Below are 57,671 nucleotides of genomic sequence, written 5' to 3'. Positions count from 1 at the left end.
CCTTGCTCGCGGCGTAGCTCGCCGCACCCGGCAGGGGCTGGAACGCGCTGATCGAGGAGACGTTGAGGATCGCCCCGGGGCGGTCCTCGCGCACACGACGGGTGAGCGCACCGACCGCGGCCACCGTGAGGTCGTGCAGCGCGAGCACGTTGAGCCGGACCAGCCCGTCGAGCGCGGCGCGGCGCTCCGCGTCCCCGGCGAGGTCGGCGACCCGGCCGGTGACGCCGAAGCCGGCGGCGTTGACCAGACCGACCACGCGGTCGTCGTCGAGCAGGTCCCGGGTGAGGGTGAGGCCCGCGTCGGTGCCGAGGTCCGCGGCGTGCACCTCGGAGGCTTGCCCGGAGACCGCGCGCAGCTCCCCGGCGAGCTCGGTCAGCGCGTCGCCGCGACGGGCGACGAGCACGGTCGGGTGGCCGCGCCCGGCGAGCACCCGGGCGACGGCGGCACCGATGCCCGACGAGGCTCCGGTGACGAGGACGGCGGCGTCGGGTCCCGGCGGCGGCAGCGACATGGCGGTCGAGTACCCGCTCGGGTTGCGTTCGACCGCGCTCGAAGGCCTAGCGTCGAGGAGTGCCAGGATCGATCATGGGAACGGCCGTGCGCCGTGTCGAGGACCCCGAGCTCCTCCGCGGCCACGCCACGTACGTCGACAACATCGTGCCGGACGGAGCGCTGCACTGCGTCTTCGTCCGCTCCCCGCTCGCGCACGCCCGGCTGGGCGCCGTGGACACCGCGAAGGCGCGCGAGGCACCGGGCGTGGTGACGGTCCTGACCGGCGAGGACCTCACGGATCTGCCCGACCACCGCCCGTTCATGGTGCTCAACGACGACTGCGCGCGCCCCCTGCTGGCCCGCGGCAAGGTGCGTTTCGTGGGCGACACGGTCGCGGCGGTCGTCGCCACCACGCGCGCCGCCGCCGTGGACGCCGCCGAGCTCGTCGAGGTCGACTACGACCCGCTCGAGCCCGTCGTCGACCCCGAGGCCGCGCTGGCCGACGGGGCGCCGCTGCAGTTCGAGGAGCTCGGCAGCAACCTCGCCGCCGGCGTCCGCGACCCCGACGACGTCGCCCCGCTCGAGGGGGCCGACGTCGTGGTGCGCGCGCGGATCGTCAACCAGCGCCTCGCCGTGGCGCCGATGGAGGGGAACGCGGTCACGGCGGCGCCCGGCGACGGGTACGAGATGACGATCCACGTCTCCACCCAGATGCCGCACGGGCTGCGCGGGCAGGTCGCGCGCCAGTGGGGATGGGACCCCGAGCGCGTGCGCGTGGTCGCCCCGCACGTCGGCGGCGGCTTCGGCGGCAAGGCCGGACTGGCGCCCGAGCACGCGGTGGTGATCGAGGCGGCGCGACAGCTCAGGCGCGCGGTGACGTGGACCGAGACGCGCTCGGAGAACCTCACGGCGATGCCGCACGGCCGCGGGCAGGTGCAGTACGGCGAGCTCGGGCTGCGCCGCGACGGCACGATCGTCGGCCTGCGCGCGCGGGTGGTCGGCGACGCGGGCGCGTACGCCGGGTTCGGCGGCGCGCTCACCCTCGGGCCCACACGCAACATGGCGCAGGGCGTCTACCGCATCCCCACCATCGCCTACGACGGCGCCGCCGTGCTGACCACGACGACGCCGATGGGCGCGTTCCGCGGGGCCGGGCGGCCCGAGGCGGCGGCGATGCTCGAGCGGCTGGTGGACATGGCCGCGCACGAGCTCGACATGGACCCGGCCGCGCTGCGCCGCGCCAATTTCCTGCAGCCCGACGAGTTCCCGGTGACCACGCGCACGGGCTCCCTCTACGACTCCGGCGAGTACGAGAAGGCGCTCGACGAGGCGCTGCGCATCGCCGGCTACGACGAGCTGCGCCGCGACCAGGCGGCCCGCCGCGCGCGCGGTGACCGCGTCGCGCTCGGCATCGGGCTGGCCGTGTACGTCGAGGTCACCGCCGGTGGCGGTGGCGCGGAGTACGGCGCCGTGAGCGTCGACGACGACGGCGGCGCAACGGTGTCCGTCGGCACCTCCGGGCACGGCCAGGGCCATGCGACGTCGTTCGCGATGATCGTCGCCGACCGCCTCGGCGTCCCGATGGACCAGGTGCGCTTCGTCCAGTCCGACACCGCCTCGGTGCCGCGCGGTGGCGGCACCGGTGGCTCCCGCTCACTGCAGCTCGCGGGCTCGAGCGTGCTCGTCGCGGCCGACACCGTGCTGTCCCGGGCGCGTGAGGTCGTCGCCGCCGCACTGGAGGCCGACCCCGGCGACATCACCGCGGTGGACGACACCGGCGTCGTCGGTCTGGGCGTCGCCGGGGTGCCCGACCGCGTGCTCACGTGGCGCGAGGTCGCCGCCGCCGCGGCCGAGCAGGGCGTGTCGCTGACCGAGGTCCGCGACGAGAGCCAGCCCGGTGCCACGTACCCGTTCGGCGCGCACGTGTCGGTCGTCGAGGTCGACCTCGACACCGGCCGCGTGACGCCCGTGCGCCACGTCGCCGTCGACGACTGCGGCACCGTGCTCAACCCGACGCTCGTCGCCGGTCAGCAGCACGGCGGGCTCGCGCAGGGCATCTCGCAGGCGCTGTGGGAGGGCTTCTCCTACGACGACGACGGCAACCCGACGTCGGGAACCTTCGCCGCCTACGTGCTGCCCACCGCGGCCGAGCTCCCGACCTACGAGGTCGCGAGTACCGAGACACCGACGCCCTACAACCCGCTCGGCGCGAAGGGGATCGGCGAGGCCGCGACGATCGGTTCGACGCCCGCGGTGCAGAACGCGGTCGTCGACGCCCTCGCTCCCCTGGGCGTGCGCCACGTCGACATGCCGCTCACTCCCGAGCGGGTCTGGCGGGCGATCCACGAGGCCGAGAACGGGACCCCGGCCGACCCCTGGACGGAGCCGCCGGCGTTCTTCGCCGACCTGCCCGTGCGCGGCGCGTCGGCCGACCCGGAGGCGGCTGCAGTGGACGTCTAGGGGGAACGTCTAGGGGGTGGACGTCTAGCGCTGGGTCTCGTGTTCACCGGGGACCCCGCCGCACGCGGCCCACACCATCGCCGCGGTGCGCGCCGCCCAGTCGTCGGCCAGGGGCTCTCCGCGCGCGGCGTGGGCCAGCCAGGAACCGGTCAGCAGGTCCTCGGCGGTCGCCTGGTCGGCCTGCGCACGCAACGCCCCCGAGTCCACCCCGGCGCGCAGGCACTCGCGGAGCCGGTGGCGGCGCGGTTCGACCAGCCGGCGCCGGATCTCCTCGCACACCCGGACGTCGGTGCCCTCGACCAGGGCGACCGCGACGAGGGCGGTCGCGTCGGTGTCGACGACGAAGCGCCGGAACCGCGCCAGCTCTCCGACGAGATCGGCGAACGGGTCGCCCGAGGACGCGGGGGGAGGGCCGTGGGTGATCGTCCCGAGCGCCGCGACGGCCAGTTCGGTGCGGTCCGCCCACCGCCGGTAGACCGCAGCGCGCGTCGTCCCGGCCTCCTCGGCCACGGCAGCGACCGAGAGCCCGCGCAGTCCGACGGTGCGCAGGTGACGCAGGGCCACCTCGAGGACGTGCCGGTCGATCTCGGCGTTGCGCGGCCGCCCGCCCACGTGTCCCCCGACGTGTGCGGGACCGTCGCCCGACGCTGCGGCCCTGATCCGGGGCGCCGCGGGCGGGCGTGCGCGATCGCGCTCGGCGGAAGACACGACGTGTAGGTGACCCTCGGGTACCGATACACAAACGTGTCGTATCGATGCCCCGCGCCATGACGCACCGTTGCTCACGCTCGCCTCACGCCGACACGCCGTCTGCTGGGCCGTCCGAGTGACGAACGTGGCCCGGGTGCGTGCTCCATCCGGTGTCAGTGACACGTAGCGTGTTGCTCCTCGCGATGTGGCACAGCTAACGTTTCGGCTCGATTCGATACAAAGCTGCGGTGTATCGCCCCGCGGGGAGCTGGACGGGCGACGAGCACCGCGGGAGGGACCGGACATGATCACGAACCGCGACCTGGACGTCATCGGGCTCCGCGACCTCGCCGCGGCAGCGCCCCCCACCGCCGACCCGCGCGTCGTCGTCCCGCCGGTGGCCGCCACCGAGTACGAGCTGGTCAGCGAGCCGCTCGCCTACGCCGAGGGATGGTCGCTGGTGTGCCGTCGCGGTGGCCGCGTGGCCTGGTCGATCCCCCTGGCGCCGCGCGGCGCGGCGCCCCGGGTGCGTCCCGCGGTCGCGCAGGCCGTCGCGGTGCGCGTGCTCTCCGAGCAGGGTGTGTTCGTCAGCGGCTGGAACCACATGGACGACGGCGACGACACCGACGGCTACCGCCGCTTCGCGGCACGCCTGCCGCACGGGGCGTCGGTGCTCGCCTGAGCAGGTCCGCGACACACCGTTCCCGTCAAGGGCTCGCCTCACGGGCCCGAACAGGTAATCATGGTCCTGTCGTGGGAGGCGGGAGGGTCGAGCATGAATGCTGAACTGCTGGCTCACCGCGTCGTCGAGCTGATCGAGGGTGCGTCCTTCCCCCACCTCGACCCGACGTCCGTCATCGGCGTCATCGCCCTGCTCCTGGCGGGCGCCGGCCTGGTCACCGTCCGGGACTACGCCCTCGGCGGCGACCTCCGCCTGCCGCTGCTGGCCGCGGAGCCGTTCCCGCGCGTCGAGGCGTCGATCGGCGTGGTGCCGGCGCTGGGTGGGCTGACGGAACCCGTGGAGCGGCAGTTGCACCACGCAGCACAGCACCCTGCGGTCGACCTCGTCGTCCTGGTCACCACCGCCGCCGAGTCCGGGCTCCTGCCCCGGCGGATCGACGGCGTGCCGGTCCTGACCGCCGTGGCCGGCGCGCGGGCCGACCAGACCACCTGAGGCGTCCCCCGGTCCGCTTCGACCGGAGGACCGTGATCCTGCGTCGCCAGGAATCGGCCGATCACGAGGCCGAGGCCGCAGCTCACCACCGTCCAGGACGCCGCACCGAGATAGATCCACGCAGCGACACCCACAGAAATCCCCCCGGTACTCGCGTCCGACGTCGATGGGGAACGAACCCGCGACGACCGAGGCCGAGGTCCGGGGCCACATCGTCAGGCGCAGATAACAATCGCGACTTGAGACTAAGAGCCGCACTTCCGCGTGACAAGCCACCAACGGGGTCGGCGATGTGACGTTGAGTCGTCACTCTCGTGCACTTCTCACCGAGCGTCACCGTCTCGCCGAGATCTCTTGCGGAAGATCCACGTTCGGGCGCCGCAGAGAGACCGGTCGGTGACAGAAGGTGGACAGCATCGGGAGGCGAGACCGTAGGGTGCGGCCTCGTGGAGCGGAGCCTGGGCGAGATCGTCCGAGAGGCGATGCAGCGGCGCGGCGTGAACATCAAGCAGCTCGCGCGACTCACCGCCGAGCTCGGCGACCCGGTGTCGGAGGGCACCGTCCACAACGTCCTGAAGAGTCGGGTCTCGCACTCGCGCTACGACACGATCAGGCCGCTCTGTTCGGCCCTGGATCTGGACTACAACGCGGTGCTCGCCGAGCTCCGACGCCCGGTCCACCAGGTCCGCACCCTGCCCGAGGACTTCCACCACCTGACCGACGACCAGTGGCGTTCGCTGGTGGAGCTGGCCAAGCAGTTCCGCATCGCCAACGAAGGTCGTCAGCGCTCCGTCGGCAACGCCGACGGACCCAGCCCCGAGAGCACCCTGGAGAACTGATCCGGCGGGCGGCTCAGCCGAGCAGGGTCCGCCGGAGTGCCAGGAGATGCTCCGCCAGCGACGCGAGATCCTCGGCGCTCATCCCCATCTCGCCCGGCTGTTCGGGGTTGTCGACCTGGAGGACGACGACGGGGGTCTCCTCGCTGCTGTCCTGGTAGGAGACGTGCCGCAACCATCCGGTCACCGCGACATCGGGCATGTAGGTAGGGCGCCACTCGAAGAGCCTCGACACGTGCTCGACACCGCCGACGGCGCCGGGCCGGTCGAACTGGCACCACGCGGGATGGCTCGTGTCGTCCAGTTCGTCGCCGAGGACCTGGGCGAACGTCGGTCCGGCATCGTCCGGCCCGGGACGGTCACCCATCAGCGCTCCTCTCGACGACGATCCCGCGCCCACACCGGCCTCTGTCCGTGACCGGGATGTGACTATGCGTGCCCCCGCACAGGAGGTTCGCAGCGAAGGCCCTCCGCGTTACGCCTCGGACCGAATTGGAACTTGGTGCCGGCAGAATCCGTGCGTCCTTGCACGGCCCGTCAAGTACAGTGATGCCGAAGAGAGAGCCACAGTAGACGGAGCAGTGGCGCTTCGCGAGTCCTCGCCGGGTTCGGCGCCCGCGACCGCTCGTCGTGGTGCGAGGTGAGCGAGAGCAGTGTCCGAGGATGACGCGAGCGGGTACGGCGGCCCCGCGATGCCTCTGCACGAGCTCATCCGCGCTCGCATGCGGGATCGCGGATGGTCCTACAGCGACCTCGAGCGCATCTCCGACAAGGCGCTCACACGCGGCCGCTGGCAACAGCTCGGCTCCGGGGTCCCGCAACGGAGGTTCCCGGACCCGGAGTCGCTGACGGTCATGGCGCGGGTCCTGGACGTCGACATCACGACGGTCGTCCTCGCGGCGGCGCAGACGGTCGGCCTCGACGTCGTCCGTCGGGACAACGCGTTCTCCGAGCTGCTGCCGGAACGGACGGAGCGACTCTCGGAGGGCATGCGCGACGCCATCCTGACCCTGATCCGTGCTGCCGTCGCCGAGGCGTCGGCGGACGAGGGCCTCGCCGGCGCCCGGTCGGACTCCCTCGGCGGGCTGCGGTTGGGGTGGCCGAAGAGCACTGCCCCGTCCGAGACCTCGGGGGCATCGCCGGAGGCGTCCGAGTCGTCGTAGTCGTCGGGGTGAGGCCGGGCCTCAGCTCCGCACCAGTCGCAGCGACGGCGAGGGCGTCGCGAAGTCGGCGGCCTGCACACCGAAGCTCAGGACCTTGAGCAGGTCGAGCATCGCCCAGCAGTGGTCCTCCGCGGAGCTTCCCGTGTCGAGCTCGAGGGTCCAGGCTGCGGCTGTGGTGTCCAGCAGGGCGACGTTGCCGACCAGGGGTGCGTAGGACACCGTGAGCACGGCACGCAACCCCCTGACCAGCACTCTCTCGGCATCGAGACTGTGAGTGCTCTGGTCGCGCACGAGGCCCCCTCGGTCGGGCGACGATCGCGCCTGGAGACCCGGGGACCAGGGCTCTCGCTGCACTGAAGCGCAGAACACGATTGTGTTAATGAGCCTACCGCATCGTGGCATCCGCCACGCGCCGTGAGGTCGGTCGAGCGCCTAACGGGGCGAGTCCCCGCGCTGGGCGATCAGGGCGGCACGCAGGCTCAGGAGACGGCCGGCGAAGGTCGCGAGGTCCTCCGCCGTCAGGGCGACCTCGCCGGGCTGCGACGAGTTGTCGATACGGACGGTCGCCGTGGGGATCTCGGTGCCCCCGTCGAGATAGACGACCTGGCGGAGCAGGTCGACGATCGCGACCTCGTGCTCGTACGCCGGGCGCCACTGATGAGCCCGAGAGGCGTGCTCCACACCGTCGAACTCGGCGGCGGCGTCCTCGTCGCACCACCGTGGGTGGACCACCCCGGGCGAGGCTTCTCGTCCGGCCACGTCCGAGGAGGGAGTCGTACCCCTGCAAACACCCATGCCGATCCCCTCGCCGCGTGCGCATGACGACAGGCACCGGGGACTCGGGTACGACGTCTGGCTCAACCCTCACCTCCGCAGGACGCTGCGGCAATACGCCAACGAGGGAGTCTCACGGCTCAACTGCGCACTACGTCACTACTCTCCGCACGATCTGACTTCGTCGAGTGAGCCGGCGGGCGTCCGGTCGACGACCCCGGCGGGCGCCGGGTGACCTTTCGCCGGGTGGCCTTTCGCCGGCGCCGCGCCGCCGGCGCGGACAGGATGAGTCGGCGGGCGGTCTCCGCGGGAATGAACGCCAGATAGAGCGTGAGCATGAGCATCGTGAAGAACCCCACCATGATCGAGAACGCGATCGACAGGTGGAGGGAGACCCCGAGCGCGAGCACCCAGGGACGCAGGGTGCGGTTCCACACGAGAATCGCGAGCGCGAGCTCGAGCAGCAGGGTGCCGAAAGTCAGTATTTCGGACAGGACGACCGAGTCGGTGAGGAAACCCGGTGTCGCGAAACGATGGATGTCGTCGATACGCAACGCGTACGACACCGCTGTCCCGTCACGCCACCGATCCCCCTGCAGTTTCCCCCACAGGGTCGCGAAGTAGATGACGCTGAGCTGGATCTGCATCAACCTCAGCGCCCAGGGCGCCCGCAGCGGGAACTCCCAGAACCGTTCCCGCGCGTGGCGCCAACGGTCGACCGAGAGGGCGGCGCCGGCCGGGGAGAACACGAGGTAGAACGCCAGGGTGCGCAGCAGGACGTCCCCGGCGTTGAGGATGTAGGGATCCCGACGCTCGAACGACAACACCCCGACGAACAGCAGGATCGTGGCCAGCCGCGTCCGGAACCCGATCATGACGCCGATCGCGCCGAGCAGGGTCACGACCCACAGAGAGATGACCACCGGGGCACTGGTGGAGACACCCAGGAGTGTCCAGGCCCCGGGACCGAGCTCCGGCTGCACCGGGAGCACGCCGCGGGGTCCGTAGAACGTCAGCAGGGTCGGGAGCTGCGACAACGTCCACAGGGTCGCCACGAAACCGAACACGATCCGGACGAGGGCGATGGTCGAGGTCGGCTCCGGCCGGAACCAGAACGTGTTCCAGCCCGTGCGGACCCGGTCCCATGTCGCGGTCATCGTGCCGTCACCGGCGCCGTGTAGAAGTCGCGATCGACGAAGGGCAGGGCGTCCGGCTGCACCCCGGGCGGCAGGTTCGTCGACGACCGACGGAGGAGAGTGACCCGCACGGGCTCGTTGCCCTCGCTGCGATCCTCGCCGACGACCCACTCGGCGTACGGCCTCCAGAGCGCACGACCCCCGCCGGGCTCGGTGAGGCTCTCTCCGTATTTCTGCCACCGGTATCCCCAGTACTCCGACGGTCCGACACCGGTGGGGATCGGACGGAACGCGACGGAACCGTCGATCCGCTCGACGCGAGCAAGGATGTAGGCGGTCTCCTGACGCGGGTTCGGCGAGAAGATCGACCAGGTCTGGTCCAACCCGGTCAGGTTCAGATACGGCCGCGCCGCCGCCATGAGGCCACCCTTGAGCACCGAGTCCGGCATGTTCTGGACCAGGACCGCCCCGACCGTGACCACCACGAAAAGGGTGATGACGATTCGCCGACGACGGGAGAGAGCGCGGTGCGGGGGCGCCTGTGCATTGTCGGAACGGTCGGTGTCCGTCGATTCCTCGTTCACATTCACATCCGTGTCCACTTCGACAGCACCGATGGGTGGGCATCCGAACTCGCCCGCCCCGACCGAGTGAGAACCACTCACTGCGAAAGGCTCCGACCTCGTGTCCACGAGGTCGGAGCCATTCGCCTACGGCGTCCTACAGCCCCAGGACCTCCATCACGATCAGAGCCGGCGTGACCAGCCCTGCCGTCGGAGCCCTGAGCGACTCGGTCGCCGGAGCCTCCTCAGTGGCCGGAGCCTCCTCAGTGGCCGAAGCCTCCTCAGTGGCCGGAGCCTCCTCAGTGGCCGGAGCCTCCTCAGTGGCCGGAGCCTCCTCAGTGGCCGGAGCCTCCTCGGTCGCCGGAGCCTCCGCGGTCGCCGGAGCCTCCTCGGTCGCCGGAGCCTCCGCGGTCGCCGGAGCCTCCTCGGTCGCCGGAGCCTCCTCGGTCGCCGGAGCCTCCTCGGTCGCCGGAGCCTCCTCGGTCGCCGGAGCCTCCTCGGTCGCCGGAGCCTCCTCGGTCGCCGGAGCCTCCTCAGTGGCCGGAGCCTCCTCAGTGGCCGGAGCCTCCTCAGTGGCCGGAGCCTCCTCAGTGGCCGGAGCCTCCTCAGTGGCCGGAGCAATCGGGGCATCGGCGTCAGGCACGATCGGCTCGTCGACCAAGGGACCGTCTGTTGACGGTGCGGTCCGGGCATTCGCTCCAGGAGCCAGATCCGGGGTCGGGGTCTGATCACCCTCGTCGATGGTGTTCGCGCCCGTGCCGGCCACGATCACATCGAAGCCGGCGCTGCCGGTGATGATGTTGTCGCCGTTGCCCGCGGTGATGGTGTCGTCGCCCTCGCTGCCGGTGAGGGTGTTGTTGCCATCGCCGGCAGTGATGACGTCGGCGCTGGCACCGCCGGTGATCGTGTTGTTGCCACCCCCGCCGTCAAGGTTGTCGGCGTAGATCGTTCCGGTGATGGTGTCGTTGCCGTCGCCACCGATGACCGTCACGCCTGCGGTGGCGTTCGTGCAGTCGATGGTGTCGTTACCGGACGTTCCGGTGATGACGTTGCCGTCCTGCGTGACTCCCTCGCTGAGGTCACAGCCCGTGGCGGTGCCGCCGGTCGTGCCGGTCGTGGCTGTCGTGCCGGTCGTGGCTGTCGTGGCTGTCGTGCCGGTCGTGGCTGTCGTCCCGGTCGTGCCGCCGGCCGTGGTGGCCGTCGTGCCGGTCGAGGCTGTCGTGCCGCCGGCGGTCGTGCCACCGGCAGTGGTGGCCGTCGTGCCGGTCGAGGCGGTCGTCCCGGTCGTGCCACCGGCGGTCGTTCCGCCAGCGGTCGTGCCGCCAGCGGTCGTGCCGCCAGCGGTCGTCCCGCCAGCCGTCGTGCCGGCAGTCGTGCCACCAGCAGTCGTGCCGCCAGCCGTCGTGCCGGCAGTCGTGCCACCAGCCGTCGTGCCACCAGCAGTCGTGCCGCCAGCAGTGGTCCCACCGGCAGTGGTCCCGCCAGCCGTCGTACCACCGGCAGTCGTGCCGCCAGCGGTCGTCCCACCAGCAGTCGTGCCACCGGCAGTCGTGCCACCAGCCGTGGTCCCACCGGCAGTGGTCCCGCCAGCAGTCGTGCCGCCAGCCGTCGTGCCACCCGCGGTCGTGCCACCCGCGGTCGTGCCACCCGCGGTCGTGCCACCCGCGGTCGTGCCACCCGCGGTCGTGCCACCGGCAGTCGTGCCGCCAGCGGTCGTGCCGCCAGCCGTCGTGCCACCGGCAGTTGTGCCACCAGCCGTGGTCCCACCGGCAGTGGTCCCGCCAGCAGTCGTGCCACCGGCCGTCGTGCCACCGGCCGTCGTGCCACCGTCCGTCGTGCCGCCAGCCGTCGTGCCGCCAGCCGTCGTGCCACCGGCCGTCGTGCCACCGGCCGTCGTGCCACCGGCCGTCGTGCCACCGGCCGTCGTGCCACCGGCCGTCGTGCCACCGGCCGTCGTGCCGCCAGCCGTCGTGCCGCCAGCCGTCGTGCCGCCAGCCGTCGTGCCGCCAGCCGTCGTGCCGCCAGCCGTCGTGCCGCCAGCCGTCGTCCCACCAGCCGTCGTCCCACCAGCCGTCGTCCCACCAGCCGTCGTCCCACCAGCGGTCGTGCCACCAGCAGTGGTCCCGCCAGCAGTGGTCCCGGTCGTGCTGCCGCCCGGTGTCACGTAGTCCCGGTCACCGTGGCTCCCGGTGGGCCGGGTCATCGTCTCGTTCGTCGGCGTCACCAGGGCGAACTCGTCGATGCGGTGATCCGACGCGCTGATCGAGTCGACGTCGTCGGAGGAGAGGCCCTCCCAGGTGTCGCCCGTGAGGCCGGCCGGCCCGTTCTGCACCGACCCCTCGAGCGGGTTCCCGCACGCACAGCGGACCTGGGGCACGCCGAACTCGTCGACCATGACCGCGGTCCCGGCCTGGAGAACGGCCTGGAACGGGGTGGCGCTGCCGTTGGAGAACCCGTTGTTCGTCACCGCCGTGTCCGCGCGGAGCGTGACCGGCGTCAGTGCGTCGAGGTAGCCTCCGATGTCGGCGGGCGCAATCCGCTGGGCGGCGGCGAACGCGTTGCCGCGGTCCGGGTTGGCCTGCAGGAACGAGGCCATCGAGGCGCTGTCGCAGGCGTTGTCGCGAGTGCCGCCGTAGAGGCCGGGGGTGGCGCCCGAGACGGCGCCGACGGAGGCGGCCGGCAGGACGGGGTCGAGCCCGCCCGCCGCGGGAGGTGCGAAGGGGTCCAGCCCGGGCGTGGCCGCGGACTGGGCCACCAGGGCGGGTGGAGCCGCCACGGCGGAGGGCGCGGGGTCGGCGGCCACGGCGGTGCCGACGGCGCCGCCGCATATCAGTCCGGCCACCGCGAAGGTGGTCAGTATCGGTCGGTACTTCACATCGGCTTCTCTCGTCGCTGACCGGTGTCAGCACGCAGACGTGCGGGGTGTCTTCTCTCGCTTGACAAACAACACAGTGTGGCTTGTAGCTCTTAGTGTCAAGCGCAAGCATCGATTTGCCCAATGTGGCTAACAGAGCGCACCGAGGAGGGACCGCTCGTCGCGGCCTGTAGGAATTGCCGCCGGCGGCGAGGACCCGAGCCCGGTGCAGCGAAAGGGACGGGCGACCCCCGGAGCGAGCCACCCGTTCGGCTCAGCAGGCTCGACGAGATCGTTACCCACCGGGAGTGGGAACTCCGGGTCCGGACTCTTGAGTCCTCCGCCTGCCTCTCTCAAGATGACGCACAGTCATCGTCTTCAGGAGGCCTCGCCGTGCAGAAAGCTGCCATCTTCCTCGGGTTCGTCCCCTGGATCGTCTTCAGCGTGGTCGCCGGACCCAGCACCTGGATGTGGGCGGCCCTCGCGGCGCTGCTCTGCTCGTTGATCCTCTCGGTGCCCAGCTGGCGCAGCACCCGCTCGATCAGCGTCCTCGACGCCGCGGGCCTCCTCTTCTTCGGCGTGCTGGTGGTGCTCGCGCTGACGCTGGACCGCGCGACCCTGCAGCCGATCGAGGACCGCGCCCAGATGCTCTCGAGCATCGTGATCGCGCTCGTCGCCCTCGGGTCGCTGGCGGTGGGCCGTCCGTTCACCGAGTACTACGCACGGCAGCAGACGCCGCGTGAGTACTGGAACAGCCCGACCTTCAAGCAGATCAACCGTGTGATCACCGCGGTGTGGGGTCTGGTGTTCGTCCTCAACGCGCTCTGTGACGCGGCCGTCGCGTACCTCGGTGTGACCTCGGACGTCTTCAACTGGGTGGTGCCGATCGTCGCGATCGTCGCCGCGGTGAAGTTCACGGGCTGGTACCCCGACCACGTCACCGGTCGGCACCAGCCGCAGGGCGCCCACGAGGCATCCGCCCCGCCCGCCCAGCCGGCATGAGGCACGCGCGATGACCGCCATCGTGCCGAGCGCCCCGTCACCGGGCGCACCACCTCCCGTCGATGCCGCGCACGACCCGCACCTCTCAGGCCTCTTCGAGCCGGTGATCGACGAGATCGACGCCGGCGACCTCGAGGTCGTCGGCGAGCTCCCGTCCGAGATGGACGGGATGTACCTGCGCAACGGGCCCAACCCGCGCTTCACGCCCCTCGGGTCCTACGTGTTCCCGCTCGAGGGCGACGGCATGGTGCACGGGCTCTGGGTGTCGGGCGGGAAGGCCCGGTACGCGAACCGCTTCGTGCACACCCCGATGCTCGACGCCGAGATCGCCGCCGGCCGCGCACTGTGGGGCGGGCTGATGACGGGCTACACGCCGGGTGCCGAGGAGGTCGGCCCGGCGCTCGCGGGGGCCATGAAGGACCTGCCCGACATCAACGTCGTGCGCCACGGCGGGAGGCTGCTCGCGCTCGCGGAGTCGGCGCCGCCCTACGCGCTGACCCCGGAACTCGCGACGCGCGGGCGGGAGACCTTCGGCGGTTCGCTGCCCGCGGGCCTCTGCGCCCACCCGAAGGTCGATCCGCGCACCGGCGAGATGGTGGTGTTCTGCTACGGGCTCGAGGCGCCGTACCTCACGTGGTCGGTGCTCGGTCCCGACGGCAGCGCGCGGCGCACGCCGACGGCGGTGCCCGACGTCGACGTCCCGGTGATGATCCACGACATGGCGCTCACCGAGCGCTTCGTCGTGCTCGTGCTCGGCCCGATGTACTTCGACGTGGCGGCGGCGATGCGCGGCGGGTCGCTGCTGTCCTGGCGGCCCGAGGACGGCACGCGGATCGCGCTGATCCCCCGCGACGGCGGACCGATGCGCTGGGCACACACCGAGGCGTTCTGGTCGTGGCACAGCGCCAACGCCTACGACACGGACGACGGCGGCGTCGTCCTGGACTACGTCGAGTGGTCCCGGCCGGGCGGCCTGTCCCCGAACACGGGCCCGGTCGTCGGCGGTCTCTCGCGGGCCGTGATCGACCCGGAACGCGGTGCGATCACGCGGGACTTCCTCATCGACCCGCACGGGATGGAGTTCCCGCGCGTCGACGACCGTCGGCTCGGGCAGCGCCACGACGTCGTGGCGCTCGGCACGAAGACGGGGCGCCACGAGCTCGCGGGCGGCGAGTTCGACGCGGTGCTCTGGGTCGACACCGCGGCCGGCCGCAGCGTCACGTGGGACGCCGGTGATCTGTCGGTCGGCGAGCCGTGCTTCGTCCCACGGCCGGGCGATGACGACGCCACCCACGGCTGGTGGGTCACGTTCGCGACCGACCGCACCGACCGGTCGAGCTGGTTCGTGGTCTTCCCGGGCGCCGACCCGGGCTCCGGGCCGGTGGCCCGCGTCCGCATCCCCGTGCGCGTCCCGCTCGGGCTGCACGGGGCGTGGCTGCCGACGGAGGAGTAGCGCACCACGAACGAGGGACGCCCCGGCTGCGACGTGCGCAGCCGGGGCGTCCCTCGTTCCGTGCGTGGACTACTTGACGTCGTAGCGGTCCAGCATCATGACCTTGTCCCAGGCGGCGACGAAGTCGCGGACGAACTTCTCCTCCGACCCGTTCTCGGCGTAGATCTCCGCGAGGGCGCGCAGCTCGGAGTTCGAGCTGAACACGAGGTCGTTGCGGGTGCCGGTCCAGTGGATCTCACCGTCGGTGCCGCGGGCCTCGTAGAGCCCCTCCTCCTCGGCGACCTTCGCCCAGGTGGTGTTCATGTCGAGCAGGTTGGTGAAGAAGTCGTTCGTGAGCTGCCCGACCCGGTCGGTGAACACCCCGTGCGACGCACCGGCGGTGTTCGCGCCGAGCACCCGCAGACCGCCGACGAGCACGGTCATCTCGGGGGCCGAGAGGTTGAGCAGGTTCGCGCGGTCCACCAGCAGGTACTCGGCGGGGAGCTGGTGGCCCTTGCCGAGGTAGTTGCGGAACCCGTCGGCGTTCGGCTCGAGGTGGGTGAACGAGTCGACGTCCGTCCACTCCAGCGAGGCGTCGGTGCGGCCCGGGGTGAACGGGACCGACACGTCGAACCCGGCGTCGTGCGCCGCCTTCTCCACCGCGGCGCAGCCGCCGAGGACGATGAGGTCGGCGAGCGAGACCTGCGTGCCGGAGGCGTTGAACGACGACTGGACGCCCTCGAGGGCCGACAGCGTGCGGCGCAGCTCCTGCGGGTCGTTGACCTCCCAGTCGATCTGCGGGTCGAGACGCACGCGCGCACCGTTGGCGCCGCCGCGCTTGTCGCCGATCCGGAACGTCGACGCCGACGCCCAGGCCGCCTTGACGAGCTGGGAGACGGTGAGGTCGGTGTCGAGGATCTGCTTCTTCAGCTCCGCGATCTCGGTGGAGCCGACGAGCGGGCCCTCGTGCGCGGGCACCGGGTCCTGCCAGATCAGCGTCTCGTCCGGCACCCACGGGCCGACGTAGCGCTGGATCGGGCCCATGTCGCGGTGGGTCAGCTTGAACCAGGCGCGCGCGAACGCGTCGGCGAACTCGTCGGGGTTCTCGTGGAACCGCTTCGAGATCTCACCGTAGATCGGGTCGACCTTCAGCGAGAGATCGGTGACGAGCATCGTGGGCTGGCGGGTGAGCTCGCCGGTCTCCGGGTCGGGCACGGTGTTCGCGCCGCCGCCGTCCACCGGGCGGTACTGCCACGCGCCGGCCGGCGACTTGTGGAGCTCCCACTCGTAGCCGAACAGGTTGTCGAAGTACCCGTTGCTCCACTGCACCGGCGTGGAGGTCCAGGTGACCTCCAGGCCGGAGGTGATCGTGTCGCGGCCCTTGCCCTTGCCGAAGCTCTGCCGCCAGCCGAGGCCGCCCTCCTCGATGGAGGCGCCCTCGGGCTCGGGGCCGACGTACTGCTCGGGGTCGGCCGCGCCGTGGGTCTTGCCGAAGGTGTGGCCACCGGCGATGAGGGCGACGGTCTCCTCGTCGTTCATCGCCATCCGGCCGAAGGTCTCGCGGATGTCGCGCGCCGCGGCCAGCGGGTCGGGGTTGCCGTCCGGGCCCTCCGGGTTGACGTAGATGAGGCCCATCTGCGAGGCCCCGAGGGGCTTCTCGAGCTCGCGGTCGCCGGTGTAGCGCTGGTCGCCGCCGAGCCAGTAGTTCTCCGGGCCCCAGTAGGTCTCGTTGTCGGGCTCGAAGACGTCGGGGCGCCCGCCGGCGAAGCCGAAGGTCTGCAGGCCCATCGTGTCCAGCGACCGGTTGCCGGCGAGGATCAGCAGGTCGGCCCAGGAGACCTTCTTGCCCCACTTCTGCTTGACCGGCCAGAGCAGACGGCGGGCCTTGTCCAGGTTGCCGTTGTCCGGCCAGCTGTTCAGCGGGGCGAAGCGCTGCATGCCCATGCCGGCGCCGCCGCGGCCGTCGGCCAGGCGGTAGGTGCCGGCCGAGTGCCAGGCCAGACGGATCATGAAGCCGCCGTAGTGGCCGAAGTCGGCGGGCCACCAGTCCTGGCTCGTCGTCAGGACCTCGTCGACGTCGGCGGCGAGCGCGTCGAGGTCGACGGTCGCGAATTCCTTCGCGTAGTCGAAGTCGGGGTCCATCGGGTTGGAGACGGACGTGTGCGAGCGCAGGACGCGGAGGTTGAGCTGGTTCGGCCACCAGTCGACGTTGCCGCCGCCCTCGGTCGGGTGCGCGAGGCGACCGTGGTTGACCGGGCAGCCCCCGGCGTCCTCCGTGTTCATCTCGGTCTCGCGGGTCACGTGTTCTGACACGAGGAAGTCCTCCGGGTCACTGGGTGGTCAGCGGTGGTCGGTGCGGTGCTCGGTGCGGTGCTCGAGGTGGTGGGCCGGGCCGTCGCGGTCGCCCCGGTGGGGGTGCGGTCGGCGCGGACACGGGCCGCAGTGTCGCGCCTATTCTGGAACGAATCAAGAATCGGGGCGCGATGAGCATCATCTGCGTCGTCAGGTCTGGCCGCCGTGCGGCCCCTCGGTCACAGTGGCGGGGTCGGCGCGCGCGCCGGCGTGCCCATGATCGTCGCCCGTGCCCCGGAGGCAGCATGACCAAGCTCGTGTACTCGTTCGGCGAGGGCAACAAGGACCAGAAGGACCTGCTCGGAGGGAAGGGCGCGAACCTCGCCGAGATGACGAACCTCGGTCTGCCGGTGCCGCCCGGGTTCACCATCACCACCGAGGCCTGCCGGGCCTACCTCGTCGACGGTCACGAGCCCGCCGGCCTCGCCGACGAGGTCACCGAGCACCTCGTCGCGCTCGAGAAGACGATGGGCAAGCAGCTCGGCCAGGCCGACGACCCGCTGCTGGTGTCCGTCCGCTCCGGGGCCAAGTTCTCGATGCCCGGGATGATGGAGACCGTCCTCAACGTCGGCCTCAACGACGCGTCGGTCGAGGGCCTCTCCGCGCAGTCCGGCGACGCGCGCTTCGCCTGGGACTCCTACCGCCGCCTCGTGCAGATGTTCGGCGCGACGGTGCTGGACATCGAGGGCGAGCACTTCGCCGAGGCGCTCGAGCAGGCGAAGAAGGCCAAGGGCACCACGAACGACCTCGACCTCGACGCCGACGACCTGCGCGCGCTCGTCGACGCGTTCAAGGGCCTCACCCGCGAGCACGCCGGCCGGGACTTCCCGCAGGACCCGCGCGAACAGCTCGACCTCGCCGTCCGCGCCGTCTTCGACTCCTGGAACTCCCCCCGCGCCAACGTCTACCGCCGCCAGGAGCGCATCCCCGCCGACCTCGGCACCGCGGTCAGCGTGTGCTCGATGGTGTTCGGCAACCTCGGGATGGACTCCGGCACCGGCGTGGCCTTCACCCGCGACCCCGCGTCCGGCGCGCGCGGCGTGTACGGCGACTACCTCCAGAACGCGCAGGGCGAGGACGTCGTCGCGGGCATCCGCAACACCCTGGCGCTCACCGAGCTGGAGCGGATCGACAAGGCGTCGTACGACCAGCTCATGGAGATCATGACGACGCTGGAGAACCACTACCGCGACCTGTGCGACATCGAGTTCACGATCGAGCGCGGGAAGCTCTGGATGCTCCAGACCCGGGTCGGCAAGCGCACCGCCGCGGCGGCGTTCACCGTCGCCTGCCAGCTCGTCGACGAGGGCCTCATCGGCATGGACGAGGCCCTCGACCGCGTCAGCGGCGCGCAGCTGGCGAACCTGATGTTCCCCCGGTTCGACCGCGACGCGACCAAGGAGCTGCTGACCACCGGCATGAACGCCTCGCCGGGCGCCGCGGGCGGGGCCGCCGTGTTCGACTCCGCCACGGCGGTACGGCGGGCGAAGGCCGGCGAGAAGGTCATCCTGGTCCGCCGCGAGACGACCCCCGACGACCTCGACGGCATGATCGCCGCCCAGGGCGTGCTCACCAGCCGGGGCGGGCGGACGTCGCACGCGGCCGTCGTCGCCCGCGGCATGGGCAAGACCGCGGTGTGCGGCGCCGAGGAGCTCGAGGTCGACGTCCGCGCGAAGAAGATCACGCTGCCGGACGGGCGCGAGGTCGTCGAGGGCGACGTGCTCTCGATCGACGGCACGAACGGCGAGGTCTACCTCGGCGAGGTGCCCGTCGTCGCGAGCCCCGTCATGGCCTACTTCGAGGGGTCCACGGGGCTCGCCGAGAACGACGACCTCGTCGCGGCGGTGGACCGGATCATGCGCCACGCCGACTCCCTGCGGCGCCTGCGCGTGCGCGTCAACGCCGACACCGGCGAGGACTGCGCCACCGCCCGGACCTTCGGCGCCGAGGGCGTCGGGCTCTGCCGCACCGAGCACATGTTCCTCGGCGAGCGCCGGGAGCTGGTGGAGACGCTCGTGCTCGCCGAGACCCGCGACCAGCGCGAGGAGGCCCTCGCGGCCCTGCTGCCGCTGCAGATCGAGGACTTCACCGCGATCTACCGGGCGATGGAGGGCCTGCCGGTGACCATCCGGCTGCTCGACCCGCCGCTGCACGAGTTCCTGCCCGATCTCACCGACCTCTCGGTCGAGGTCGCCCTCGACCGCGAGCGCGGCGAGCTCACCACCGAGAAGGAGGAGCTGCTCGCGTCGGTGCGCCGGCTCCACGAGCAGAACCCCATGCTCGGGCTGCGCGGCGTACGGCTCGGCATCGCGGTGCCAGGGCTGTTCGCCATGCAGGTCCGCGCGATCACCCGGGCCGCGGCCGCGCTCGCCGCCGAGGGCGTCGAGGTGCTGCCCGAGATCATGGTGCCGCTGGTCGGGACCGTGCAGGAGCTGCAGGCCGTCGCCGCGGAGATCGCGGAGGTGGTGGCGGAGCCGGAGTCCCACGTGAACGGGGCGCCGGTCCCCCACCAGGTGGGGACGATGATCGAGCTGCCGCGCGCCGCACTCGTGGCGGCACAGATCGCCGAGGTCGCCGAGTTCTTCTCCTTCGGCACCAACGACCTCACCCAGACCACCTGGGGCTTCTCCCGCGACGACGTCGAGAGCTCGTTCTTCTCCGACTACCTCGAGTCGGGCATCTTCGGGGTCTCGCCGTTCGAGTCGCTCGACGTCGAGGGCGTCGGCGAGCTCGTCGAGATCGCGTCGTGGCGCGGTCGTGAGGTGCGTCCCGGCCTCAAGCTCGGCATCTGCGGCGAGCACGGAGGCGACCCGGACTCGGTGCACTTCTTCCACCGGGCGGGGCTGGACTACGTGTCCTGCTCCCCGTTCCGCATCCCGGTGGCCCGTCTCGAGGGCGGGCGGGCCGTGGTGGCGGACGCCACGGGCTGACCGTCGCGGTACCGTCGGTACCTGCTATATAGGGTCGGGGGCATGGACGAGCCCCCGGAGCGCGGGACCGTGCACCGCGACTTCCGGCCGGCGACGAAGGCGCTCGTCGGCGCCCTCGTGGTCGTCTCGAACGTCGTGGGGGCGGCGATCGTGCTCGCGGTGGCCGGGTGGCTCCTCCCGACCCAGAACCTGGTGCCCGACCTCGACGACACCCTCGACCGCAACCTCTGGGCGTTCGGCTTCTACCTCGCGTTCGCGGTCGTCGTCGGCCTCGTCTGGGGCTTCGTGTGGGTGCACGTGCCCCCGCAGCCGGACCCGGACGCCGGCGACGACGCCTGGCGGGCGCACGGCCGGCAGGCGCGCAGCGCGGTCCTCGCGGCGCCCCTGCGCATCACCGTCGTCCAGGCCGTCCCGTGGATCGTCGCCGTGCCGCTCTTCGCGACGATCAACGCGTTCTCCTCGCTGACCGTCGCCCTCACCGTCGCGTGCGTCGTCGCCCTCGGCGGCGTCGCGACGGTCGCCGTCGCCTACCGCCTCAGCGAGCTCGCCCTGCGCGGCGAGGTGGCGCGGGTGCTCGCCGAGGACCCGCCCGACCGACTCGGCCTGGTGCCCGGCGTGGTGGCCCGGTCGCTGAGCGCCTGGACGCTCGGGACCGGTGTCCCGCTGCTCGGCATCGCCCTCGCCGCCGCCGCGTCGCTGGTGTTCCGCGACTACTACACGGTGACGCGGCTCGGGGTCGTCGTGCTGGTGCTGGCCGCGGTCGCGCTGGCGGTCGGGTTCCTGCTCGCGGCGCTGACGTCGACGTCGATCGCCGGGCCGGTCATGGACGTCCGGCGGGCGCTGCGGCGGGTGCAGGACGGCGAGCTCGGGACCCGGGTGCAGATCTCGGACGCCTCGGAGCTGGGGATGCTGCAGGCCGGGTTCAACGAGATGGCGTCGGGGCTGCGCGAGCGCGACCGCATCCGCGAGCTGTTCGGCCGTCAGGTCGGCGAAGGGGTCGCGCGCTCCGCGCTCGCGGGCGAGATCGAGCTCGGCGGCGAGGTGCGCGAGGTCGCGGTGCTGTTCGTCGACCTCGTCGGGTCCACCGAGATGGCGTTCGAGCACCCGCCCCACGAGGTCGTCGCCGTGCTCAACGCCTTCTTCGCCGAGGTGGTCGACGTCGTCGAGAGCCACCGTGGGTGGATCAACAAGTTCGAGGGCGACGCGGCGCTGGCGGTGTTCGGGGCGCCGGACGACCTGGAGGACGCCGCGGGGTGCGCGCTCGCCGCCGCCCGCGCGCTGGCCGAGCGCCTCGACGCGCGCACCGCCACCACCACGGCCCCCGCAACCGCCGGCATCGCCGTCTCCGCAGGCCCGACGCTGGCGGGCAACATCGGTGACGCCCGCCGCTACGAGTACACCGTGATCGGCGACCCGGTGAACGAGGCCGCGCGCCTGTGCGACGTCGCGAAGGGCCTCCGGGGCCTCGTCGCCGCCTCCGACGCGGCGATCGGCCGGGCCGGCGCGGAGGAGGCCGGGCGCTGGACCGAGGTCGACGTCCTGCGGCTGCGCGGCCGCAAGCGGGCGACCCGCGTGCACGCACCGAGCGACCGGGCCGGCGACGACTAACGCAGCGGGTGCCGCGGGACCGAGCGCAGGTTGGACCGGGCGAGGTCGACCATCTTCCCGACGCCGCCGGCGAGCACGGTCCGCATGCCGGCGAGGGCGAAGCCGCGCACCTGCTCCGCGGTGACGTGCGGGGGGATCGACAGGGCGTTCGGGTCGGTGCGCACGTCGACCAGGGACGGGCCGCGGTGGTCGAGGGCCGCGCGCAGGGCACCGCGCAGCTCGTGCGGATCGGTGACCGTGACGGCGTGCAGCCCGGCGGCCGCGGCGATCGCCCCGAGGTCCGCGGGCCCGTGGTCGGTCTGGAACGACGGGAAGCCGGCGACCATCATCTCCAGGCGGATCATGCCGAGCGCGCCATTGTTGAACGCGACGACGGTGAGGTCGAGGTCCTGCTCGACAGTGGTGAGCAGCTCGCCCATCAGCATCGTCAGCCCGCCGTCGCCGGACATGGAGACGACCTGGCGGCCGGGCTGGGAGATCGCCGCGCCGATCGCGTGCGGCAGCGCGTTGGCCATCGTCCCGTGCCGGAAGGAGCCGAGGATCCGCCGGCGGCCGGTGGGCGTGATGTAGCGGGCGGCCCAGACGTTGCACATGCCGGTGTCGACGGTGACGACGGCGTCGTCGGTCAGCTCCTCGTCGAGCACCGAGGCCACGTACTCGGGGTGCACCGGCCGGTGGTCCTCGACGCGCTGCGTGTAGGCGTCGACGACGTGCTCGAGCGCGTCGGCGTGGTGGCGCAGCATCCGGTCGAGGAACGTGCGGTCGGTCTTCTCGTCGAGCAGCGGCAGCAGCGCGCGCACGGTGGCGCGGACGTCGCCCTCGACGCCGAGGTCGAGCACGGTGCGCCGCCCGAGGTGCCGCGCGTCGCGGTCGACCTGCACGGTGTGCGCCTGCGGCAGGAACCCGTCGTAGGGGAAGTCGGTGCCGAGCAGCACGAGCAGGTCGGCCTCGTGGCTGGCCTCGAAGCAGGCGCCGTAGCCCAGGAGCCCGCTCATCCCCACGTCGTAGGGGTTGTCGTACTGGATCCACTCCTTGCCGCCGAGGGAGTGGCCCACCGGCGCCTTGACCTTCTCGGCCAGCGCGAGGACCTCGTCGCGGGCCTCCCGCACCCCGGCGCCGACGAACAGCGTCACCGACGACGCGCGGTTCACCCGCTCCGCCAGGGCCTCGACGCGGTCGGCGGCCGGCGTGACGACCGCGGACGGCGCCACGAGGTCGCCCTGACCGGTGGGGTGCGCCGCCGCCTCGGCGGTGATGTCGCCGGGGATCACGAGCACCGAGACCCCGCGGTCGGCCAGCGCGGTCTGCATCGCGATGCGCTGCAGGCGCGGCAGCTGCTGCGGGCGCGAGACCAGCTCGACCCACGAGGAGCACTCGGCGAACAACGAGGTCGGATGGGTCTCCTGGAAGTAGGTCGTGCCGATCTGGACCGACGGGATGTGCGAGGCGATCGCGAGCACCGGGGCGCCGGAGCGATGGGCGTCGTAGAGGCCCTGGATCATGTGCGTGTTGCCGGGCCCGCAGCTCCCCGCGCACACGGCGAGCGTGCCGGTGAGCTGGGCCTCCGCGGCCGCGGCCAGCGCGCCGGCCTCCTCGTTGTGCACGTGGATCCAGTCGATCCCGCCCTCGGCCGCGCCGCCCGAGCGCCGCACGGCATCGACGATCGGGTTGAGGCTGTCGCCGACGAGCCCGTAGATCCTCCGGACTCCCGACTGGATCAGGACCTCGATGAGCTGGTCGGCGACGGTGTGAGCCATGGCCTGATCTTCCACCCGCTCGACGCGGCGGCGCACGCGTGCTCTCACCCGACCGTGACCGACGGGTGGGACGGCGGGCGTGCTTCGCTGTCGGACGTGACGGACCAGGACGTGGCCGACCGCGACGCCGGGCCGGCCGGACCGCGCCGATCCGGGCCGCTCGGCGTCGTCGCGCTGGTCGTCCTCGCCGCGGCGTCGCTGTTCCTCGTCGTGGCGGCGCTGACCGCGCTCGTCCCCGGGTCGTCGCTGCTCGGCGCGCAGGGCTCGCCGGTGGTGGTGGTCGTGTGGGGGCCGCCGCTGCTGCTCCTCGGCCTCGTCGTCACGGCCGGGGCCTGGCTGCTGCGCCGGACCCGGCGGACGGTCCCGGCCACGGTCATGGCCGCCGTCGCCACCGTCGCGACCCTGGCGCTCGCCGGGGCCGTCGGCGCCGTCGTGGCGGCGACGCTCGGCGGCGGCGGGAGCGTCGACCCGCTGCGCGCCGTCGCCCTGCCCGCCCCGCCCGCCGCCGAGCCCGACGCGCACCCGATCTACCTGACGACCCCCGAGGGCGAGGACCTGCACCTGTCGGTCCTGCGGCCGCGCGCGACCACCCCGGCGCCCGTCTTCGTGTGGGTGCACGGCGGCGGGTGGCGCACCGGCTCCGAGCTCGACCGCACCCCGGATTTCCGGCGACTCGCCGACGAGGGCTGGCTCGTCGTCTCCGTCGAGTACACGCTCACCCGCCCGGGGCGCCCGACGTGGGACGTCGCCGGCCCCCAGGTCGCCTGCGCGCTCTCCCGCGTCGCCGAGCACGCCGCGGAGCAGGGTGGCGACGCCCGCCGGCTCGTGATCGGCGGCGACTCGGCGGGCGGCCAGCTCGCCCTGTCCGTGGGCTACGGCGCCGCGGCCGGCACGCAGACCGCGGCGTGCGCGTCGCCGGTGCCCGTGCCGGTCCCGCGTGCGATCGCCACCCTCTATCCGGCGGTGGACCTCGCCGACACCTATCGCCACGGGCGGGGCGCGCGGGAGTTCGCCGTCGGCTACACCGGCGGTACCCCCGAGCAGGTGCCCGAGCGCTACCGGGCGGTCTCCGCCGCCGACGCCCTCGCGGCGGTCCCGGGGGCCGCCCCACCGACCCTGCTGATCGTGCCGGCGCGCGACCGCCTCGTCCCGCCGTCCGGCGCCGACGGCTTCGTCGACGCCGCGCGGGACGCCGGGGTCCTCGTCGAGCGCGTCGACGTCCCGTTCGCCGACCACGCCTTCGACACGGGCCCGGACGGCTCGCTCGGGCACCAGGCCGCGTTCTCGGTGCTCGGGCGCTGGGCGGGCGACCAGGTCGGGTTGCCGCGGTGAACTGCTTCCCGTGATCGGGTAGGCCCGCGGCGTGGAGCGCTTCGACGGGTGGATCGCCGGCCTCGGCACGTCGGCCGGGCTGCGCGTGGTGATCGGGCACTGGCCGACGTCACCGCTCGGGGCGTTCACCGACGTCATGGTCGAGCGTCCCGACGGCCACCGGATCCTCCTGGCCCCCGACGAGCGGGTCGCGGAGTTCGTCGGCGCCACGTACACGTTCGACGAGACGCGCCTCGGGGCGGTGACGCACGAGGAGTTCGGGGACTGCCACCGGGTCGTCACCGACGACCTGGAGGTGACGCTGCGGGTCGGCGGGCGCCCGGCGCTCGGGTGGCTGCTGCGCGCGGTGCCGTCGCGGTTGGCCGCCGCGCCGCGCTGGATCGCCGCCCTCGACGCGATCGCGCGCCGGGTGCTGCCCGGCGTCCGCACGGTCGGCACCGCCGGGGGCGGGCGCACCGAGTACTACGGCGCCCGCGACCTGCACCGGGTCGTCGACGCCGCGGTGACGTTCGAGGGCCGCGACCAGGGCGCGCTCGGACCGGTGCGCCCGCCCGTGCACTTCGGCTTCGGCTCGACGCCCACGGCGCCGTCGCTGGTGCGGATCACGACGCTGATCCGGCGTGACGATCAGCCGACGTGGTTAACCTCGGATCCATGACCGTCGCCGACACCCGGCCGCTGTTCGCTCTCGACGACTGGTTCGTCCGCGACCTCGGGGGCCTCTACCAGGCGTGGCAGGCGGCGCCCTCGCCGTCGCCGGAGCTCGTCGCGCTCAACGAGGAGCTCGCCGGCGAGCTCGGGCTCGACGCCGAGGCGCTGCGCAGCCCCGAGGGCGTCGCCGTGCTCGCCGGCGCGGCCGTGCCCGCCGGCGCGACGCCGGTGGCGCAGGCCTACGCCGGCCACCAGTTCGGCAACTACTCCCCGCGCCTCGGTGACGGCCGGGCGCTGCTGCTCGGCGAGCTCACCGACACCGCGGGCCGGCGGCGCGACCTGCACCTCAAGGGCTCGGGCCGCACACCGTTCGCGCGCGGCGGGGACGGCAGGGCGCCGCTCGCGCCGATGCTGCGCGAATACGTGATCGGCGAGGCGATGCACGCGCTGGGCGTCCCGACGACGCGGGCACTCGCCGTCGTCACCACCGGCGAGAGCGTGACCCGCGAGACGACGCAGCCCGGTGCGGTGTTGGCGCGGATCGCGTCGAGCCACCTGCGGGTGGGCTCGTTCCAGTACGCCGCGGCGACCGGCGACGCCGACCTCCTGCGCCGCCTCACCGACCACGCGATCACGCGCCACCACCCGGCGGCGGCGCAGGCCGAGCGCCCGGCGCTCGCGCTGCTCGAGGCCGTCGTCGAGGCCCAGGCGTCGCTGATCGCGCAGTGGATGGACGTCGGGTTCGTGCACGGCGTCATGAACACCGACAACATGACGATCTCCGGCGAGACCATCGACTACGGGCCCTGCGCCTTCATGGACGCCTACGACCCGGCCACGGTGTACAGCTCCATCGACCACGGCGGGCGGTACGCCTACGGCCGTCAGCCCGCGGTCGCGCAGTGGAACCTCGCGCGGTTCGCCGAGAGCCTGCTGTCACTGATCGATGACGACGCCGACACCGCGGTGCAGCTCGCCACCGACGCCGTGTCGGCGTTCGGCGAGCGCTACACGCAGCACCGGTCGGCCGGTCTGCACGCCAAGCTCGGGCTCACCGAGGAGCACCCGGAGCTGGTCGAGGACCTGGTCACGCTGATGGCCGACCAGCACCCCGACCACACGCGGTTCTTCCGGGCGCTCTCGTCGGCCGCCCGCGGGGACGACGCCCCGGTGCGTGACCTCGTGATCGACCGGGAGGCCGTCGACGCGTGGCTGGAGCGCTGGCACGCCGCGCTGGCCGGCGACACCCGGCCCGCCGCGGAGATCGCCGACGCCATGGACCGCCTCAACCCGGTCTACATCCCCCGCAACCACCAGGTCGAGGCCGCGCTCGCCGCGGCCGTCGACGGCGACCTCGGGCCGTTCCACCGCCTGGTCGCGGTGCTCGCCGACCCGTTCACCGAGCAGCCGGGCCAGGAGGCCTACGCGGCCCCCGACCCGGCCGGCTCCGCGGCGTACGTGACCTACTGCGGGACCTGAGCCGAGGTGGCCGCGCCCGCCGCGGCGCCCTCGGGGGCCCGGGTGAGGGTGGCGAGGTGGAGGGCGAGCGCCTCCGCCGTGAGCGGGCGCGCGGTCCAGCCGACGTAGCCGTCGGGCCGGACGAGCACCGCGTCGCCGCCCCGCACCCCGTAGGTGGCCGCGAGGTCCCCGGCGCCGTCGAGCAGGTACGGCTCGCCGGTGGCGTCCAGCGCGGGCCCGAGGTCCGGGGCGCCGACCACGTGGACGCGCACCGGCAGGGCACTCGCGGCCGCGACCGCCCGCGCGGCGGCGACCTCGGCGAGCTGGTCGAGGTCGTCGACGTAGGCGAGCAGCGCGAACTCCGTCGCCGCGAGCACGGCGTGCAGGCGCAGCGGGTCGGTGACCGTGGGCCGGCGCAGGCCGCGGGCGTCGGGCGCCCGCTCGCCGGGGAGCACCCCGAGGGCGGCCCCCGCGGCCCCGACGATCGGGCTGACCGGGTAGCTCACCAGCAGCTGCGCCTCGCGCCGCATCATCGTCGCCGGGTCGTCGGCGTCGAAGCCCTGCCGCGCCTGGCGCACGGTGCGCCCGACGACCTCCTCGCCCACCGGGTGGCGCTCGAGGTGGTAGCTCTCCAGCAGCGTGGGCTCCGCGATGCCGTCGACGACGAGCGCGAGCTTCCACGCGAGGTTGAGGGCGTCCTGGATGCCGGTGTTCATGCCCTGCCCGCCGGTGGGCGGGTGGATGTGCGCGGCGTCGCCCGCGATGAACACGCGCCCGACCCCGTAGCGGTCGGCGAGCCGGTGGCTGATGCGGAACACCGACGACCAGCGCAGGTCGGAGACGGTCGTCGGCTCCGGGGCGAGGCGGTCGACGACGGCCTGGAGGTGGTGCAGCTCGGGGGCGTGGCCGGACTCCAGGCCGTGGACGACGTCGTCGGCGGGAGCGGAGCCGGCATGGGCCGCCGCCGGGCGGGTGCTGAGCTCGGGCGGGGCGAGCATCGAGATGCGGTAGCGCCCGTGCTCGGGGAGCGGGATGGCGACGAGGATGTCGTCCGGGCCGTCGGGGACGGTGCGCGTCAGCCGGACGCCGAAGCCCGGCGGCAGCGACCAGTCGAGCACGACGTCGCCGAGCATGTACTCCTCGGCGAACGCGTCGCCCTCGAAGGCGAGCCCGAGCCCCTTGCGCACCACGCTGTGGGCGCCGTCGGCCCCCACGAGGTAGGACACCCGCACGGTCTCCTCGCCCGCGGACGTGCGGATCTGCGCGGTCACCCCGTCGGCGTCCTGGGAGAAGCCGACCAGGGAGGCCCCGCGCTCGACGGTGCCGCCGTGGCGGTGCAGCTCCTCGGCGAGCAGGCGCTCGGTCGTGTACTGGGGCAGGGACGTGAAGCCGTACGGCACGTCCGGGGGCAGGTGGAGCTCCAGGCGCGCGACCTCGACGCCGTCGACGTGCACGATCTGCCCGCGCATCGTCTGGACCTCGTCGAGCGCCGCGGTCAGCATGCCGGTGCGCTCCCAGTGCTCCAGCGTCCGCGGCTGGAGCCCGACGGCCTTGGCGTAGTGCCTCGGCTGCTCGAGCGTGTCGATCACCCGGACCGCCACCCCGCGCCGCGCCAGCTCCACCGCCGCGGTCAGGCCGACGGGGCCGGCCCCCGCCACCAGGACGTCCTGCGCCTCGTCCGCCATGCCCACTCCGTTTCGTCACCTTCTGTCACCGACATCGGCCGCTCAGACCGGCTCCTGCGTCGACGACTGCTCTGTTCGTGGAACAGTGAGATCCACCTGTCACCTGGAGTACAACCGAGACCCGTCCGGGCGTCAACGACCCCGGTAGGACGTCCACCCGGAATAGCCGCGCCGCCCCAGCGGTTCTGCGGGATGTAAGTTGAATCGTCAACTAAAGGAGCGCAGGGCCATGCAGTTCGGTGTCTTCTCGGTCAGCGACATCACCCCCGACCCGACGACCGGCCTCGCCCCCACCGAGGCCGAGCGGCTGCAGGCCGTCCTGCGCATCGCGGAGAAGACCGAGGAGGTCGGCCTCGACGTCTTCGCCCTCGGCGAGCACCACAACCCGCCGTTCATGTCGTCCTCGCCCACGACGACGCTCGGCTACCTGGCCGGACGCACGGAGCGCCTGCAGCTCTCCACCGCCACGACGCTGATCACCACCAACGACCCGGTGAAGATCGCCGAGGACTACGCGATGCTGCAGCACGTCTCCGGCGGCCGCGTCGACCTCACGCTCGGGCGCGGCAACACCGGCCCCGTCTACCCCTGGTTCGGCCAGGACATCCGTCAGGGCATCCCGCTGGCGGTGGAGAACTACGCGCTGCTGCGCCGGCTGTGGGACTCCGACGTCGTCGACTGGGAGGGGACGTTCCGCACGCCGCTGCAGGGCTTCACCTCCACCCCGCGCCCCCTCGACGGCGTCGCGCCGTTCGTCTGGCACGGCTCGATCCGCAGCCCCGAGATCGCCGAGCAGGCCGCCTTCTACGGCGACGGCTACTTCGGAAACCACATCTTCTGGCCCGCCGACCACACCCGGCGCATGGTCGACTTCTACCGCCGTCGCTTCGAGCACCACGGCCACGGCGACGCCGACCGGGCGATCGTCGGGCTCGGCGGCCAGGTGTTCGTGCGGAAGAACTCGCAGGACGCCGTCCGCGAGTTCCGGCCGTACTTCGACAACGCCCCGGTCTACGGGCACGGGCCGTCGCTCGAGGACTTCACCCGCGAGACGCCGCTGACCGTCGGCAGCCCGCAGGAGGTCATCGACCGGACGCTCGGGTTCCGCGACTACGTCGGCGACTACCAGCGCCAGCTGTTCCTCATCGACCACGCCGGGCTGCCGCTCAAGACGGTGCTCGAGCAGCTGGACATCCTCGGCGAGGAGGTCGTGCCGGTGCTGCGCCGCGAGTTCGCGGCCCGCAAGCCCGCGCACGTGCCCGACGCCCCCACCCACGAGTCGCTCGTGGCGGCTCGCCTCGCCCAGGAGGTGACGGTCTGATGACCACCCGCACCCTCGCCGTCGTCAGCGCCGGGCTCTCGTCGCCGTCGTCGACGCGGCTGCTGGCCGACCGCCTCGCCGACGCGACGACCGCGGCCCTGCGCGAGCGCGGGGTCGAGGTCCGCGTCGAGGTCGTCGAGCTGCGCGAGCACGCCCGCGACCTCGCCGACCACCTCGTCACCGGCTTCCCGAACGCCGCGCTGCGCCCGGTGCTCGACACCGTCGCCGGCGCCGACGGCGTGATCGCCGTGACGCCGATCTTCTCGGCGTCCTACAGCGGCCTGTTCAAGACGTTCGTCGACGTCCTTGACCGGGGGGCCCTCGACGGCACGCCGGTGCTGCTCGGCGCCACCGCGGGGACGGCGCGCCACCAGCTGGCGCTGGACCACGCGATGCGCCCGCTGTTCTCCTACCTGCACGCCGCCGTCGTGCCCACCGCGGTGTTCGCCGCGTCCGAGGACTGGGGCGCCGGCGGGGTCGGCAGCGAGCTGGGCGCGCGCATCGAGCGCGCCGGCGCCGAACTCGCCGCGGCGGTCGCCGCCCGGCCGGCGTCGGGCCCGGCCGACCCCTTCGCCGACGTCCCCGACTTCACCGCCCTGCTGTCCCGCTGACCCCGCTCCACCCGAGAGGTACGCCCATGAGCACCGACATCGAGACCCGCCGCGCCGCCGTCCGCGAGCGCTACCTGCGTCCCGTCGGCGAGCGGCCGGCGTCCACCGCCCGCGGCCTGCACCACACGGCGCTCGTGTCGAGCGACGTCGAGCGGACGGTGGCGTTCTACCAGGACGTCCTCGGCTTCCCGCTCACCGAGCTGATCGACAACCGCGACTACCCCGGCTCGTCGCACTTCTTCCACGACATCGGCAACGGCAACCTGCTCGCGTTCTTCGACTTCCCCGGCCTCGATCTCGGCCCGTACGCCGAGGTGCTCGGCGGGCTGCACCACGTCGCGATCAGCGTCGACCCGGCCCGCTGGGAGGAGCTCGTGGGGCGCCTCGCCGACGCCGGGGTCGAGCACGAGGTGCACAGCGGCGTCTCGGTGTACTTCCGCGACCCCGACGGCGCGCGCATCGAGCTGATCTCCGACCCGCTCGGCGAGATGTACGGGCACCAGGTGCTCTAGCGGACCGGCACCGGGACCCGGTCGCCGCTCGAGGCCACCGACGCCGGCCGCGGCGGGATGGCCCCGACGATCACCCGGCGACGGACGGCACGGCCGTGGGTGCCGAGGACACGGCGCTCAATTAAAGCACTCGATTGACAGATGCGAGGTGGGGTCGTTCACTCGGTGCCGTGCCCGCCAAGGCCCGGACCGACCGCAACGCCCGGACCGACCGCAACGCCCACACCCGGACGACCATCCTCGACGCCGCCGAGCGCCTGTTCGCCGAGCACGGCGTCCACGGGGTGTCCAACCGGCAGGTCGCCGACGCCGCAGGCCAGGGCAACACCGCGGTGGTCGGCTACCACTTCGGCACCAAGGCCGACCTCGTCCGCGCCATCGTGCGGCGCCACACGACGGCGATCGAGCGCACGCGCGAGGAGATGGTCGAGCAGGTCGCGGGCAGCGACGACCTGCGCGACTGGCTCGCATGCCTCGTGCGCCCGGCGTTCGACCACCTCGCCACGCTGGGATCGCCGACCTGGTACGCCCGCTTCGGCGCACAGGTGATGACCGACCCCGCGCTGCGCGAGATCCTCGTCGACGAGTCGCTGTCGTCGCCGGCGCTGCTGCGCATCCTCGACGGGCTGCACGCCTGCCTGCCGAGCCTGCCCCCCGCGGTGTTCCGCGAGCGCGGCGACGTCGCGCGCCACCTGCTCGTGCACGTCCCCGTCGAGCGCGAGCGCGCCCTCGCCGACGGCGCCCCCACCACCCGGGCGACCTGGGCCGACACCGCCACCGGCCTCGTCGACGTGCTCATCGGCGTCTGGCTCGCGCCCGTGACCGCCACCCCGGACCACCCGACGGCAGACCAGGAGCCCGTGTGACCCCCTCCCCCGGCACCACCACCCCCCTCGACCTCCGGCGCACCGGCTTCGGCCCGGCCCCGGACGCCGAGGAGCTGCGGGACGGCGCCGGGATCGCCCGGGTGCCGACGCCGTTCGGCCCGCCGGCGTGGCTGCTGACCCGGCAGGCCGACGTCCGCCGGATGCTCGGCGACGCCGACACGTTCGCCAACGGCTGGACCCCGGACGACCTCGCGGGTGAGGTCCGACGCGACCCCCGCCAGCTCTCCGGGGACCGCACCGGCAACCTGCTCTCGCTCGACCCGCCGGAGCACACGCGGCTGCGCAGGATGCTCGCCGGCGAGTTCACCGTGCGCCGCATGCGCCGCCTGGAGCCGCGGATCGTCGAGATCGTCGACCACCACCTCGACGCCCTCGAGCGGTCCGGCGCGCCCGCCGACCTCGTCGCGCAGTACGCGCTCCCGATCCCGTCGCTCGTCATCTGCGAGCTGCTCGGCGTCCCGCCGGGCGACCAGGACGAGTTCCAGGCGCGCACGAGTGCCCAGCTCGACACGGGGCTGCCGGAGGAGCGACGCGTGGCGCTCGCCGCCGAGGCCCTGGCCTACATGCAGACCCTGGTGGCCCGGGCGCGGCGGAATCCGGGCGACGACCTCATCGGCATGCTCCTGCGCGAGCACGCCGACGACCTCACCTCCGACGAGCTCGTCGGCATCGCGAACCTGCTGCTGGTCGCCGGGCACGAGACGACGGCCAACATGCTCGGTCTCGGCACGCTCGCCCTGCTCCGCCACCCCGACCAGCTCGCCGCGGTGCGCGACGACGACGACGCGGTGGCGCCCGCCGTCGAGGAGCTGATGCGCTGGCTGTCGATCGTCTCGAGCGGCTCGCCGCGCCTCGCGCTGCGCGACGTCGAGATCGAGGGCGCGACGATCCACCGCGGCGACCTCGTGGTGTTCAACCTGCCGGCCGCCAACCGCGACCCGGCGGTCGGCGACGACCCCGACCGCCTCGACGTCACCCGGGACGCCACGCCGCACGTCGCCTTCGGGCACGGCGTGCACCACTGCCTCGGCGCACCACTGGCCCGCATGGAGATGCGGATCGCCTTCCCGGCCCTGCTGCGCCGCTTCCCGACGCTGCACCTGGCGATCCCCGACGACGAGGTCGCCTGGGCCACCCAGCACGCCATCCACGGGCTGGAGCGCCTGCCCGTCGCCTGGTGAAGGGTGCGTCGGGCGGCGACCCCAGTCGAGCGGTAGGTGCCGCCGACACCTCGCGCCAACGCTTCGATGACCGAAGCGTTGGCGAGGGATCCCACTGGACCACGCCCCGCGAAGCAGCCGACGGTCCAGAGAACGCTTCGGTTTTCGAAGCGTCCCTGGCAGGTCGGTCGAGGTCGGGCCGCGACCCGGTCGAAATGGAGGGTGCTGGCCACCCCTCGCGCCCACGCTTCGATTTCCGAAGCTTCCTCCGCGGGGTCGGGACCGTCCCTCAGAGCGACGACCAGAAGTCCACGAGCACGCGGGCGGCTCGGTGCGGGTCCTCGGCCAACCACCAGTGCCCCAGGCCGTCGAGCACCGCGACGCGAGCACCCGCGCGCTCGGCCATCGCACGGCGCTGGGCGTCCGTGCCCACGACATGGTCGCCGGTGGCGATCACGGCGAGTCCGGGACGCCGTGCGGCCGCCGCCAGCCCCGCGCCCTCGGAGGCCATCCGCGGCGGCACGAGCGAGCGGTAGTGCGTGAGGATCGCGCGCCCCATGGCCTCGTCCTGGCCCGCGACCACCTCCGTCGCCACCGCCTCGGGCATCCCGCGACCGACGAGCAGGGCCACCACGGCCTCCACGTCACGGTCGGGGCCGAAGCGCTCGGCCACGTCGGACTCGCCGACGCCGGGCGTCTGCCAGCGCTGCGCGAGCTCGTGCCAGACGTAGTCGGGCGCGAAGCTCCCGATGACGTCGCTGACCCAGCTGCGCAGCAGGTCCGGCCGGGTCATCGCCACCCGCAGCGTGTGGCCGCCACCGAGGTCGTGGCCGACGAGGTCGACCGGGCCGTGCTCCGCGACGAGCGCCTCCAGCTCGCCGACGAGCCAGTCGCGGTAGGCCTCCGGGGTCGCCGGGAAGTCGTCGGGCAGCGGCGCCCCGAAGCCGGGCGGGGAGAGGCGCACCACCTGCTCCCCCGGCACACCGAGCGTCCCGAGCGTCTCCAGCAGGGGGTCCCAGACGGCCGCGGTCTCGGGGTTGCCGTGGACCAGCACCGTCGTCATGCCGCCCCCGTCACCGGCACGGTCGGCTGGAGGACCGCCTCGACGAGCGCCTCGGCGCGCAGGTGCTCGATCCGCTGGTAGGCGGGGTCGCGGATCATCGCGACGAAGTGCTCCCGGCTCGGGTAGCGCACCAGGAGCACCATGTCCCAGGCCTGCCCCTCCTCGGCCGCCAGGGCGCGTCCGCCCTCCCCGAGGTAGGTGATCTGCACGCCGTGGCGCGCGCTCACCGCCCCCACCGCGTCGACGTAGCGCTGGTAGCTCTCCCGGCCGCCGTCGGGCCGGAAGCGCAACAGGTTCAGCATCACCACGGGCCCGCCGGGGTCCTCCGCCAGCAGGGTGTCCAGGGCGCTGTCCTCGAACTCGATCACTGTGTGTCCTCTCGTCGAGAGCCACCCTCACATACTTGTCGGCTGACACGCAAGTAGTGCGCTACGCTCCTGGCCATGCCCACCCAGCAGGAACGTCGGGAGCGCACCGAGGCGGCGCTCGTGGCCGCGGCCGCCGAGCTGGTCGTCGAGTCCGGGGTCCGCGCGCTCACGCTGGCGAAGGTCGGCGAGCGGGCCGGGTACAGCCGCGGGATCGTCACCCACCAGTTCGGCTCCAAGCAGGGCCTCGTCGACGCCCTCTCCCGCGCGATCCAGGGCGGTTTCGTCCCGGGCCTCGAGGAGATGCCGCCGGGCCTCGAGCGGCTGCTCGCGCTCGTCGACGGGTACCTGCACGCGCTCACGGGCCTCGGCACCGCCAACCGCGCCTTCCTGCTGCTCTGGGCCGAGGCCGCCACCGCCTCCGAGCTCGCGGCGACCTTCCGCGAGCGCGACCGCGGCTTCCGCGCCGACCTCCGCGAGGACGTCGAGGCCGGCGTCGCCGCGGGCGACATCCGCGCGGACACGGACCCGGACGCCGTCGCCGTCGCCGTCGTCGGCCAGCTGCGCGGCATCGGCATGCAGCGCCTGCTCGATCCCGAGGGCGTGGACACCGAGCGCCTGCGCGCCCAGGTGCCCGCGCAGTGGCGCCGCGCCCTGACGCCCGGCTGACCGGCGCCCCTTCAGGTCCGCTCCAGGTCCGGCCGGGATCATGACCGCGTGCGAGCCACCGGGGACACCGACCGATGACGACGGCGACCGTCGAGGGCCTCACCGACGCCCGGGCGCGCGAGCTCGCGCGGGAGGGGAAGGCGAACGCGCCGGTCTCCGGCTCCGGGCGCACCACCGCGCGCATCCTGCGCACGACCGTCTTCTCCTTCTACAACAACACGCTCTTCGTCATCGGGTTCGCGCTGCTCGCGCTCGGGCGCTACAGCGACGCGCTGGTCAGCGTGGGTCTCGGCATCATCAACGCGGCCCTCGCGGCGTTCCAGGAGCTGCGGGCGAAGCGCCAGCTCGACCGGCTGCAGCTCCTCGCGCGCGAGCCCGTGACGGTGGTGCGCGACGGCGTCGAGCGGTCGGTGCCGCCGTCCGAGGTGGTCGTCGGCGACCTCGTGCGGCTGCGCAGCGGCGCGCAGATCGTGGTGGACGGGCCCTTGGTGGCCGGCGGTCTCGAGGCCGACGAGTCCCTGCTGACCGGCGAGTCCGACCCGGTCGCCAAGGCGGTCGGGGACCCGCTGCTCTCGGGCAGCTCCTGCTCCGGCGGCGAGGGACTGCAGCGCGCCGAGGGCGTCGGCGTCGACAGCCACGCCGGGCGGCTGACGATCGCCGCGCGCGAGGACACCACCGGGCTCACCCCGCTGCAGCGGCGGATCGACCTCGTCGTGCGCCTGCTCATCCTGCTGGTCCTGCTGATGAGCGGCGCGATCCTCGCCCAGGCCGCGCTCGACGGTTCGACGGTGCTGCGCTTCGTACAGACCTCCGCGGTGCTCTCGGGCCTCGTCCCCTACGGCCTGTTCTTCCTCATCGCCGTCGCCTACGCGGTCGGGGCCGCGCGCATCGGCGGGCGCGGGGCGCTCGTGCAGCAGACCAACGCCGTCGAGGCGATCAGCCGCGTCGACGTCGTGTGCACCGACAAGACCGGGACGCTGACCAGCGGACGGCTCGCGCTGGTGGAGGTCGTGCCCGCGGGGGGCGACGAGGCGGGCGCGCGGGCGCTGCTCGGGACCTTCGCCCGCTCGGTCGCGAGCACCAACGCCACCACCACCGCCCTGGCCGCGGACACGTCGCTGGCCGGCGACCCCGCCGAGGTGCTCGACGAGGTCGAGTTCCGCTCGTCGCTGCGCTGGAGCGGGATCACGCTCGCCGACGGCACCGCCCTCGTCCTCGGCGCGCCGTCCACGGTGCGTCCGGCCCTGGCCGACGCCGCGGTGGTCTCCGAGGACGCGGTCCGCCGGCGCACGGGCGAGGGCCTGCGCGTGCTCGTGCTGGCACGCGGGGAGGGCGCGCTCCACGACGCCGACGGACGGCCCCGGCTGCCGCGCCTGCGCGCGGTCGCGCTCGTCGCGCTGGCCGACGAGCTGCGCGAGGGCGTCACCGACGTCCTCACCGGCCTCGCCGCCGAGGGTGTCGCGGTCAAGGTCGTCTCCGGCGACGACCCCGACACCGTCGCCGCCCTCGCCCGCCGCGCGGGCCTCGACGCACCCGCGATGGCCGGGCCGGCGCTCGCCCGGCTCGAGGGCCCCGACACCGACGCCTTCGACGAGGCCGTCGCCACCCACGGGGTCTTCGGGCGGATCGCCCCGGAGCAGAAGGAGCAGATCGTCGCGTCGCTGCGCCGCCGCGGGCACCAGGTGGCGATGGTGGGCGACGGCGTCAACGACGCCCGCGCACTCAAGCGTGCGCAGGTCGGGGTGGCGATGCGCTCGGGCAGCTCGGTGACCCGGGACGTCGCCGACATCGTGCTGCTCGACGACTCGTTCGCCACGCTGCCACCCGCCCGCACCGAGGGCCGCCGGATCATCGCCGGCGTCGGCTCGTCGATGTACCTGTTCCTGTCGCGGGTGGCGACCCAGATGCTCGTCATCCTCACCGTGACGCTGCTCGGGCTCGGCTTCCCCTACACGCCGACACAGGTGGGTCTGACGCTGTTCACCGTCGGCGTGCCGACCTTCTTCATGACGCTGTGGGCCCGTCCGAAGCCGCCCGACGACGACCTGCTGGTGTCGCTGGCACGGTTCGTCATCCCGGTCGGCGTGCTCACCGCCGGCTTCGCCACCGCGATCTACGCCTACCTCTACCGCCGGATCGCCGACGGCTTCACCGGCACGCCGTTCCCGCAGGCGATCACGCTGTTCGAGCAGTACACCGGGCTGACCTACGGGGTGGACGCCGACTTCGTCGAGGCCTCGGCCACCCTCGGCGCCCAGTCGGCGATGTCGGTGTTCGTCTCGAGCACGGCGATCGTGCTGATCCTGCTGCTCGAACCCCCGCACCGGATCTTCACCGCCTGGGCGCCGGTGAGCAGCGACCGCCGCCCCACCTGGCTCGCGCTCGGCCTGTTCGCCGCCTTCGCGGTCGTGCTCGTCGTCCCGGCCACCCGGGAGTACTTCGGGCTCACCGCGCCCGACCCGCCCGTCGTGGAGATTCCCGCGATCGCACTGGTGCTGTGGTTCGTCACGCTGAGCGTCGCATTGCGGTACCGGGTGCTCGAACGCGTCCTCGGCCTCCGCCCGCGGCCTGCCCCGGAGGTCCCGACCACTCCCTGACCGGACGAGCGCTGCACCGATCCGGTGCTTTCTCGGTACAGGCCTGCCCCACATGGCGACCAGGGCGTGATCTGGACCACCATCGCTGGTGCCGTGTTCAGTCCGTGAGCGACGGCCGTCCCTCCGTACTCGTCCGGTACGCCCCGAGTGGTCCCGAGTACGGCCCCGGTGGTGGATCAGGAGGTCCCCGCCCATGTGGCACCTGCACTGGCGTGCTGACGCACGCCACCCCCACGGCGTCGACACGGTCGACGGTGGGAGCACGACCGGCACCGACGGCCGGCCCGGGCGTCGTCGGCGCGCGAGCGGCTCGACGCCGTTGCGCGGCACGTTCCAGCACGTCCGGAGCGACACCCCCGACGCGGCGATGGCCGCCGACGTCCCCGAGTCGGTGCGTGTCCGTGGTCGCTGACAAGTCCGCCGGCCTCGACGCCGACACCCTCGCCTTCACCCTGGCCGACCCCGGCGCCGAGACCTGCCGCGAGGTCGCGCGCGCCCTCGCGCCGTTCACGCGCCCGGACCGCGGGCTGGTCCTGTCCGGCTCCGCGGCCGCGGCGCTCGCCGAGGTCTTCCGGCGGCTCGCCCGCGACGGGGAGGTGCCCGACGTCGCGGTCCGGGCGGCCCGGCGGCTCCTCACCGACGTCGCGGGGGCCGAGAGCGGGGGCGAGGACCGGACACGCGCCGGGACCTCGACGGGCACGGCCCCCACCCCGCGGTCACCGAGCGACCGGGACCCGCAGGCCCTGGCCGCCCGGTGACCGGGGCCTTCACACCGGGGCAGCTCACACCGGGGTGACCTCGACCCGGGTGTCCGAGAACGTCGGAGCGTTGCCGAGGTCGGCGAAGACGAACGGGTTGACCGCGTTCACCGTGCTGCCGTCCTTGGCGTTCTTCGCCCACGAGCCCATCGGGCACACGACGACGCCGACGGAGACCTCGTCGGAGACGTCGGCGAGCGCGACGAACCGGCCGCGGTCGTTGGACACCTCGACGTAGCGTCCGTCGGTGATGCCACGCGCCTCGGCGTCGGCGGGGTGGATGGTCACCTTCTGCTCGCCCTGCACGCGCTTCTGCATCGCCTGGTCGCCCGCGCTGGAGTTGATGTAGGCGTGCGACTTCGGCGAGAGCAGGTTCAGCGGGTAGACCTCACCGGTCTCGCGCGGCGCGATGTAGTGCGGCAGCGGGTCGACGGTGCCGCCGGGCTGGAACTCCTCGCAGAGCTGCCGGAACAGCGGGACGACGAAGTTGCCGGCCGCCTCGAGCGCCGACGAGCGGAACTCGGTCTTGCCCGAGGGCGTCGGGAAGTTCCCCTCGGCGTGCGGGGCGTACGCGTCGGGGCCCGGCAGGTTCAGCCGCGCCCACCCCGTCTCACGCAGCGAGTCGAGGGTGATGCCCTCCATCGCCGGCGCCGACCAGTCGTAGGCCTGCGCCAGCAGCTCCTCGTCGGTCAGGCGGAAGTACTCGTCGTCGAAGCCCATGCGGGCCGCGAGCCGCCGGAACAGCTCGGTGTTGGGGATCGACTCCCCCTCCGGCTCGACGGCGGGGACGTTGAGGGTGACGTAGAAGTGGCCCCAGCTGAACATCAGGTCGTGCTGCTCGAGCTGGGTCGTCGCGGGCAGGACGATGTCGGCGTAGCGCGCGGTGTCGGTGAGGAAGTGGTCGCTGACCACCGTGAACAGGTCCTCGCGGGCCAGCCCCCGCGCGATCTTCTCCTGCTCGGGGGCCACGACCATAGGGTTCGAGTTGTAGACCATGAGCGCGGTGACCGGCGGGTCGAGCGCTCCGTCGTTCCCCGTCGCTCCGCTCGCCCCGGCCTCCCCGGTGAGCGCCTGACCCAGCAGGAACTGGTTGACCACCCGGGTGCCCGGGGTGGCGAGCTCGGGGTGGATGAACGCCGGCCAGTTGACCGGGTGCGCCCAGAGCGGCAGCTGCAGCAGCCCGCCCCCGACGTGGCGCCAGGCGCCGACCAGCGCGGGCAGGCAGGCGAGCGACCGCACGGTCTGGCCGCCGCCGGCGTGACGCTCGATCGCGACGCCGATGCGGATGACGGCCGGGTCGGTGGTGGCGTACTCGCGGGCCAGCGTGCGGATGTCCTCGGCGGGGACGCCGGTCTCCTCCGACGCCCACTCCGGGGTGGCCGTGCGCACGCGCTCGGCGAGCTCGTCGAACCCGACGGTGTGGTCGCGGACGTACGCCTCGTCGTGCAGCCCCTCGCTGATGATCACGTTCATCATCGCCAGGGCGAGGGCGCCGTCGGTGCCGGGCCGCAGCGGGATGTGCCAGTCGGCGCGCTGCGCGGTGCGGTGGCGCACGGGGTCGATGCAAACGACCTTCGCGCCGCGCTTCTGCGCCTCGGCGATCACCGGCCACAGGTGCAGGTTCGTCGAGATGGTGTTCGACGCCCAGATGATGATGTAGCGCGCGTGGACCAGGCTCTCGGGGTCGACGCCCGCCGTCGCCCCGATCGTGGCCACGTGGGCGGTGCAGGAGCCCGAGTCGCAGTACGTGCGCTCGGTGATCGTCGCGCCGAGCTTGTTGAAGAAGGCGTCCCCCACCGACAGGCCGTTGAGGATGCCCTGGGTGCCGAGGTAGCTGACCGGCATGACGGTCTCGGGACCGTGCTCGGCGATCCTCGCCCGGAAGGTGTCGGCGATGGTGTCCAGCGCCTCGTCCCAGGAGATCTCCTCGAACCGGCCGCTGCCCTTGGGCCCGGTGCGTCGCATCGGGTGGAGCAGACGATCGGGGCTGTAGGTCTTCTCCTGGTAGTTGTTGACCTTCACGCACAGCCCGCCGCGGGTGAACGGGTGCTCCGGGTCCCCCGCGACCTTCGTCGCGCGGCCGTCCTCGACGGTGACGAGCATGGCGCAGGTGTCGGGGCAGTCGTGCGGACACGCGGCACGCACGATGGTCGTGGTGGGTGTGATCGGCAGGTCGTCCAGTGCGGTCACGGGCGCTCCCGGGGTCGGCGCGAGTGGTGGTGCCTCGCTGTGGTGGTGGTCCGGGCGGTCGGCGACGACCGTCACACCGGAGCCTGGCCGCGTCCGGGGGTCGGCGCTTGTCGCTGCGCGACGGATCGCCCACGCAGGGTTTGACCATGGCGTGGTGGGCTTCTAGCGTCGGAGGACTTCGTCGAGCACCTCTGCGAGCCGCCCGTGGCGACCACCACACGCCCCGTGGGCCCGTTCCCGCGGCCCCGCGCGGTGGCGCACGTCCCGGACGCCACCGACGTGCACGGGGCGACCGACCGCCTCGACGGCTGGCGAGACCTGATCCGCGAGCACTTCGTCGCCCTCGACGTGAACGCCCAGCGGGACACCCCGTTCGACGGGGCCGTCCGCAGCAGCCTCGTCGGGCACCTCGCGGTGGCGACGGTCGACTCGACCGACCAGCAATGTGTCCGCACGCCCGGCCTCGCCCGCCACGATCCCGACGACTACCTGCAGGTCGGCCTCATCGCCCGGGGTCACGCCGTGGTGCGCCAGGACGGCCGGGAGGCGCCGTTGGGCCCCGGGGCCTGGTCGGTCTACGAGACGGGGCGCCCGTTCGCGTGGAGGTTCCACGGACCGTGGCGGATGCTGGTGTTCACCTGGCCCCGCGACCTGCTCGGCATCTCCCCCGACACCTCCCGCGCGGCCACGGCCCGGGCGCTCGGCGGTGACCGCCTCGGCGGGATCGTCGGCCGGACGCTCGCGGACGTCGTCGCCGCGCCGCCGGAGCTCTCCCCCGCCGCGGCCGAGCGCCTGGCGACCGAGCTGGGCGACCTCGTCGGCACGGTGGTGGGCGAGGCGCTGCGCCGCGACGAGATCACGGGGACGCGGGGCGCGGCCGATCTCCGCGCCCGCGTGGAGGCGTTCGTCGCCGAGCACCTCGAGGACCCCGACCTCAGCCCCGAGACGATCGCCCGCGCGCACTTCGTCTCGACCCGCCAGCTGCACCGCGCCTTCGCCGACGCCTCGACGACGGTGAGCCGCCTCGTCCGCCGGCGACGCCTCGAGCACGGGCGCCGCGAGCTCGCCGACCCGCGTCTCGGCGGCGTCTCGGTCACCGACGTCGCGCTGCGCTGCGGCTTCGGCGACCTCGCCTCGTTCAGCCGCGCGTTCAAGGAGACGTTCCACGAGCCGCCGAGCACCTTCCGGCGTCGTCACGGCGCGTGACCGCCTTCTCGCGGAGAAAATTGTCGGTCGTCGCGGAACATCCCCAGCTCCTCGCGTCGTCACAGTGCCGAGAGCCCACCAGCCGGGCACCGCGAACAGACCGAGAGTGAGCAAACCATGAGCGCCGAGACCTACTCCTTCAGCAACGGCACCGTCTACCACGCCGACGGCACCGTGGCCGGCACCTACACCACCGACGCCGCCGGCAACATCGACTCGGTGTCCACCGACGAGGACGGCAACGGCGCCGTCGACACCGTCATCGCCGACACCGACCACAACGGCTCCTTCGAGTCCGCCGTCGTCGACACGAACGCCGACGGCTACGGCGAGGTCGTCCTGGTCGACACCGACAACGACGGCGACTTCGACACCTCCGCGGTCGACACCGACGCCGACGGCACCTTCGAGACCACCGCCTACGACCCCAACGGCTTCTGACCCGTGAGCGAAGTTCCCGGCCATAGCCGGGAACTTCACTCACGGAGGGTCCGGCGGCTTCTGAGCTACGTGCGTGATCTTCTGAGCCACCACTCAGAAGATCACGCACGTGTGGCCCGGGAGACGGATCACCCCGCGGATTCCGGGGAGGGGACCGGCCGGTAGGTTTCTCCGCGCCAAGCACGGTGGTTGAGACGATCACGCCACCGGTGGAGCTCCCCGGCGTGCCCTCGTGCCGCCCGGGGCGAGTCCCCGGGAGTGAACGCATGCCCGCCGTCGGCGACCCCCGTCCGTCCGCCGTCCCGGACCCCGGGCTGAACGTGGTCGCGGGCGCGATCGGCCGGCTCGCCGAGGCGCCCCCCAACACCGACGCGACCGACCGCGCCCTGTGGGCGGCCACCGGGCAGGCGCTGTCCGCCGCCCCCGGCGTCGCCGGGCGCGGTCTCACCGTGCTCCGCGACGGCACCCCGCTGTCGATCATGCGCGACCGCGCCCCGTTCAGCCGGCTCGAGGAGGTCCAGTACGCCGCGGACGCCGGGCCGGTCCCGGTCGCGCTGCGCGAGCACCGGGTCGTGGCCGTCGACACCCGCGCGGCGCGGTCCTGGGCGCCCTACGCGTCCTGCGCGGAGGAGCTCGGGGTCCGCTCCTGCCTGGTCGTGCCGCTCTCGGCCGCCGGCGAGGTGCTCGGCAGCCTGAACCTCTACGCCACCGATCCCGACGCCGACCTGCGCGCGGCCGTACCGATCGCGCGGCTCGCGGCCGACCTCGCCTCCACCGCCCTCGCCGCCGTCGCCCGCCACGCCGCGATGGCGAAGCTGGCCGAGGAGCTGCGCACCGCGCTCGAGTCGCGCGCGGTCATCGAGCAGGCGAAGGGCCTGCTCATGGCGCGCGGCACGAGCGACGGCGAGGCCTTCGCGCGGCTGCGGAGGCTCTCGCAGAACCACAACATCAAGCTCCGCGAGGTGGCCGCGCTCGTCGTCGACCTCGCGCAGCCGTGAATTTCAGGGCGCCGAGAACGCGAACCCGGGATAGCCGTCGGCGGCCAGCTGGTCGCAGTGCTGCCGGTAGGCCCCGACACCGCCGATGTAGGCCATGAACACCCGCGGCTTGCCGGGCACGTTGGAGCCCATGTACCAGGAGTCCGCCTGCGGGTAGAGCGTGTAGTCGCCGACCTCGCGGACGTGGTCGGTCCAGGCCCGCTCGGCCTCGTCGGTGGACTCGACGACGGTGTCCCCGCGCTGGTGGGCGTGGTGGACGGCGTCGGCGACGAAGTCCACGTGCTGCTCGATCGACACCATCATGTTCGACAGCACCGACGGGCTGCCGGGCCCGGTGATCGTGTAGAGGTTCGGGAACCCGGCGACCTGCAGGCCGAGGTGGGAGACGGGGCCGTCGGCCCACTTGTCGGTGAGCGCCCGCCCCTCCCGCCCGCGGATGTCGATCGCGGCCAGCGACCCGGTCATGGCGTCGAACCCGGTGGCGAACACGAGGTCGTCGACCTCGTACTCCCGCTCGCCGGTGCGCACGCCGCGCTCGGTGACCTCGGTCAGCGGGGCCTTCTTCAGGTCGACCAGGTGCACGTGCTCGCGGTTGAACGTCGCGTAGTACCCGGAGTCGAGGCAGGGGCGCTTGGTGCCGAAGGGGTGGTCGCGCGGGCACAACGTCTCGGCGGTCTCCGGGTCGTCGACGATCTCGCGGATCTTGCCGCGGACGAACTCCGCGGCGGTCTCGTTGGCGGCGGGGTCGACGATGCTGTCGGTGTACGAGGTGAGCAGCCCGACCAGGTTGCGCCCCCAGGTCGACTCGTACTGCGCGCGGCGCTCCTCCGGGTCGACCTCCAGCGCCGACTTCGTGGCCTCGGGCACGGGGACGCCGAAGCCCGACTCCCGCGCCGCCCGCCGGTGCTCGGGGTAGGTCTGCTTGCGCTGCGCCTGGGCCTCGTCGGAGAGCGGGGCGTTGTTCGCCGGCATGCTGAAGTTCGCCGTCCGCTGGAAGACCGTGAGGTCGGCGGCCTCGTCGGCGATCAGCGGGATGGCCTGGATGCCCGACGAGCCGGTGCCGATGACGGCGACGCGACGCCCGGTGAAGTCGACGCCCTCGTGCGGCCAGTGCGCCGTGTGCAGGGTCCGTCCCGCGAACCGGTCGATGCCCGGGATCTCCGGCAGCTTCGAGGTGGACAGGCAGCCGGTGGCCATCACCAGCTGCTCGGTGTCCCACCGCTCGCCCGACTCCGTCGTCACCGTCCAGCGGCCCTCGGCGTCGCGGAAGTGCGCCGACGCGACGCGGGTGTCGAGGCGGACGCCGTCGCGCAGGCCGAAGCGGTCGGCCACGTGGTGGACGTAGCGCAGGATCTCGGGCTGGGTCGGGTACTTCTCCGACCAGTCCCACTCCTGCTCGAGCTCCGGGGAGAACGAGTAGGAGTACTCCATGCTCTCGACGTCGCAGCGCGCGCCCGGGTAGCGGTTCCAGAACCAGGTGCCGCCGATGTCGCCGCCGGCCTCGAGCACGACGGCGTCGAGCCCGAGGCCGCGGAAGCGGTGCAGCATGTAGAGACCGGACAGGCCGGCGCCGACGACGAGGGCGTCGACGCGCCGGACGGCGGTGTCGGGACGGGTGGACTGCGTGAGGGTGTCGGTCACTGCGGTCACCTCCGGGTGAGCGGGGCCCTGATCGGGACGGCTGAGCTCAGGACGTCAGCTGCTTCGCGATCTGCTCGACGACGAAGTCCATCCCGACGGCGGCGCCGGGCAGGGTCAGCAGGGTGAAGAACCCGTGCATCTGGGCGGGGACGAGCAGCGTCGCGACGCTGGTCCCGGCCTCGGAGAGGCGGTCGGCGTAGGCCTGGCCCTCGTCGCGCAGCGGGTCGTGCTCGGCGAGCAGGACGGCCGCGGGGGGTAGCCCGCCGAGGTCCTCGGCGCGCAGAGGCGACGCGTCGGGCTCGCCCCGCTGCGCCGGGTCCGGGGCGTAGTGGCCCCAGAACCAGATCATGGCGGCGCGGCTGACGAGCAGCTGGTTGGCGGGGTCGACGTACGACGGCCGGTCGACGTTCGCGTCGGTGACGGGGTAGACGAGCACCTGCCCGGCGAGCGCCGGACCGCCGGCGTCGCGGGCGCGGCGGGCCACGACGGCGGCGAGGTTCCCGCCCGCCGAGTCGCCGGCGACGATCACCGGGACGCGTGCGCCGGCCAGCGTCTCGACGTGCTCGTCGACCCAGCGCAGCGCCGCCCACGCGTCGTCGACCGCCGTCGGGTACCGGTGCTCGGGCGCGAGCCGGTAGTCCACGAGCACCACGACGCAGCCGGTGCGCACGGCGAGGGTGCGACCGAGCGTCTCGACCTCGTCGAGCGCGCCGATCACCCAGCCCCCTCCGTGGTAGTAGACGACGACGCCGCGCGGGGTGCCCCCGGGCACGATCACCCGCACCGGGACGGGCGCCTCGGCCGGCTCCACGACGTGCTCGACGTCCGGCCCCGGCCCGTACATCTCGGCCAGCGCCGGCCCGAGACTGCGGGCCTGTTCCGGGGTCATGTCGCTGATGGGGGGCAGGCCGCTCTCCCCCAGCTGCGTCAGCAGCGCCGTGCTCGCCTCGTCGAGAGCCATGCACCCCGTCCCTTCGCTACCAAACGGCCGTTAGTTTAGTGTGGCGTGGTCCCGCTCACAACGGGTCGGGCCCACCGCGCGTGCCCGGTCACCGCCGCTCGGCTGTCGGCGTGCCGCAGGGCGAAGGCCCCGTCGTCGTACGCCACGGGCGTGACGACGTCGCCCGCGACCACCGTCGCGCGGAAACGGGCGTCGAACCCGAGCAGCGGCGCGTCCGGGTGGCGGGCGGTGAGGAAGCCCAGCGCGTAGGCGAGGTTCGCCGGGCCCTGGTTGACGCACGCCCGCCCGAACCCCAGCGCGGCCGCGGCGTCGGGGTCGAGGTGGATGGGGTTCGGGTCGCGCAGCAGGAGCGCCATCAGCTTCATCTCGTCGGCGCGGACGGTGAGCGGCTCGCCGGCGTGCCCAAGACCGGTGTGTCCGGCACCGGTGGGGGTCGGCGCCGCCGTCTCCGTCCGTGGGCCCTCCGGCGGCGCCACCACGTCACGGCGCGGCAGCAGGAAGCCGTAGGTCGCCGTGAGCACCGGGGCCCCGTCGCCCCGGACGAGATCGAGGACCACCTCGACCTCATCGACGGCGCCGAGCAGGCGGGACCGACGTCGCCGGACCGTGGTGACGCCGCCCCGCACCTCGTGGTCGACGCCGAGCACCAGGGGGCCCGCGCACCGGGCGCCGAACGTGCCGAGCAGCGGCCCCGTGTCGAGCGGGCAGCCGAGGGTCTCGAACAGCGCGGCGAGGGTCAGGCCCATGCCCCGCTGCGGCGCGAGGAACGCCCAGATCGGGTGCGGGCGCGGCGACCGGGGCGACCGCACGGCGTCGTGCAGGAGCAGGCTCTCGTAGCCCTCGACCCGGGAGGTGCCCCCGGGCAGCCGGAGGCCGGCGAGGTCCTCGGGCGCCGTCACACGCGGCTCGCCGGGCGCGGCGCCTCGGTGACCCCGGCCGCGGCCAGCTCCTCGGCGATCCGCGCCCGGAGTGCCACCTTGCGGATCTTCGTGCCGGACATCGGCCACTCCGCCACGAAGCGCACGTAGCGCGGCACGCGGAAGCTCGCGATGCGCCCGACGCAGTGCGCGATGAGCTCCTCGGCGGTGGCGGACGCCCCGGAGGCGAGCTGCACGAACGCCGCCGGCACCTCCACGTAGCGCGCGTCCGGGGCGGCGACCACGGCCACCACCCCGACCGCGGGGTGGGTGAGCAGGTGGTTCTCGATCTCGGCGGCCGACACGTTCTCGCCGCCGACCTTGAGCATGTCCTTGAGCCGGGAGCGGAACGTGACCCGCCCGTCGGCGTCGACGGTGACGACGTCGCCGGTGTGTACCCAGCCCTGCGCGTCGATCGTCGCGGCCGTCGCCTCGGGATCCCGGAAGTAGCCGTCGAACGCCGTCGGGCCCCGGAAGAGCAGCTCACCGGGGGTGTCGGGCGGCAGGTCGGCGCCGGTGTCCGGGTCGACGACGCGCACCGCCATGCCCGGCATCGGGTGCCCGCCGGTGGTCAGGCGCGCCTCGAGCGGGTCGTCGAGGTGGCCGAGGGCGAGGAACGCGGACGACTCGGTCATCGCCACGCAGGAGACGTGCACGGCCTGCGGCACGCGCGCCGCCATCGCCCGCAGCCGCTCGGGGACGCCGACGGCCATGACGAGCCGGATGCGGTGCAGGTCCCGCTCGGGCCAGTCCGGCCGGTCGAGCACCGGCAGCCAGATCGTCTCGAAGGCCGCGAGCGCGACGGTGATCCGCTCGGCCTCGAGCAGGGCGGGGGTGGACACGGGGTCGAAGTGCCCGGGGTGGACGAACGCGGCGCGCGCGGTGAGCGCGGCGACGGCGAAGGTGATCCCGCCGCCGTGGAAGAGCGGGATGGCGGTCCAGATCCGGTCGTCCGGGCCCAGCGCCATCCGCTCCGCGATCCCGGCCGCGAGCCGGACCAGCGCCTCGTGCGAGAGCAGCGCGCCCTTCGGCGCGGCGGTGGTGCCGGAGGTGTAGACGAGCACGGCGGGGTCGCGGACGCGGGTGCCGGCCTCGGCCCTCGCGACGTCGGCGGCCTCCCCGCCGGTGAGGTCGGCGAGCGTCACCAGCGCCCGCAGCTCCGGCGTCGGGCCGCTCCCGACTGCGCCGCGCGCCAGGTCGGCGAGGTCGGGGGCGCCTTGCCTCGGCGGCGCCGTCACCAGGAGCGCGGCGCCGGAGTGCACGACGACGTGGCGGACCTCGTCGGGCCGGTAGCGGGCGTTGACCGGCACGGCGACCGCTCCGACGCGCGTCACGGCGAGCAGCAGGGCGACGAGGTCGGCCGAGGCGGGCAGCAGCAGGGCCACCCGGTCGCCCGCCGTCACGCCGAGCGCGAGCAGCGCGGCGGCGTGGTGCACGGAGCGCTCCGCGAGGGCGCCGACGGTCAGGCGCTCGCCGTCGGCGAACACCAGCGCCTCGGCGTCGGGCTCGGCCGCCGCGGACTCGTCGACCAGCTCGAAGAGCGTGGTGACCCGCGGTCTCACGGCCGGCTCGCCGTCTCGACGGTCGCGCTGCCGTCGTGCACCACCGGCAGCGACGTCTGGGCCCGCGAGGCGATCGTGGGCAGGTACTCCGGCTCGCCCTCGACCCGCAGCCCCGGCAGGCGGCGCAGCAGCGTGCCGACGGCGATCCGGGTCTCGATGCGGGCGAGCTGGGCGCCGATGCAGGCGTGGACGCCGCGCCCGAAGGCGATGTGGGTGGCGCGGGAGCGCGCGAGGTCGACGGTGTCGGGGTCGGCGAACCGCTCGGGGTCCCGGTTGGCCCCGCAGAGCACGAGGTAGACGCGCTCGCCCGCCCGGATGGTGCGCCCGCGCAGCTCGTGGTCCTCGATCACCCAGCGGACCAGCACCTTGATCGGCCCCACGAGCCGCAGCGCCTCCTCGACCGCGGGGGCGACGAGGGCCGGGTCGTCGCGCACCCGGTCGCGCAGCTCCGTGTCGGCGGTCAGCAGGCGGACGGCGTTGGCGATGGCGTTGGTGGTGGTCTCGTGCCCGGCGAACAGCAGCAGCGCGCACATGCCGACGAGCTCGTCGTCGGAGAGGCCCGATCCGTCCGACCGGTCGTCCCCCGTGATCATCGCCGAGAGCATGTCGCCGCTCGGCTCGCGGCGGCGGTGCGCGACGAGGGCGCGGAAGTACTCGGCCATCTCCTCCAGCCCGCGCAGCGCCCGCTCGTGACGGTCCGGGCGCGCGTCGCCGCCGGCACCGAAGGCGACGAGGGCGAGCTCGTCGGACCAGGAGCGGAACCGGTCGCGGTCCTCGGGCGGGGCGCCGAGCATCTCGGCGATGACGATCGCGGGCAGCGGGTAGGCGACGCCCGCGACGAGGTCCGTCCCGCCCTCGGCGAGGAACGCGTCGAGGAGGTCGTCGACCAGCGTCTGGATGCGCTCCTCCATCGCCGCGATCTGCTGCTGCTTGAAGGCCGCGCCGGCCAGGCGCCGCAGCCGGGTGTGGGCGGGCGGGTCGGTGACGACCATCCACTCGCTGATCAGCCCGAGCATCTTCTGCGACGCGTCGCCCGACGGCTCGTCCCGCGCCGACATGAGCGGGCGGACCCGGTCCGACGAGAGCGCCGGGTTCTTGAACGCCGCGACGACGTCGTCGAAGCGCGTGAGGAGCCAGGCGCGGTGGGTCGGGCTCCAGTGCACGGGGTCGTGGGCGCGCAGGACCGCGGCGGCCCCGTCGGGATCGGCCACGGCCTCCGGGGTCAGCAGGTCGTCGGGCAGGTCGTTCACGGGGTGCCTCCCACCGGGACGGGCGTCGTGGCACGGACGTCGACGAGGCCCGGGCGCAGCACGTCGGTGACCAGCTCGAGGTGCCGGTCGACCACCTCGCCCGGCAGCCCACCGAGGTCGGCGAAGCAGAAGACGTCGGTGACGGGGAAGCCCTCGAGCGCGGCGAGCTGCTCGCGGACCGCGGCGACGGCGTCCTCACCGGTGAGGACGCGCAGCCTCGGGAAGGTGGTGTCGCCGGGCTTCGGGGCCGCGTCGTCGTTGCCCTGGTACGACTCCCGGTTGCGGCGGGCGGCCGCGCGGACCTCGGCCTTCGCGGCGTCCGGGTCGTCGGCGAGCAGGACGTTCACCAGGCCGCCGAGCCGGCCCTGCTCCCGCGGCCACCCGCCGGCGGCGAGCCCCTCGGCGTAGGGGGCGACCAGGGCCGGGTCGAGCCAGAGCAGCCCGGCGCCGACCCGTCCCGCCAGCCGGGCCCCGCGGGGACCGCGCGCGCCGACCCAGGTGGGCAGCGGGTCCTGCACGGGCGCCGGCGTCACGGTGCCGTCGGCCCACAGCCCGGGCAGGCGGCGCAGGTGGTCCTCGAGCGTCGTGTAGCGGGCGCGGTGGTCCGCGCCGACCCGCGCGAACTCCTCGGCCCGCCAGCCCGCCCCGACGCCGAGCTCGAGCCGGCCGCCGGAGACGAGGTCGACCACGGCCGCCTGCTCGGCGAGGGTCTCGACGGGGAGCATCGGCGCGATCACGACGCCGGTGCCGATCCGCAGGGTGTGCGTGCGCGCAGCGATCGCGGCGGCGGCGGTCAGCGGGGCGGGGAGGTAGCCGTCGGCGAACCCGTGGTGCTCGGTGACCCACGCGGCCTCGAGCCCGCGGCGCTCGGCGTCGGCGACGCGGTCGAGCGTGCGGCGGTAGACGTCGGCGCCCGACGCACCCGGCGGGATGCGCAGGTCGAGGTAGAGCCCGACGCGTGTCACCGCGTGGCCCCGGCAGGCGTGAGGGCGCGCAGGAGCCCGAGGCGGTCGCGGACGACGTGTCCGGCGACGACCCGTCCGTCGGCGACGGCGACGACCGCCGCGGCGTGGAGCGTCGCGGGCGCACCGACGTGCTCGTCGGCCCCGTCGAGGCCCCCGCGGAACGCCCCCGACACCGTCACGTGGACCGCGGCCCGGTCGCCGGCGCTGAACAGGTCGTCGACCACCACGGCGTCGGGCTCCACGAGCGTCGCGGGGTGCCGGCCGTCGTCCACGACGACGCCGCCCAGCGTCGGCATCCCCTGCTCCGCCCAGGCCCGAGCGACCCGCTCGGTGCCGGCGTCGGGCTCCCGGGCCACGGTGTCCCAGGGCGCCGGGGCGGGCGGGGGCACCGTGTCGGGCACGCCCTCGGCGAGCTGGCGGCGGCGGGCGAGGTAGTCCTGCTCGACGCGGTTGGCGGTCAGCCGCCGCCCGTTCCAGGCGTACAGCCCGATCCCGCCCCACACCGCGACGGCCCCGTCGTGGCGCACCGAGGCGCCGTGCTCGGAGAAGCGCAGGGCGAGGCGCTCGCCGTTGCTCACCACCTCGTGGACCGTGAGCCCGAGCCCGGGGAACTGCTCGAGCTGCTTGCGCGTCGCGGGCTTGTAGGCCTCCTCGCGGCCGGCGACGACGTGCGGGCCCATGCGCAGGACGTAGTCCGGCTCCATGATCTCGTCGCAGACGGCGAGGTCGTGGGAGTTCGTGTAGTCGACGACGTAGCGGCGCATCAGGGCCACGAAGGGGTCCATCAGCGTCCCTCGAACCGCGGCGGGCGCTTCTCGGTGAAGGCGGCGATGCCCTCGGCGGTGTCGGCGGTCTCCTGCAGCATCGTGACCGCTTCGAGCGAGTAGCCGGTCTCCCCGCGATCGACCCCCCGGTTGATCATCTGCTTGCCGACGCGCACCGCCAGCGGCGCGGCGCGGGCGATGCGCTCGCCGAGCGCGACGGCCTCGTCGAGCAGGGTGTCGTGGGGCACCACCCGCTGCACCAGGCCGATGCGCTCGGCCTGCGCGGCGTCGACGCGCTCGCCGGCGAGCACCATCCACTTCGTCCAGTGCCGGCCCATCACCGCGGGCCCGCGCAGCACCCCGAAGCCGGGCACGAGCCCGATCGCGCTCTCGGGCATCGCGAAGCTCGCGCGGTCGGAGGCGAGCACGAGGTCGCAGGCCAGCGCGAGCTCGCAGCCGCCGCCGAAGGCGTAGCCGTTGACGGCGGCGACGACGGGCAGCGCGCACTCCTCGACCGCCGCGAACGTGCGCAGGCAGTCGGCCTGGAACGCGCGCTTGGCCGCCGCGCCGTCGAGGTCGCCGAAGCCGGCGATGTCCCCGCCGGCGGAGAACGCCTTGTCGCCGGCCCCGGTGAGCACCACCGCGCGCGTCGTGCCGTCCGCCTCGAGGCGGGCGAGCGCCTCGCGCATCTGGGGCCAGAACGCCTCGGTGAGCGCGTTGTGCTTCTCCGGCCGGTCGAGGTGGATGACCGCGACCGGTCCGTCGGCCTTGACGGTGATCTCGGTGTACTCGGCGTGCGTCACGATCGACCTCCCCGGTGGCCCACCCGGTGCGGCCGCTCCCCCCAGGCGATCTCGATGCTCGTGGCGATCACGTGCCGCGTGGCGGCCGGCGCGATGACGTCGTCCAGCGACAGGTGCGCCGCGGCCTCCCACGGCTCGGACTCGGCGACCCACTCGGCGGTCAGCTCGGCGGCCCGCACGTCGCGGGCGTCCGGGCCCTCGTCGGCGAGGAGCCGGTCGAGGGCGCGGCGGTGCACGGTGCGGATGCCGGTCTCGGGCGCCATGAAGCCCATCTCCGCCGTGGGCCAGGCGTAGAGGAAGTCGGGGCCGGTCGGGCGCCCGCCCATGGCGAAGTGCCCGCCGCCGTAGGCCTTGCGCAGCACGACCCCGACCCGCGGGACCGACGCCCGCGCGATGCGCGAGACGGTGCGCTCGTAGGCGTGCAGGATCCCCGAGCGCTCGGCCTGGCTGCCGATCATCAGCCCCGGGACGTCGTGCAGGAACACCAGCGGCAGCCCGAACGTGTCGCACAGGTCGACGAAGTCGTGCTCCTTGGCCAGCGAGTCCGCATCGAGCGCGCCCGCGCGCACGAGCGGCTGGTTGGCGATGATCCCCACCGGCCGACCCTCGATGCGGGCCAGCGCGCAGAGCAGGCTCGGCCCCCACCCGTCGGCCCACGGCAGCACGGACTCCGCGTCGGCGACGGCGGCGAGCACCTCGCGCATGTCGTAGCCCGCGCGGGCGCCGGTGGGGACGACGTCGGCGAGCTCGGCCGGGTCGCGGGCCGGCGCCACGGGCTCCGACGCCGGCGCCGGGAGCGCGGCGTTCGAGGGCAGGTAGGACAGGAAGGCGCCGAGGGCGTCGAGCGCGTCGGCCTCGGTGTCGACGACGAGGTGGGCGTTGCCGGCGGCCGTCGCGGCCTCGGGGCCGCCGAGCTCGTCGTCGGTGACGCGCTCGCCGATCGCGGGCTCGACCACCGACGGCCCGGACAGGGCCACGGACGACCCGCGGGTCATGACGACGTAGTGGGCGGTGGCGGCGTGCAGCGCCGAGTCGCCGTAGGACGGGCCGAGGACCGCCGCCGCCCGCGGCACCGCGGGGCTGCCGTCGGTGGCGCCGAGGAAGCTGGTGAAGTCGAGCGGGAGACCGGAGAACCGCCAGCCCATGACGTCGGGCATCCGTCCGCCGTCGGCGTCGCAGAGCAGCACGAGCGGGAAGCCGCCGTGCTGGGCGTGCTCGATGAGCCGGCCCTGCTTGCGCATGCTGATCGGCGCCGTCGTGCCGGCGACGGCGGTGGCGTCGATCCCGATGACGCCGACCCGGCGCCCGTCGAGCGTGCCGAACCCGGTCACCACGGCGTCGCCGGGCACCGGCTTCTCGCGGCGGATCTCCGGCTCGGCGAGCGCGCCGATCTCGAACCAGGTGCCGGGGTCGACGAGCGCGGCGACCCGGTCGCGGACGACCATCCGGCCCGACGCCCGGTGCTTCGCGATCGCCTGCTCGCCGCCCATCGCCTCGGCGGCCTCGCGCCGGCGGGCCAGCTCGTCCAGCGCCTCGGTCATGCCGGACCGTGCCGCGTCGGGTGCCGTGGCGTCGGGGGCCTCGTGCGCGGGGGTCTGCCCGTGCGGCACCGGCCCCTGGCCGTTGGCGACTGGCACCGTTCCTCCCCGCGTGACGTGGCTCTCCCGGCGACCGTAATCTACCATCCGGTCGTTTGGTAGATGGCGCACCAGAGGAGGCCGCTCATGGAGCGTGTGGGGCCCGGCCCGGTGCTCGTCGCCAACCGCGGTGAGGTCGCCGTGCGCATCCTGCGGGCTTGCCGCGAGCTGCGCCTGCCCTCGATCGTGGTCTACACCGACGTCGACGCGGGCGCGCTGCCCACCCGGGTCGCGGACACCGCGGTGCGCGTGGCGTCGTACCTCGACGTCGACGCCGTCGTCGGTGCGGCGCTCGCCCACGGTGCGCGGGCCGTGCACCCGGGCTACGGCCTGCTCGCCGAGGACGCGGGGTTCGCGCGGGCGGTCACCGACGCCGGCCTGGTGTTCGTCGGCCCGCCCGCGGAGGTGGTGGCGGCCATGGGCGACAAGGTGCGCGCGCGGGCGCTCGCGCGGGAGTGTGCGGTGCCGGTGCTGGACGGCACCGACGAGGCGGTCGAGGCCGTCGACGCCGGGGACGCCGCCGCGCGGATCGGCTTCCCGTTGCTGGTCAAGGCCGCGCACGGCGGCGGGGGACGCGGGATGCGGGTCGTCGCAGGCCCCGACGAGCTGCCCGGCGCCCTGGCCGCCGCGGGCCGCGAGGCGGCCGCCGCGTTCGGGCGGGGCGAGGTGTTCCTCGAGCGTCACGTCGCCCGCGCGCGCCACGTCGAGGTGCAGGTCCTCGCCGACCACCACGGCGCCGTCGCCGTCCTCGGTGACCGCGACTGCACCGTGCAGCGCCGCCACCAGAAGCTGCTCGAGGAGGCGCCCGCCCCCGACCTGCCCGACGCCGTGCGCACCGAGCTGCACGCGGCCGCCCGGCGGCTCGCGGCGACCGTCGGGTACCGCGGCGCGGGCACCGTGGAGTTCCTCGTCGACCGCGACACCGGCGCCCCGGCGTTCCTCGAGATGAACACCCGGCTGCAGGTCGAGCACGGGGTCACCGAGATGGTCACGGGCGTCGACCTCGTGGTCGCCCAGCTCCGGATCGCGGACGGGGAGCCGCTCGACGAGGTCCTGGGGGGCGCGGTCCTCGATGGCCGGGTCGTCGTGCGGGGCCACGCGGTCCAGGCGCGGATCGCCGCCGAGGACCCGTGGGAGGGCTTCCGCCCGGCGCCGGGGCGGGTCGGGGCGCTGACGCTGCCGTCGGGGCCGTGGGTGCGCTGCGACCTGGGCGTGGAGGCGGGGGACGCGGTGCCCGGGGCGTACGACTCGCTGCTCGGCAAGGTGCACGCCTGGGGCCCGGACCGCGCCACCGCGTGCGCCCGCCTGGCCGCCGCGCTCGACGACCTCGTCCTCACCGGCGTGCCCACCACCGCGCCCTACCTGCGCGCGGTGCTCGACCGCCCCGACCACGCCGCGATGGAGCACGACACCGGCAGCGTCGAGCGGGACTGGGCGCCGGAGGCCACGGCCCGACCGACGCTCGCGCCGACCGGGGAGCCCGCCACCGCCCGCGCCGTCCACCTCGCCACCGACCGCGACCCGCTGGCGCTGCGCGTCCCCCGCCACCGCGCGGGCGCGACGGGTACCGCCACCGCCGCGGTGGCGTCCCGCCCGGAGCGCAGCGGACCGGCCCTGGGGTCGACGCCGACCGGCGACCCGGTGGCGCCGATGGACGCGACCGTCGTCGAGGTCGTCGTCGCGCCGGGCGACGACGTCGCCGCCGGCGCGGTGCTCGTCGTGCTGGAGGCGATGAAGATGGAGCTCCCGGTCCGGGCGTCCCGGGCGACCCGCGTGGACGTCGTGCACGTCGCGCCGGGCGACCGCGTCACGGCCGGGGACGCGCTGGTCGCGGTGACCCCAGCGGTGCCCGAGCCATGAGTGTCGACGTCCCGGCGACCTCGCCCGAGATCACGGGCACCTGATCCCCGTCCCGGCGCCAACGCGCGTGGATGACGCGCCCCTGATCTCCCACGGTGCACCGCCCCGCTCATGATCAACGGGGAGTTCGCGCGCGTAGAAGCAGCGAACAGCGCGTTCGTTGCAACAGGAGGGGCGCGCGTCAGGCCCCGACGGCCGCCTCGCGCGCCACGAGGGCGTCGGCGGTGGCGACGCCGTGCACCGCCATCGCCGCGAGCTGGGCGGCGATCTCCTCGGGGGTCGAGGGGCCGTCGGCCCGGAACCAGCGGTACACCCAGTTCGTCGAGCCGAGGATGGACAGCCCGGCCACCCGGGGGTCGACGTCCGGACGGGCCAGGCCCTCGTTCTGGGCCTCGGCGACGAGGTCGCGGAAGACGCCCTGGTAGGCGTGGCCGCTGCCGAGGATCTCCTCGCGGCGCGCGGTCGGCAGCGCCTCGAGCTCGTGCAGGAACACCGCCGTCGGCACGAGGTTGCGGCAGGCGTGCTCGACGTGGGCGCGGATGGTGCGCTCGAGGCGGTCCAGGGGGTCGCCCTCGGAGGCGGCCGCGGCGCGCACCACGGCGTAGCCCTCCCGGTGCACCTCGCTGATCACCTCGAAGAGCAGGTCCTCCTTGGACTGGATGTAGTAGTAGAGGCTGCCCTTGAGCATCCCCAGGCGGTCGGCGATGTCCTGCAGCGAGGCGCCGTCGTAGCCCTTCTCGTAGAACACCTGGGTGGCCACCTCGAGCAGCTGCGCCCAGCGTTCCTCACGGGGCTTGCGCTCCCCGGCGGCCCGGCGCTCGCTACGTCCCGCCGGGCGGCGGTCCTGTGCCATGGTCTGCTCCCTGGTCGAGACGCTCACGACGACGCCCCGGTGCGCCCGACCACCATACGGTCGTTAGGTTGCCCGGAGCGGCTCACCCCGCCGTGCGGCTCACCCCGCCGTCAGGTGGCGACGCGACAGCCGCGGCGCCTCGGTGATCCCGCGGTCGGTCAGGTCCGCCGCGATCCTCTCGCGCAGCGCCCCCTTCTGGATCTTCGTGCCGGACATGGGCCAGGCGTCGACGAACTCGACGTAGCGCGGCGCCTTGTACGTCGCGAGCGCCTCCAGGCAGTGGTCGACGAGCTCGCGACCGAGGGCCTCCCGGTCGGCGTCCCGGAACGCCGGCGCCAGCTCGACGAACGCGGCGGCGACCTCGCCCAGACGGGCGTCGGGGGCTGCGACCACCGCCACGACCCCGACCGCGGGGTGCTCGGCGAGACGTCCCTCCACCTCGGCCGCCGCGACGTTCTCCCCGCCGACCTTGAGCATGTCCTTGAGTCGGCTGACGAACGTGAACCGGCCGGCGGCGTCGCGGCGCACGAGGTCGCCGGTGTGGAACCAGCCGTCGGCGTCGATGCGCTCGGCCGTCGTTCCGGGGTCCCCGTGGTAGTACGCCATCCGCGAGACGCCGCGGTGCAGGAACTCGCCGACCTCGCCCGGCGCGCACTCCCGGCCGGTCTCGGGGTCGCGGACCGTCGCCTCCATCCCGGTCAGCGGCACCCCGCTCGTGCCCGCCCGCGCCTCGGGTGGGTCGTCCACCGAGCCCACGCAGCAGAAGCCGGCCGACTCCGTCCCGCCCAGGCACGAGATCTGCACCGCGGTCGGCAGCCTCGCCTGCATCGCGGCCATCCGCTCGGCGGGCCCCACGTTGATCACCGTGCGCAGGTCCGGGACCGCCGCCGGCACGAACTCGGGGTGGTCGAGCACCGGCAGCCAGATCGTGTCGAACGCCGGGAACGCGACGGTGGCGCGCTCGTCGACGAGCTGCCGCCACGCGACGTCCGGGGCGAACGCGCCGACGTGCACGAGCGTGCAGGCCGCCGCCAGCGAGCCCATGAGCAGGTCGATCCCGCCGCAGTGGTGCAGCGGCAGCGGGGTCCAGAACCTGTCGTCGGGTGTCAGGCGCAGCCGCTCGACGAGGTTCTCCCCGAGCGCGGCGTAGGCGGCGTGCGTGTGCACGCAGCCGCGCGGGCGCGACGTCGTCCCGGAGGTGTAGAGCAGGATCATCGGGTCGTCCGGGGCGACGTCCACGGCGGGCGCGTCGTCCGGGTGCCCGGCCAGCTCGGCGGGCGTCGTGGCGCCCACGCCGGCGAGCCCGAGGAGCTCGGGGGACGCCACCACCA

50 protein-coding genes and 1 pseudogene (2 of these 51 running past the window's edge) are annotated in these 57,671 nt (G+C 73.8%); 25 read left to right on the top strand and 26 right to left on the bottom strand.

Annotation, left to right across the window (positions count from 1 at the left end; genetic code table 11):
- Positions 1-511 carry the 5' portion of an SDR family NAD(P)-dependent oxidoreductase gene (locus tag PH191_RS01385; protein ID WP_274192842.1) on the bottom strand. Its footprint begins 317 nt before the window's first position, so the window shows 511 of its 828 coding nt (coding positions 1-511); it begins with the start codon at positions 509-511; the stop codon falls past the left edge of the window.
- A 74-nt stretch (positions 512-585) separates the two neighbouring features.
- Between PH191_RS01385 and PH191_RS01380 the strand changes: the two genes are divergently transcribed.
- Positions 586-2,952 carry a xanthine dehydrogenase family protein molybdopterin-binding subunit gene (locus tag PH191_RS01380; protein WP_274192841.1) on the top strand — a complete coding sequence of 789 codons (2,367 nt, stop codon included), beginning with the start codon at positions 586-588 and terminating at the stop codon, positions 2,950-2,952.
- 24 nt (positions 2,953-2,976) lie between these two features.
- Here PH191_RS01380 and PH191_RS01375 read toward each other — a convergent pair whose 3' ends face one another.
- On the bottom strand, positions 2,977-3,564 hold the full coding sequence (locus PH191_RS01375; protein ID WP_274192840.1) for a TetR/AcrR family transcriptional regulator: 588 nt from the start codon (positions 3,562-3,564) through the stop codon (positions 2,977-2,979).
- Between the two features lie 382 nt (positions 3,565-3,946).
- Here PH191_RS01375 and PH191_RS01370 point away from each other — a divergent pair, with 382 nt between their 5' ends.
- The 3 genes from PH191_RS01370 (at position 3,947) to PH191_RS01360 (ending at position 5,655) form a co-directional block, all read left to right on the top strand.
- Positions 3,947-4,324, top strand: a complete 378-nt coding sequence (locus PH191_RS01370; protein WP_274192839.1) for a hypothetical protein — start codon at positions 3,947-3,949, stop codon at positions 4,322-4,324.
- 93 nt (positions 4,325-4,417) lie between these two features.
- Positions 4,418-4,816 (top strand): hypothetical protein, encoded by a 399-nt coding sequence (locus PH191_RS01365; RefSeq protein ID WP_274192838.1) that lies wholly within the window; start codon positions 4,418-4,420, stop codon positions 4,814-4,816.
- Positions 4,817-5,262: 446 nt separating this feature from the next.
- Entirely contained in the window at positions 5,263-5,655 is a 393-nt protein-coding gene (locus PH191_RS01360; RefSeq protein ID WP_274192837.1) for a helix-turn-helix domain-containing protein, read from the top strand.
- Between the two features lie 13 nt (positions 5,656-5,668).
- Here the strand turns inward: PH191_RS01360 and PH191_RS01355 are convergent, their stop codons facing one another.
- Positions 5,669-6,019 carry a hypothetical protein gene (locus PH191_RS01355; RefSeq protein ID WP_274192836.1) on the bottom strand — a complete coding sequence of 117 codons (351 nt, stop codon included), beginning with the start codon at positions 6,017-6,019 and terminating at the stop codon, positions 5,669-5,671.
- A 355-nt stretch (positions 6,020-6,374) separates the two neighbouring features.
- On the opposite strand from PH191_RS01355, the gene PH191_RS01350 reads away from it, so the two are divergent.
- The gene (locus PH191_RS01350; RefSeq protein ID WP_274192835.1) at positions 6,375-6,815 is read left to right on the top strand and encodes a hypothetical protein; all 441 of its coding nucleotides are present in this window, start codon (positions 6,375-6,377) and stop codon (positions 6,813-6,815) included.
- Positions 6,816-6,836: 21 nt separating this feature from the next.
- On the opposite strand, the gene PH191_RS01345 is transcribed toward PH191_RS01350, so the two are convergent.
- The 6 genes and pseudogenes from PH191_RS01345 to PH191_RS30025 form a co-directional block, all read right to left on the bottom strand.
- Positions 6,837-7,034, bottom strand: a complete 198-nt coding sequence (locus PH191_RS01345) for a hypothetical protein (protein WP_274192834.1) — start codon at positions 7,032-7,034, stop codon at positions 6,837-6,839.
- A 213-nt stretch (positions 7,035-7,247) separates the two neighbouring features.
- Positions 7,248-7,574 carry a hypothetical protein gene (locus PH191_RS01340; protein WP_274192833.1) on the bottom strand — a complete coding sequence of 109 codons (327 nt, stop codon included), beginning with the start codon at positions 7,572-7,574 and terminating at the stop codon, positions 7,248-7,250.
- A gap of 155 nt (positions 7,575-7,729) precedes the next feature.
- Positions 7,730-8,746: an HTTM domain-containing protein gene (locus PH191_RS01335; RefSeq protein WP_274192832.1), complete on the bottom strand. Its 1,017-nt coding sequence runs from the start codon at positions 8,744-8,746 to the stop codon at positions 7,730-7,732.
- Positions 8,743-9,309: a hypothetical protein gene (locus tag PH191_RS01330; RefSeq protein WP_274192831.1), complete on the bottom strand. Its 567-nt coding sequence runs from the start codon at positions 9,307-9,309 to the stop codon at positions 8,743-8,745. The genes PH191_RS01335 and PH191_RS01330 overlap by 4 nt, the downstream gene beginning before the upstream one ends.
- A 966-nt stretch (positions 9,310-10,275) precedes the next feature.
- Positions 10,276-11,340, bottom strand: a complete 1,065-nt coding sequence (locus PH191_RS30030; RefSeq protein WP_420791759.1) for a histone H1-like repetitive region-containing protein — start codon at positions 11,338-11,340, stop codon at positions 10,276-10,278.
- Between the two features lie 154 nt (positions 11,341-11,494).
- Positions 11,495-12,043, bottom strand: a pseudogene (locus PH191_RS30025) (DUF6777 domain-containing protein); the annotation flags it as partial.
- A gap of 492 nt (positions 12,044-12,535) precedes the next feature.
- Here PH191_RS30025 and PH191_RS01320 point away from each other — a divergent pair.
- The gene (locus PH191_RS01320) at positions 12,536-13,144 is read left to right on the top strand and encodes a DUF3159 domain-containing protein (protein WP_274192829.1); all 609 of its coding nucleotides are present in this window, start codon (positions 12,536-12,538) and stop codon (positions 13,142-13,144) included.
- Positions 13,145-13,154: 10 nt separating this feature from the next.
- Positions 13,155-14,597 (top strand): carotenoid oxygenase family protein, encoded by a 1,443-nt coding sequence (locus PH191_RS01315; protein WP_274192828.1) that lies wholly within the window; start codon positions 13,155-13,157, stop codon positions 14,595-14,597.
- Between the two features lie 69 nt (positions 14,598-14,666).
- Here the strand turns inward: PH191_RS01315 and katG are convergent, their stop codons facing one another.
- Positions 14,667-16,859, bottom strand: coding sequence for a catalase/peroxidase HPI (katG, locus tag PH191_RS01310; RefSeq protein ID WP_274193649.1), 2,193 nt, complete (start codon positions 16,857-16,859; stop codon positions 14,667-14,669).
- Between the two features lie 314 nt (positions 16,860-17,173).
- Here katG and ppdK point away from each other — a divergent pair, with 314 nt between their 5' ends.
- Positions 17,174-19,858 (top strand): pyruvate, phosphate dikinase, encoded by a 2,685-nt coding sequence (ppdK, locus tag PH191_RS01305; protein WP_274192827.1) that lies wholly within the window; start codon positions 17,174-17,176, stop codon positions 19,856-19,858.
- A 42-nt stretch (positions 19,859-19,900) separates the two neighbouring features.
- The gene (locus PH191_RS01300) at positions 19,901-21,466 is read left to right on the top strand and encodes an adenylate/guanylate cyclase domain-containing protein (RefSeq protein ID WP_274192826.1); all 1,566 of its coding nucleotides are present in this window, start codon (positions 19,901-19,903) and stop codon (positions 21,464-21,466) included.
- Here PH191_RS01300 and PH191_RS01295 read toward each other — a convergent pair.
- Entirely contained in the window at positions 21,463-23,223 is a 1,761-nt protein-coding gene (locus PH191_RS01295) for a pyruvate dehydrogenase (protein ID WP_274192825.1), read from the bottom strand. The two genes, PH191_RS01300 and PH191_RS01295, sit on opposite strands and share 4 nt — an antisense overlap.
- Positions 23,224-23,319: 96 nt before the next feature.
- Between PH191_RS01295 and PH191_RS01290 the strand changes: the two genes are divergently transcribed.
- Genes PH191_RS01290 through PH191_RS01280 form a run of 3 tightly spaced genes read left to right on the top strand, consistent with a single transcriptional unit; the run spans position 23,320 to position 26,685 of the window.
- Complete coding sequence (locus PH191_RS01290) at positions 23,320-24,555, top strand: alpha/beta hydrolase (RefSeq protein WP_274192824.1); 1,236 nt, start codon at positions 23,320-23,322, stop codon at positions 24,553-24,555.
- A 31-nt stretch (positions 24,556-24,586) separates the two neighbouring features.
- Positions 24,587-25,213, top strand: coding sequence for a hypothetical protein (locus tag PH191_RS01285; protein WP_274192823.1), 627 nt, complete (start codon positions 24,587-24,589; stop codon positions 25,211-25,213).
- The gene (locus PH191_RS01280; RefSeq protein WP_274192822.1) at positions 25,210-26,685 is read left to right on the top strand and encodes a protein adenylyltransferase SelO; all 1,476 of its coding nucleotides are present in this window, start codon (positions 25,210-25,212) and stop codon (positions 26,683-26,685) included. The genes PH191_RS01285 and PH191_RS01280 overlap by 4 nt, the downstream gene beginning before the upstream one ends.
- On the opposite strand, the gene PH191_RS01275 is transcribed toward PH191_RS01280, so the two are convergent.
- Positions 26,670-28,349: an FAD-dependent monooxygenase gene (locus tag PH191_RS01275; RefSeq protein WP_274192821.1), complete on the bottom strand. Its 1,680-nt coding sequence runs from the start codon at positions 28,347-28,349 to the stop codon at positions 26,670-26,672. The genes PH191_RS01280 and PH191_RS01275 overlap by 16 nt on opposite strands.
- A gap of 229 nt (positions 28,350-28,578) precedes the next feature.
- Between PH191_RS01275 and PH191_RS01270 the strand changes: the two genes are divergently transcribed.
- The 5 genes from PH191_RS01270 to PH191_RS01250 all read left to right on the top strand — a co-directional run bounded on the left by PH191_RS01270 (position 28,579) and on the right by PH191_RS01250 (position 32,861).
- Positions 28,579-29,670, top strand: coding sequence for an LLM class flavin-dependent oxidoreductase (locus PH191_RS01270; protein WP_274192820.1), 1,092 nt, complete (start codon positions 28,579-28,581; stop codon positions 29,668-29,670).
- Positions 29,670-30,281 carry a CE1759 family FMN reductase gene (locus tag PH191_RS01265; protein WP_274192819.1) on the top strand — a complete coding sequence of 204 codons (612 nt, stop codon included), beginning with the start codon at positions 29,670-29,672 and terminating at the stop codon, positions 30,279-30,281. The genes PH191_RS01270 and PH191_RS01265 overlap by 1 nt, the downstream gene beginning before the upstream one ends.
- 26 nt (positions 30,282-30,307) lie before the next feature.
- Complete coding sequence (locus PH191_RS01260; protein ID WP_274192818.1) at positions 30,308-30,793, top strand: VOC family protein; 486 nt, start codon at positions 30,308-30,310, stop codon at positions 30,791-30,793.
- Positions 30,794-30,963: 170 nt separating this feature from the next.
- Positions 30,964-31,659: a TetR/AcrR family transcriptional regulator gene (locus PH191_RS01255; RefSeq protein ID WP_274192817.1), complete on the top strand. Its 696-nt coding sequence runs from the start codon at positions 30,964-30,966 to the stop codon at positions 31,657-31,659.
- Entirely contained in the window at positions 31,656-32,861 is a 1,206-nt protein-coding gene (locus PH191_RS01250) for a cytochrome P450 (protein WP_274192816.1), read from the top strand. The genes PH191_RS01255 and PH191_RS01250 overlap by 4 nt, the downstream gene beginning before the upstream one ends.
- A 268-nt stretch (positions 32,862-33,129) precedes the next feature.
- Here the strand turns inward: PH191_RS01250 and PH191_RS01245 are convergent, their stop codons facing one another.
- Positions 33,130-33,903, bottom strand: coding sequence for an alpha/beta fold hydrolase (locus PH191_RS01245; RefSeq protein ID WP_274192815.1), 774 nt, complete (start codon positions 33,901-33,903; stop codon positions 33,130-33,132).
- Positions 33,900-34,271, bottom strand: a complete 372-nt coding sequence (locus tag PH191_RS01240) for a DUF1330 domain-containing protein (RefSeq protein ID WP_274192814.1) — start codon at positions 34,269-34,271, stop codon at positions 33,900-33,902. Before PH191_RS01240 ends, PH191_RS01245 begins: the two co-directional genes overlap by 4 nt.
- A 75-nt stretch (positions 34,272-34,346) precedes the next feature.
- Here PH191_RS01240 and PH191_RS01235 point away from each other — a divergent pair, with 75 nt between their 5' ends.
- From PH191_RS01235 to PH191_RS01220, 4 genes are all read left to right on the top strand, one after another.
- Positions 34,347-34,937 carry a TetR/AcrR family transcriptional regulator gene (locus PH191_RS01235; protein WP_274192813.1) on the top strand — a complete coding sequence of 197 codons (591 nt, stop codon included), beginning with the start codon at positions 34,347-34,349 and terminating at the stop codon, positions 34,935-34,937.
- Between the two features lie 74 nt (positions 34,938-35,011).
- Positions 35,012-37,534 carry an HAD-IC family P-type ATPase gene (locus PH191_RS01230; protein ID WP_274192812.1) on the top strand — a complete coding sequence of 841 codons (2,523 nt, stop codon included), beginning with the start codon at positions 35,012-35,014 and terminating at the stop codon, positions 37,532-37,534.
- A 193-nt stretch (positions 37,535-37,727) separates the two neighbouring features.
- Positions 37,728-37,946: a hypothetical protein gene (locus tag PH191_RS01225; protein ID WP_274192811.1), complete on the top strand. Its 219-nt coding sequence runs from the start codon at positions 37,728-37,730 to the stop codon at positions 37,944-37,946.
- Positions 37,930-38,292: a hypothetical protein gene (locus PH191_RS01220; RefSeq protein ID WP_274192810.1), complete on the top strand. Its 363-nt coding sequence runs from the start codon at positions 37,930-37,932 to the stop codon at positions 38,290-38,292. Before PH191_RS01225 ends, PH191_RS01220 begins: the two co-directional genes overlap by 17 nt.
- A gap of 24 nt (positions 38,293-38,316) precedes the next feature.
- Here PH191_RS01220 and PH191_RS01215 read toward each other — a convergent pair whose 3' ends face one another.
- Positions 38,317-40,482 carry a molybdopterin-containing oxidoreductase family protein gene (locus PH191_RS01215; RefSeq protein WP_274192809.1) on the bottom strand — a complete coding sequence of 722 codons (2,166 nt, stop codon included), beginning with the start codon at positions 40,480-40,482 and terminating at the stop codon, positions 38,317-38,319.
- 204 nt (positions 40,483-40,686) lie between these two features.
- On the opposite strand from PH191_RS01215, the gene PH191_RS01210 reads away from it, so the two are divergent.
- The 3 genes from PH191_RS01210 (at position 40,687) to PH191_RS01200 (ending at position 43,127) form a co-directional block, all read left to right on the top strand.
- The gene (locus PH191_RS01210) at positions 40,687-41,688 is read left to right on the top strand and encodes an AraC-like ligand-binding domain-containing protein (protein WP_274192808.1); all 1,002 of its coding nucleotides are present in this window, start codon (positions 40,687-40,689) and stop codon (positions 41,686-41,688) included.
- Positions 41,689-41,805: 117 nt separating this feature from the next.
- Positions 41,806-42,129 (top strand): hypothetical protein, encoded by a 324-nt coding sequence (locus PH191_RS01205; protein WP_274192807.1) that lies wholly within the window; start codon positions 41,806-41,808, stop codon positions 42,127-42,129.
- Positions 42,130-42,395: 266 nt separating this feature from the next.
- Positions 42,396-43,127 carry a GAF and ANTAR domain-containing protein gene (locus tag PH191_RS01200; RefSeq protein WP_274192806.1) on the top strand — a complete coding sequence of 244 codons (732 nt, stop codon included), beginning with the start codon at positions 42,396-42,398 and terminating at the stop codon, positions 43,125-43,127.
- A gap of 3 nt (positions 43,128-43,130) precedes the next feature.
- Here PH191_RS01200 and PH191_RS01195 read toward each other — a convergent pair whose 3' ends face one another.
- Genes PH191_RS01195 through PH191_RS01155 form a run of 9 tightly spaced genes read right to left on the bottom strand, consistent with a single transcriptional unit; the run spans position 43,131 to position 53,627 of the window.
- On the bottom strand, positions 43,131-44,768 hold the full coding sequence (locus PH191_RS01195) for a flavin-containing monooxygenase (RefSeq protein WP_274192805.1): 1,638 nt from the start codon (positions 44,766-44,768) through the stop codon (positions 43,131-43,133).
- 46 nt (positions 44,769-44,814) lie between these two features.
- Positions 44,815-45,729: an alpha/beta hydrolase gene (locus PH191_RS01190; protein ID WP_274192804.1), complete on the bottom strand. Its 915-nt coding sequence runs from the start codon at positions 45,727-45,729 to the stop codon at positions 44,815-44,817.
- A gap of 35 nt (positions 45,730-45,764) precedes the next feature.
- A complete protein-coding gene (locus PH191_RS01185) occupies positions 45,765-46,628 on the bottom strand; it encodes a MaoC family dehydratase (RefSeq protein ID WP_274192803.1) in 864 nt (287 codons plus the stop codon).
- Entirely contained in the window at positions 46,625-48,208 is a 1,584-nt protein-coding gene (locus PH191_RS01180; RefSeq protein ID WP_274192802.1) for a class I adenylate-forming enzyme family protein, read from the bottom strand. Before PH191_RS01180 ends, PH191_RS01185 begins: the two co-directional genes overlap by 4 nt.
- A complete protein-coding gene (locus PH191_RS01175; RefSeq protein ID WP_274192801.1) occupies positions 48,205-49,458 on the bottom strand; it encodes a cytochrome P450 in 1,254 nt (417 codons plus the stop codon). Before PH191_RS01175 ends, PH191_RS01180 begins: the two co-directional genes overlap by 4 nt.
- Positions 49,455-50,423 carry an LLM class flavin-dependent oxidoreductase gene (locus PH191_RS01170; protein ID WP_274192800.1) on the bottom strand — a complete coding sequence of 323 codons (969 nt, stop codon included), beginning with the start codon at positions 50,421-50,423 and terminating at the stop codon, positions 49,455-49,457. The genes PH191_RS01175 and PH191_RS01170 overlap by 4 nt, the downstream gene beginning before the upstream one ends.
- Positions 50,420-51,208: an ester cyclase gene (locus PH191_RS01165; protein ID WP_274192799.1), complete on the bottom strand. Its 789-nt coding sequence runs from the start codon at positions 51,206-51,208 to the stop codon at positions 50,420-50,422. The genes PH191_RS01170 and PH191_RS01165 overlap by 4 nt, the downstream gene beginning before the upstream one ends.
- Positions 51,208-51,990: an enoyl-CoA hydratase/isomerase family protein gene (locus PH191_RS01160; protein WP_274192798.1), complete on the bottom strand. Its 783-nt coding sequence runs from the start codon at positions 51,988-51,990 to the stop codon at positions 51,208-51,210. Before PH191_RS01160 ends, PH191_RS01165 begins: the two co-directional genes overlap by 1 nt.
- A complete protein-coding gene (locus tag PH191_RS01155; protein ID WP_274192797.1) occupies positions 51,987-53,627 on the bottom strand; it encodes an acyl-CoA carboxylase subunit beta in 1,641 nt (546 codons plus the stop codon). Before PH191_RS01155 ends, PH191_RS01160 begins: the two co-directional genes overlap by 4 nt.
- Before the next feature lie 87 nt (positions 53,628-53,714).
- Between PH191_RS01155 and PH191_RS01150 the strand changes: the two genes are divergently transcribed.
- Positions 53,715-55,487: an ATP-binding protein gene (locus PH191_RS01150; protein WP_274192796.1), complete on the top strand. Its 1,773-nt coding sequence runs from the start codon at positions 53,715-53,717 to the stop codon at positions 55,485-55,487.
- Positions 55,488-55,668: 181 nt separating this feature from the next.
- Here PH191_RS01150 and PH191_RS01145 read toward each other — a convergent pair whose 3' ends face one another.
- Both PH191_RS01145 and PH191_RS01140 read right to left on the bottom strand, forming a co-directional pair.
- A complete protein-coding gene (locus PH191_RS01145) occupies positions 55,669-56,340 on the bottom strand; it encodes a TetR/AcrR family transcriptional regulator (protein WP_274192795.1) in 672 nt (223 codons plus the stop codon).
- Positions 56,341-56,439: 99 nt separating this feature from the next.
- Positions 56,440-57,671, bottom strand: the 3' portion of a protein-coding gene (locus PH191_RS01140; protein ID WP_274192794.1) for a class I adenylate-forming enzyme family protein. It continues 310 nt past the right edge of the window; only the last 1,232 of its 1,542 coding nucleotides appear in the window; its start codon lies beyond the right edge, outside the window; the stop codon is at positions 56,440-56,442.

Source organism: Actinomycetospora callitridis (genome assembly GCF_028737265.1).
GTDB lineage: Bacteria > Actinomycetota > Actinomycetes > Mycobacteriales > Pseudonocardiaceae > Actinomycetospora > Actinomycetospora callitridis.
Note: the sequence above shows the minus strand (reverse complement) of the source record. Positions and strands in the feature narration are given on the sequence as shown.

Bases quoted from the DNA above. Each gene is read 5' to 3' on its own strand.
- PH191_RS01380 (WP_274192841.1), top strand. From the start codon at position 586: ATGGGAACGGCCGTGCGCCGTGTCGAGGACCCCGAGCTCCTCCGCGGC.
- PH191_RS01370 (WP_274192839.1), top strand. From the start codon at position 3,947: ATGATCACGAACCGCGACCTGGACGTCATCGGGCTCCGCGACCTCGCC.
- PH191_RS01365 (WP_274192838.1), top strand. From the start codon at position 4,418: ATGAATGCTGAACTGCTGGCTCACCGCGTCGTCGAGCTGATCGAGGGT.
- PH191_RS01355 (WP_274192836.1), bottom strand. From the start codon at position 6,019: ATGGGTGACCGTCCCGGGCCGGACGATGCCGGACCGACGTTCGCCCAG.
- PH191_RS01350 (WP_274192835.1), top strand. From the start codon at position 6,375: ATGCGGGATCGCGGATGGTCCTACAGCGACCTCGAGCGCATCTCCGAC.
- PH191_RS01335 (WP_274192832.1), bottom strand. From the start codon at position 8,746: ATGACCGCGACATGGGACCGGGTCCGCACGGGCTGGAACACGTTCTGG.
- PH191_RS01315 (WP_274192828.1), top strand. From the start codon at position 13,155: ATGACCGCCATCGTGCCGAGCGCCCCGTCACCGGGCGCACCACCTCCC.
- katG (WP_274193649.1), bottom strand. From the start codon at position 16,859: ATGAACACGGAGGACGCCGGGGGCTGCCCGGTCAACCACGGTCGCCTC.
- ppdK (WP_274192827.1), top strand. From the start codon at position 17,174: ATGACCAAGCTCGTGTACTCGTTCGGCGAGGGCAACAAGGACCAGAAG.
- PH191_RS01300 (WP_274192826.1), top strand. From the start codon at position 19,901: ATGGACGAGCCCCCGGAGCGCGGGACCGTGCACCGCGACTTCCGGCCG.
- PH191_RS01295 (WP_274192825.1), bottom strand. From the start codon at position 23,223: ATGGCTCACACCGTCGCCGACCAGCTCATCGAGGTCCTGATCCAGTCG.
- PH191_RS01280 (WP_274192822.1), top strand. From the start codon at position 25,210: ATGACCGTCGCCGACACCCGGCCGCTGTTCGCTCTCGACGACTGGTTC.
- PH191_RS01275 (WP_274192821.1), bottom strand. From the start codon at position 28,349: ATGGCGGACGAGGCGCAGGACGTCCTGGTGGCGGGGGCCGGCCCCGTC.
- PH191_RS01270 (WP_274192820.1), top strand. From the start codon at position 28,579: ATGCAGTTCGGTGTCTTCTCGGTCAGCGACATCACCCCCGACCCGACG.
- PH191_RS01265 (WP_274192819.1), top strand. From the start codon at position 29,670: ATGACCACCCGCACCCTCGCCGTCGTCAGCGCCGGGCTCTCGTCGCCG.
- PH191_RS01260 (WP_274192818.1), top strand. From the start codon at position 30,308: ATGAGCACCGACATCGAGACCCGCCGCGCCGCCGTCCGCGAGCGCTAC.
- PH191_RS01245 (WP_274192815.1), bottom strand. From the start codon at position 33,903: ATGACGACGGTGCTGGTCCACGGCAACCCCGAGACCGCGGCCGTCTGG.
- PH191_RS01235 (WP_274192813.1), top strand. From the start codon at position 34,347: ATGCCCACCCAGCAGGAACGTCGGGAGCGCACCGAGGCGGCGCTCGTG.
- PH191_RS01230 (WP_274192812.1), top strand. From the start codon at position 35,012: ATGACGACGGCGACCGTCGAGGGCCTCACCGACGCCCGGGCGCGCGAG.
- PH191_RS01225 (WP_274192811.1), top strand. From the start codon at position 37,728: ATGTGGCACCTGCACTGGCGTGCTGACGCACGCCACCCCCACGGCGTC.
- PH191_RS01205 (WP_274192807.1), top strand. From the start codon at position 41,806: ATGAGCGCCGAGACCTACTCCTTCAGCAACGGCACCGTCTACCACGCC.
- PH191_RS01200 (WP_274192806.1), top strand. From the start codon at position 42,396: ATGCCCGCCGTCGGCGACCCCCGTCCGTCCGCCGTCCCGGACCCCGGG.
- PH191_RS01190 (WP_274192804.1), bottom strand. From the start codon at position 45,729: ATGGCTCTCGACGAGGCGAGCACGGCGCTGCTGACGCAGCTGGGGGAG.
- PH191_RS01165 (WP_274192799.1), bottom strand. From the start codon at position 51,208: ATGGACCCCTTCGTGGCCCTGATGCGCCGCTACGTCGTCGACTACACG.
- PH191_RS01150 (WP_274192796.1), top strand. From the start codon at position 53,715: ATGGAGCGTGTGGGGCCCGGCCCGGTGCTCGTCGCCAACCGCGGTGAG.
- PH191_RS01145 (WP_274192795.1), bottom strand. From the start codon at position 56,340: ATGGCACAGGACCGCCGCCCGGCGGGACGTAGCGAGCGCCGGGCCGCC.